Annotated in this window: 58 protein-coding genes and 1 tRNA gene (1 of these 59 only partly in view); 17 read left to right on the plus strand and 42 right to left on the minus strand. The window is 63.8% G+C overall.

Annotated features, from left to right (window positions below):
* Positions 1 to 220: 220 nt before the first annotated feature.
* Positions 221 to 685, plus strand: coding sequence for a DUF2599 domain-containing protein (locus Q8P38_04145; GenBank protein MDP4013793.1), 465 nt, complete (start codon positions 221 to 223; stop codon positions 683 to 685).
* A 46-nt stretch (positions 686 to 731) separates the two neighbouring features.
* Here Q8P38_04145 and Q8P38_04150 read toward each other — a convergent pair whose 3' ends face one another.
* Both Q8P38_04150 and Q8P38_04155 read right to left on the minus strand, forming a co-directional pair.
* On the minus strand, positions 732 to 1721 hold the full coding sequence (locus tag Q8P38_04150) for a pyridoxal-phosphate dependent enzyme (GenBank protein MDP4013794.1): 990 nt from the start codon (positions 1719 to 1721) through the stop codon (positions 732 to 734).
* A 50-nt stretch (positions 1722 to 1771) separates the two neighbouring features.
* A complete protein-coding gene (locus Q8P38_04155; GenBank protein MDP4013795.1) occupies positions 1772 to 2965 on the minus strand; it encodes a glycerate kinase in 1194 nt (397 codons plus the stop codon).
* Between the two features lie 45 nt (positions 2966 to 3010).
* Here Q8P38_04155 and Q8P38_04160 point away from each other — a divergent pair, with 45 nt between their 5' ends.
* Entirely contained in the window at positions 3011 to 3472 is a 462-nt protein-coding gene (locus Q8P38_04160; GenBank protein ID MDP4013796.1) for a hypothetical protein, read from the plus strand.
* A gap of 107 nt (positions 3473 to 3579) precedes the next feature.
* Here the strand turns inward: Q8P38_04160 and Q8P38_04165 are convergent, their stop codons facing one another.
* The gene (locus Q8P38_04165; GenBank protein ID MDP4013797.1) at positions 3580 to 3900 is read right to left on the minus strand and encodes a type II toxin-antitoxin system PemK/MazF family toxin; all 321 of its coding nucleotides are present in this window, start codon (positions 3898 to 3900) and stop codon (positions 3580 to 3582) included.
* The gene (locus Q8P38_04170; GenBank protein MDP4013798.1) at positions 3897 to 4112 is read right to left on the minus strand and encodes a hypothetical protein; all 216 of its coding nucleotides are present in this window, start codon (positions 4110 to 4112) and stop codon (positions 3897 to 3899) included. Before Q8P38_04170 ends, Q8P38_04165 begins: the two co-directional genes overlap by 4 nt.
* Positions 4113 to 4242: 130 nt before the next feature.
* Between Q8P38_04170 and Q8P38_04175 the strand changes: the two genes are divergently transcribed.
* Positions 4243 to 5193: a tyrosine-type recombinase/integrase gene (locus Q8P38_04175; protein ID MDP4013799.1), complete on the plus strand. Its 951-nt coding sequence runs from the start codon at positions 4243 to 4245 to the stop codon at positions 5191 to 5193.
* 186 nt (positions 5194 to 5379) lie between these two features.
* Here the strand turns inward: Q8P38_04175 and Q8P38_04180 are convergent, their stop codons facing one another.
* Entirely contained in the window at positions 5380 to 5607 is a 228-nt protein-coding gene (locus Q8P38_04180) for a DUF433 domain-containing protein (GenBank protein MDP4013800.1), read from the minus strand.
* A 366-nt stretch (positions 5608 to 5973) separates the two neighbouring features.
* Between Q8P38_04180 and Q8P38_04185 the strand changes: the two genes are divergently transcribed.
* The 4 genes from Q8P38_04185 to Q8P38_04200 all read left to right on the plus strand — a co-directional run bounded on the left by Q8P38_04185 (position 5974) and on the right by Q8P38_04200 (position 8441).
* Positions 5974 to 6255 (plus strand): type II toxin-antitoxin system RelE/ParE family toxin, encoded by a 282-nt coding sequence (locus Q8P38_04185; protein MDP4013801.1) that lies wholly within the window; start codon positions 5974 to 5976, stop codon positions 6253 to 6255.
* 19 nt (positions 6256 to 6274) lie between these two features.
* A complete protein-coding gene (locus Q8P38_04190; protein ID MDP4013802.1) occupies positions 6275 to 6580 on the plus strand; it encodes a HigA family addiction module antitoxin in 306 nt (101 codons plus the stop codon).
* 428 nt (positions 6581 to 7008) lie between these two features.
* A complete protein-coding gene (locus Q8P38_04195) occupies positions 7009 to 7353 on the plus strand; it encodes a hypothetical protein (protein ID MDP4013803.1) in 345 nt (114 codons plus the stop codon).
* Between the two features lie 2 nt (positions 7354 to 7355).
* Positions 7356 to 8441 (plus strand): XRE family transcriptional regulator, encoded by a 1086-nt coding sequence (locus Q8P38_04200; GenBank protein MDP4013804.1) that lies wholly within the window; start codon positions 7356 to 7358, stop codon positions 8439 to 8441.
* A 619-nt stretch (positions 8442 to 9060) separates the two neighbouring features.
* On the opposite strand, the gene Q8P38_04205 is transcribed toward Q8P38_04200, so the two are convergent.
* The 9 genes from Q8P38_04205 to Q8P38_04245 form a co-directional block, all read right to left on the minus strand.
* Positions 9061 to 10017, minus strand: a complete 957-nt coding sequence (locus tag Q8P38_04205; protein MDP4013805.1) for an Abi family protein — start codon at positions 10015 to 10017, stop codon at positions 9061 to 9063.
* 285 nt (positions 10018 to 10302) lie between these two features.
* A tRNA-Gly gene (locus Q8P38_04210) sits at positions 10303 to 10376 on the minus strand.
* Positions 10377 to 10407: 31 nt separating this feature from the next.
* On the minus strand, positions 10408 to 12570 hold the full coding sequence (locus Q8P38_04215; protein ID MDP4013806.1) for a 3-hydroxyacyl-CoA dehydrogenase NAD-binding domain-containing protein: 2163 nt from the start codon (positions 12568 to 12570) through the stop codon (positions 10408 to 10410).
* 26 nt (positions 12571 to 12596) lie between these two features.
* Positions 12597 to 13811: an acetyl-CoA C-acetyltransferase gene (locus Q8P38_04220; protein ID MDP4013807.1), complete on the minus strand. Its 1215-nt coding sequence runs from the start codon at positions 13809 to 13811 to the stop codon at positions 12597 to 12599.
* Between the two features lie 351 nt (positions 13812 to 14162).
* The gene (locus Q8P38_04225; protein MDP4013808.1) at positions 14163 to 14561 is read right to left on the minus strand and encodes a type II toxin-antitoxin system VapC family toxin; all 399 of its coding nucleotides are present in this window, start codon (positions 14559 to 14561) and stop codon (positions 14163 to 14165) included.
* Positions 14558 to 14818: a type II toxin-antitoxin system prevent-host-death family antitoxin gene (locus Q8P38_04230; protein ID MDP4013809.1), complete on the minus strand. Its 261-nt coding sequence runs from the start codon at positions 14816 to 14818 to the stop codon at positions 14558 to 14560. Before Q8P38_04230 ends, Q8P38_04225 begins: the two co-directional genes overlap by 4 nt.
* A gap of 163 nt (positions 14819 to 14981) precedes the next feature.
* Positions 14982 to 15278: a hypothetical protein gene (locus Q8P38_04235; GenBank protein ID MDP4013810.1), complete on the minus strand. Its 297-nt coding sequence runs from the start codon at positions 15276 to 15278 to the stop codon at positions 14982 to 14984.
* Between the two features lie 91 nt (positions 15279 to 15369).
* Positions 15370 to 15774, minus strand: coding sequence for a PIN domain-containing protein (locus tag Q8P38_04240; GenBank protein MDP4013811.1), 405 nt, complete (start codon positions 15772 to 15774; stop codon positions 15370 to 15372).
* On the minus strand, positions 15762 to 16034 hold the full coding sequence (locus tag Q8P38_04245) for a hypothetical protein (protein ID MDP4013812.1): 273 nt from the start codon (positions 16032 to 16034) through the stop codon (positions 15762 to 15764). The genes Q8P38_04240 and Q8P38_04245 overlap by 13 nt, the downstream gene beginning before the upstream one ends.
* Before the next feature lie 327 nt (positions 16035 to 16361).
* Here Q8P38_04245 and Q8P38_04250 point away from each other — a divergent pair, with 327 nt between their 5' ends.
* Positions 16362 to 17975, plus strand: coding sequence for an exopolysaccharide biosynthesis polyprenyl glycosylphosphotransferase (locus Q8P38_04250; protein ID MDP4013813.1), 1614 nt, complete (start codon positions 16362 to 16364; stop codon positions 17973 to 17975).
* Positions 17976 to 18260: 285 nt separating this feature from the next.
* On the opposite strand, the gene Q8P38_04255 is transcribed toward Q8P38_04250, so the two are convergent.
* The 7 genes from Q8P38_04255 to Q8P38_04285 all read right to left on the minus strand — a co-directional run bounded on the left by Q8P38_04255 (position 18261) and on the right by Q8P38_04285 (position 26226).
* Entirely contained in the window at positions 18261 to 19430 is a 1170-nt protein-coding gene (locus tag Q8P38_04255; GenBank protein MDP4013814.1) for a glycosyltransferase family 4 protein, read from the minus strand.
* A 100-nt stretch (positions 19431 to 19530) separates the two neighbouring features.
* Entirely contained in the window at positions 19531 to 20652 is a 1122-nt protein-coding gene (locus Q8P38_04260) for a glycosyltransferase family 4 protein (GenBank protein MDP4013815.1), read from the minus strand.
* Positions 20636 to 21634 (minus strand): NAD-dependent epimerase/dehydratase family protein, encoded by a 999-nt coding sequence (locus tag Q8P38_04265; protein ID MDP4013816.1) that lies wholly within the window; start codon positions 21632 to 21634, stop codon positions 20636 to 20638. Before Q8P38_04265 ends, Q8P38_04260 begins: the two co-directional genes overlap by 17 nt.
* Positions 21635 to 21668: 34 nt before the next feature.
* A complete protein-coding gene (locus Q8P38_04270; protein ID MDP4013817.1) occupies positions 21669 to 22832 on the minus strand; it encodes an NAD-dependent epimerase/dehydratase family protein in 1164 nt (387 codons plus the stop codon).
* 143 nt (positions 22833 to 22975) lie between these two features.
* A complete protein-coding gene (locus Q8P38_04275) occupies positions 22976 to 23833 on the minus strand; it encodes a glycosyltransferase family 2 protein (GenBank protein ID MDP4013818.1) in 858 nt (285 codons plus the stop codon).
* Between the two features lie 93 nt (positions 23834 to 23926).
* Complete coding sequence (locus Q8P38_04280; GenBank protein ID MDP4013819.1) at positions 23927 to 24775, minus strand: class I SAM-dependent methyltransferase; 849 nt, start codon at positions 24773 to 24775, stop codon at positions 23927 to 23929.
* A complete protein-coding gene (locus tag Q8P38_04285; GenBank protein MDP4013820.1) occupies positions 24772 to 26226 on the minus strand; it encodes a hypothetical protein in 1455 nt (484 codons plus the stop codon). Before Q8P38_04285 ends, Q8P38_04280 begins: the two co-directional genes overlap by 4 nt.
* Before the next feature lie 121 nt (positions 26227 to 26347).
* Here Q8P38_04285 and Q8P38_04290 point away from each other — a divergent pair, with 121 nt between their 5' ends.
* Positions 26348 to 27040, plus strand: a complete 693-nt coding sequence (locus Q8P38_04290; protein MDP4013821.1) for an FkbM family methyltransferase — start codon at positions 26348 to 26350, stop codon at positions 27038 to 27040.
* 72 nt (positions 27041 to 27112) lie between these two features.
* On the opposite strand, the gene Q8P38_04295 is transcribed toward Q8P38_04290, so the two are convergent.
* From Q8P38_04295 to Q8P38_04305, 3 genes are all read right to left on the minus strand, one after another.
* Complete coding sequence (locus Q8P38_04295) at positions 27113 to 28051, minus strand: SDR family oxidoreductase (protein MDP4013822.1); 939 nt, start codon at positions 28049 to 28051, stop codon at positions 27113 to 27115.
* Between the two features lie 74 nt (positions 28052 to 28125).
* Positions 28126 to 28962 carry a WecB/TagA/CpsF family glycosyltransferase gene (locus Q8P38_04300; GenBank protein ID MDP4013823.1) on the minus strand — a complete coding sequence of 279 codons (837 nt, stop codon included), beginning with the start codon at positions 28960 to 28962 and terminating at the stop codon, positions 28126 to 28128.
* On the minus strand, positions 28959 to 29906 hold the full coding sequence (locus Q8P38_04305; protein MDP4013824.1) for a GDP-L-fucose synthase: 948 nt from the start codon (positions 29904 to 29906) through the stop codon (positions 28959 to 28961). Before Q8P38_04305 ends, Q8P38_04300 begins: the two co-directional genes overlap by 4 nt.
* A 111-nt stretch (positions 29907 to 30017) precedes the next feature.
* Between Q8P38_04305 and gmd the strand changes: the two genes are divergently transcribed.
* The 3 genes from gmd (at position 30018) to Q8P38_04320 (ending at position 34160) form a co-directional block, all read left to right on the plus strand.
* Positions 30018 to 31001 (plus strand): GDP-mannose 4,6-dehydratase, encoded by a 984-nt coding sequence (gene gmd / locus Q8P38_04310; GenBank protein ID MDP4013825.1) that lies wholly within the window; start codon positions 30018 to 30020, stop codon positions 30999 to 31001.
* A gap of 111 nt (positions 31002 to 31112) precedes the next feature.
* A complete protein-coding gene (locus tag Q8P38_04315) occupies positions 31113 to 32354 on the plus strand; it encodes a hypothetical protein (protein MDP4013826.1) in 1242 nt (413 codons plus the stop codon).
* Between the two features lie 6 nt (positions 32355 to 32360).
* The gene (locus Q8P38_04320) at positions 32361 to 34160 is read left to right on the plus strand and encodes an asparagine synthetase B (GenBank protein ID MDP4013827.1); all 1800 of its coding nucleotides are present in this window, start codon (positions 32361 to 32363) and stop codon (positions 34158 to 34160) included.
* Between the two features lie 17 nt (positions 34161 to 34177).
* Here Q8P38_04320 and Q8P38_04325 read toward each other — a convergent pair whose 3' ends face one another.
* Positions 34178 to 34945 carry a hypothetical protein gene (locus Q8P38_04325; GenBank protein MDP4013828.1) on the minus strand — a complete coding sequence of 256 codons (768 nt, stop codon included), beginning with the start codon at positions 34943 to 34945 and terminating at the stop codon, positions 34178 to 34180.
* 474 nt (positions 34946 to 35419) lie between these two features.
* On the opposite strand from Q8P38_04325, the gene Q8P38_04330 reads away from it, so the two are divergent.
* From Q8P38_04330 to Q8P38_04340, 3 genes are all read left to right on the plus strand, one after another.
* Positions 35420 to 36082, plus strand: coding sequence for a hypothetical protein (locus Q8P38_04330; GenBank protein MDP4013829.1), 663 nt, complete (start codon positions 35420 to 35422; stop codon positions 36080 to 36082).
* 28 nt (positions 36083 to 36110) lie between these two features.
* Complete coding sequence (locus Q8P38_04335; GenBank protein ID MDP4013830.1) at positions 36111 to 36983, plus strand: class I SAM-dependent methyltransferase; 873 nt, start codon at positions 36111 to 36113, stop codon at positions 36981 to 36983.
* Between the two features lie 62 nt (positions 36984 to 37045).
* Entirely contained in the window at positions 37046 to 38335 is a 1290-nt protein-coding gene (locus Q8P38_04340; protein MDP4013831.1) for an O-antigen ligase family protein, read from the plus strand.
* Here the strand turns inward: Q8P38_04340 and pseB are convergent.
* The gene (gene pseB / locus Q8P38_04345) at positions 38332 to 39315 is read right to left on the minus strand and encodes a UDP-N-acetylglucosamine 4,6-dehydratase (inverting) (protein ID MDP4013832.1); all 984 of its coding nucleotides are present in this window, start codon (positions 39313 to 39315) and stop codon (positions 38332 to 38334) included. The two genes, Q8P38_04340 and pseB, sit on opposite strands and share 4 nt — an antisense overlap.
* Before the next feature lie 84 nt (positions 39316 to 39399).
* A complete protein-coding gene (locus tag Q8P38_04350) occupies positions 39400 to 41238 on the minus strand; it encodes an ABC transporter ATP-binding protein (protein ID MDP4013833.1) in 1839 nt (612 codons plus the stop codon).
* Positions 41239 to 41688: 450 nt separating this feature from the next.
* On the opposite strand from Q8P38_04350, the gene Q8P38_04355 reads away from it, so the two are divergent.
* A complete protein-coding gene (locus Q8P38_04355) occupies positions 41689 to 42834 on the plus strand; it encodes a glycosyltransferase family 4 protein (GenBank protein MDP4013834.1) in 1146 nt (381 codons plus the stop codon).
* Positions 42835 to 42927: 93 nt separating this feature from the next.
* Here the strand turns inward: Q8P38_04355 and Q8P38_04360 are convergent, their stop codons facing one another.
* The 9 genes from Q8P38_04360 to Q8P38_04400 all read right to left on the minus strand — a co-directional run bounded on the left by Q8P38_04360 (position 42928) and on the right by Q8P38_04400 (position 50215).
* A complete protein-coding gene (locus Q8P38_04360; GenBank protein ID MDP4013835.1) occupies positions 42928 to 43485 on the minus strand; it encodes a hypothetical protein in 558 nt (185 codons plus the stop codon).
* 215 nt (positions 43486 to 43700) lie between these two features.
* Complete coding sequence (locus Q8P38_04365) at positions 43701 to 44252, minus strand: GNAT family N-acetyltransferase (protein ID MDP4013836.1); 552 nt, start codon at positions 44250 to 44252, stop codon at positions 43701 to 43703.
* Positions 44252 to 45517 (minus strand): DegT/DnrJ/EryC1/StrS family aminotransferase, encoded by a 1266-nt coding sequence (locus tag Q8P38_04370; GenBank protein ID MDP4013837.1) that lies wholly within the window; start codon positions 45515 to 45517, stop codon positions 44252 to 44254. The genes Q8P38_04365 and Q8P38_04370 overlap by 1 nt, the downstream gene beginning before the upstream one ends.
* A 1-nt stretch (position 45518) precedes the next feature.
* Positions 45519 to 46487, minus strand: a complete 969-nt coding sequence (locus Q8P38_04375) for a Gfo/Idh/MocA family oxidoreductase (protein ID MDP4013838.1) — start codon at positions 46485 to 46487, stop codon at positions 45519 to 45521.
* The gene (locus tag Q8P38_04380; protein ID MDP4013839.1) at positions 46487 to 46711 is read right to left on the minus strand and encodes a hypothetical protein; all 225 of its coding nucleotides are present in this window, start codon (positions 46709 to 46711) and stop codon (positions 46487 to 46489) included. Before Q8P38_04380 ends, Q8P38_04375 begins: the two co-directional genes overlap by 1 nt.
* A gap of 392 nt (positions 46712 to 47103) precedes the next feature.
* Positions 47104 to 47256 (minus strand): hypothetical protein, encoded by a 153-nt coding sequence (locus tag Q8P38_04385; GenBank protein ID MDP4013840.1) that lies wholly within the window; start codon positions 47254 to 47256, stop codon positions 47104 to 47106.
* Between the two features lie 139 nt (positions 47257 to 47395).
* Complete coding sequence (locus tag Q8P38_04390) at positions 47396 to 48706, minus strand: aminotransferase class III-fold pyridoxal phosphate-dependent enzyme (protein MDP4013841.1); 1311 nt, start codon at positions 48704 to 48706, stop codon at positions 47396 to 47398.
* A 13-nt stretch (positions 48707 to 48719) separates the two neighbouring features.
* The gene (locus tag Q8P38_04395) at positions 48720 to 49625 is read right to left on the minus strand and encodes an aldo/keto reductase (GenBank protein ID MDP4013842.1); all 906 of its coding nucleotides are present in this window, start codon (positions 49623 to 49625) and stop codon (positions 48720 to 48722) included.
* Positions 49622 to 50215, minus strand: coding sequence for a GNAT family N-acetyltransferase (locus Q8P38_04400; protein MDP4013843.1), 594 nt, complete (start codon positions 50213 to 50215; stop codon positions 49622 to 49624). Before Q8P38_04400 ends, Q8P38_04395 begins: the two co-directional genes overlap by 4 nt.
* Positions 50216 to 50345: 130 nt before the next feature.
* Between Q8P38_04400 and pseF the strand changes: the two genes are divergently transcribed.
* Positions 50346 to 51038 (plus strand): pseudaminic acid cytidylyltransferase, encoded by a 693-nt coding sequence (gene pseF / locus Q8P38_04405; protein ID MDP4013844.1) that lies wholly within the window; start codon positions 50346 to 50348, stop codon positions 51036 to 51038.
* 3 nt (positions 51039 to 51041) lie between these two features.
* Here the strand turns inward: pseF and Q8P38_04410 are convergent, their stop codons facing one another.
* The 6 genes from Q8P38_04410 to Q8P38_04435 form a co-directional block, all read right to left on the minus strand.
* Positions 51042 to 51947, minus strand: coding sequence for a hypothetical protein (locus Q8P38_04410; protein ID MDP4013845.1), 906 nt, complete (start codon positions 51945 to 51947; stop codon positions 51042 to 51044).
* On the minus strand, positions 51947 to 53185 hold the full coding sequence (locus Q8P38_04415; GenBank protein MDP4013846.1) for an N-acetyl sugar amidotransferase: 1239 nt from the start codon (positions 53183 to 53185) through the stop codon (positions 51947 to 51949). The genes Q8P38_04410 and Q8P38_04415 overlap by 1 nt, the downstream gene beginning before the upstream one ends.
* Complete coding sequence (locus tag Q8P38_04420; protein ID MDP4013847.1) at positions 53182 to 53949, minus strand: HisA/HisF-related TIM barrel protein; 768 nt, start codon at positions 53947 to 53949, stop codon at positions 53182 to 53184. Before Q8P38_04420 ends, Q8P38_04415 begins: the two co-directional genes overlap by 4 nt.
* Positions 53949 to 54581: an imidazole glycerol phosphate synthase subunit HisH gene (gene hisH, locus Q8P38_04425; GenBank protein ID MDP4013848.1), complete on the minus strand. Its 633-nt coding sequence runs from the start codon at positions 54579 to 54581 to the stop codon at positions 53949 to 53951. The genes Q8P38_04420 and hisH overlap by 1 nt, the downstream gene beginning before the upstream one ends.
* 1 nt (position 54582) lies before the next feature.
* Positions 54583 to 55707 carry an N-acetyl sugar amidotransferase gene (locus tag Q8P38_04430; protein ID MDP4013849.1) on the minus strand — a complete coding sequence of 375 codons (1125 nt, stop codon included), beginning with the start codon at positions 55705 to 55707 and terminating at the stop codon, positions 54583 to 54585.
* 379 nt (positions 55708 to 56086) lie between these two features.
* A protein-coding gene (locus Q8P38_04435; GenBank protein ID MDP4013850.1) for a hypothetical protein crosses the window boundary here: on the minus strand, positions 56087 to 56760 show its 3' portion. It continues 304 nt past the right edge of the window; 674 of the gene's 978 nt are visible here — the last part of the coding sequence; its start codon lies off the right edge, out of view; its stop codon occupies positions 56087 to 56089.

Raw genomic sequence — 56760 nt, forward strand, 5'->3', positions numbered from 1 at the left:
CCTTGCGCTGACTCATGTTCAATCCCATGTCTGAGGGTGGCCCGACCCCAGGTAAGCCGACCTCGAAGACACGCTCTACGCGGGCACTTCCAAATGAGGCAACGACCCCACCTACGCGGGCATCTGGGATGAGTCAACGCGGGAGTAATGCGAGGCGCTATCAAGGCGCCTAGGATCAGGTCGACCGGCCGAGTGCCACCATCGCCTCTAGGACTGAGCAATGCGCCTTGCGAAGTGGATCATCGTGGCGTCGGCTGTGCTGACCGTCGTCGCGCTCGCTGCCATCGTCGTGATGCGGTTCGCGGTCCCACACGTCGCGGCCCCGCGGGAACGGGCGACTACACAGACGGACCCCGGCTTGGCCGATCTTCTGGGGGAGCCCAAGGCTGACACGGGCAGTCCCCCAGTGATGATCCGGTCAGTGACCGTGACCTCTACCAGTGAAGGGGTTCGGTACATCGTTACGCCCACGCGGGCCGGTCGGCTCGCGACGAGTGACTCTCTGGGTTCCGCGTGGCAGCAAGCCGTAGCCAAGGGCGTTCCGGAGCGGCCGGGTCTGAGACAGCAGTTCATGTGCCACCCGCTGTCCATCGTGGCGCGAGCGAAGCCGACCTGGGATCTGGAGGACTGGCGACCAACGGTTGGCCTGACCAAGACGATGTTGGCAGGGTGCAATCCGTTCTGACCGGTCGTGGCTGACGGTCGCGGGCGGCGGTCGCGGGCGGCGGTCGTTACTTCGCTGACGGCGCATCTCCGAAACGGCGGGGCGTTTCGAACCAGCGACTGTACCGCTGCGTGAACAGGGCGGGAATCCCTCCCGAATGCAGGAACACGACAGGCCCATCGGGAAGTTCGCCGGTCCGGCACCACGAGATCAAGGCGGCCATCGCCCTGCCTGTGTAGACGGGGTCCAAGACCAGACCAGTCGTGCGGGCGACGAGCCGGATCGCGTCACGCACCTCCAGCAGGGGAGCTCCGTATGGCGCGCCGGCCTGACTGGCGTCGATCCGAATCTGCCCGCTCGGCGCTGGGCGACCCACAAGGTCCGCCGTCGCACCGAGTAGGCCCAAGACCCGCTCGCTGAGGTCCGGGAGCGCCGCCGCGTCGACACCGATGACGCGATCGCATGAGCCAAGTCCTACCGCCAGGCCGGCCATCGTGCCGCCCGTCCCCGCCGCGCACACAACCGTCGCGCCGGGCACGGCGACCTCAATCTCATCGGCCGCCGTGACGTAGCCCGAGGCGCCGAGCGCGTTCGAGCCACCGAGCGGGATCACGTAAGGCCGATGCCCCGCCGCTTTCAGTTCGCGCTCGACCTCGGCGGCGGTGCCGTCGCGGTCGTCGGGCCCGCACCACACGACTTGGACCCCGAACAAGTCGTCCAGGATCAGGTTTCCCTCAGGTTGGTGCGGCTGGTGCTGTTCATGCAGCGTTGACATGACGGCGACGCATTCGAGGGATTGAGCTCGCGCAGCCGCTGCCGTCGCCCGAATGTGGTTGCTTTGGGCCGCGCCGCTGGTGACCAAAGTGTCAGCGCCAGCGAAGATGGCGTCGGCGACTAGGTACTCAAGTTTGCGGGCCTTGTTGCCGCCGCCAGTCAGCCCGGTCAAGTCATCGCGCTTGACGAACAGCCGACCCGCGGGGAGCCCGACCGCTTCGGCGAGATGATCGATCGGCTGCAGCGGCGTGTTCCTGGCCGCGAAATCGACTCGCTTCGTCACGGCCCTATTGTCCCCGCCCAGGGCGCCCTGTCCACCGGGGGACACCAACGTCAACGAAGGTCTTCGATCGATGACTGCCGCGCGACGGTATCCGCGAGGTCCGCCAAAGTGCCCGCTGGATCCGCGAGCGCGGCCGTGATCGAGCCGCTGTGTTCGACTACCGAGTACGCGGCGGTGATCCCGCTCTTCGAGCACTCGTCCGGACTGACGGTCACTTGGCCTGCGAGCACAACGGTCGGCCGGCCAGCGCCTGCGGCCGTGGAGGCGACTCCGCTGACGAGCTTGCCGTGCAGCGACTGCCAGTCGAAACGTCCCTCGCCCGTGATGACGAGGTCCGCTTCTTGGCACCGATCCGCTAGTCCGATGGCGTCGATCACGGCGGCGGAACCTGGCACGATCTGGGCGCCTATCTGGAGCAAGCCGAAGCCGAGTCCACCCGCCGCCCCGGCGCCGGGGACGTCGGTGAGATCCGCGCCGTCCGCGGCTCCGGCTCCGGCTCCGGCTCCGACTCCGGCGGCCCCGGCCCCGGCAGCGTCCGCCCAAGCGGCCATCGCGGCCTCCAGCTCGCGCGCCTCGTCCTCCGAAGCCCCCTTCTGTGCGGCGAACCCGAAGCTCGCGCCTTGGGGGCCGAGCAGCGGACTGTCGACGTCGGTTGCGGCGACAAGTTCGACTCCGCGCAAGACCTCGCGGGGGCGTGCTAGATCCACCGTCCCCACGTTGCGCAGCGTCAGACCTCCGGCACTGAGCAAGGCGGTCGCATCCGATCCGTCGGGCCCAGTCGCTCGCGCGCCAAGCGCGGCCAGCATCCCCGCACCACCGTCCGTGGTGGCCGAGCCGCCGAGGCCGATCACGATCCAGCGTGCCCCCAGAGACACTGCCTCGCGAATCAACTCACCCACACCGCACGTCGTCGTCAAGCCGGGGTCGCGGAGGTCGCGCGCCACTAGAGCCAGGCCGCAGGCTTGCGCCGATTCGATATAGGCTTCGGGGCCGGTAGCGCTATGGACTATCAGCACCTGCCCGGCGACAGGGCCTCGCATTGGGCCGGATACGACAACTTCTCGGATGTCGCCTCCCAGCGCGACGTGCATCACTTCGACAAACCCCGGCCCGCCGTCTGACATGGGCGCGGTGTCGATCGCGTCCCCCGGACGGGCGTGCGACCAACCGGCCTCGACGGCCGCAGCCGCCTCGCCGGCCGACAAAGTGCCAGCGAACTTGTCCACAGCGATGAGCACTCGCACCCGTGCGACGATAGCCCCAGGAACGCCCAGCGGGAGGCCCTGGCAGTGACTCAACTCGTACCATCGATCTTCGCCGGGCCCGGGCGCGACGGCGATTTCGCGTGGATGATCAAGCAGCCGCGGTTCTCGGACGCGTTCTTCCTGTTCAACGACGACGAAGGCCGGTTCGCCCATCACCGGCGGAATGTCGGCACGGACCACACTTGCCCGCGCGGCGCGGGCAACGCCGTGATCCGGCCGTATCAATGCCGCAGACCGCCTCGCGCCGCCGGGATACCGACCGGCGCGAGGGGTCGGGGATACTCCGCCCTCACGCCAGAGGTTGAGCGCGTCATCGACGAAGCGGTCGCGACCGCCGTCGCCGACGCTCGCGCTTCGGGGGCGCAGCGGGTGTTCTACAGCGCCGCCGATTCGACCGGGGGTCTGGGCACAGGCATCTTCCAGGTCGCGCCCGAGGTGAAGGAACACATCGTTCAGCGCCTGCGGTCGGCGTTCGCCGGCGACTAGCCGGTCCAGCGGGATGGTGACCAGAAGACCCGCCCCGGCCCAGGCTCCGGCCCGGCCCGATAGCTCCCTGGGCGCCCCAGATCGGCTGCGCAGTCGCGGCGAGCTGTTCAGAGCGGGGAGTCCAGGTCGAGCGCCCGGATCACGGCCGAGCCGACCTCCCGGCTGAGTTCGTGAGCGATCTCGCCGCGACGGGATCTGAAATGCCCCGCCCGCACAGTCTGCAGGTCGGTGACGTTGATGAAGCTGTCGTCGCAGCCTTCCTCGGGCCCAACCGGGATGTGAGTCGACGCCGGACCCTCAGTGTGGGTGATCACAGCCACCGTGTACGCCCCGAGCCTGGCCAGCAGAATCTGATTGGTCAGCACCAAGCCCGGATGGCGGCCGATCCGGGGGAAGTCAATGTCCCATATCTCCCCGCGGTTGATCACGGCGAGATTGAGTTGTCCACGACGGCCCTGGGTCCGTAGAAGTCATCGTATTCATGCGCTAGGTGGCGCTGGCGGGCTTCATGCTCTAGGAAAGGCAACACGTGCCGGATCGCCTCCGACCGGGTCAAGCCAAGCTCACGGCGTGCCTGATCGTATCTGTCGGAGTCCGTGCCGAGCCTCGCCTGCCACACGTCATTGGTCTTAGTGCTCACCTGTGAAGTATACAACGCGAATACAGCAGAGTCCGTGTCACCGTGGACCCGCCGGAGTGGTGCCCGCAGAATGCGAGGCAGCCCGCTCGAAAGCACCGTGCGTGGCCCGCCGGGAGGGGGGGAGATCACCATGCCCAATCCGCACGCCTGTGAGACGCGGTTCGGCCCCTATGCGGTCCGCTGGATCGAAGAACGGCCCGGGCTGCGCCCGCGCACGGTCCAGCTGTACGAATGGACCTACCGTCGACATCTCGCCCCATCGTTCGAACATGCGCGTGTTCAGGCGATCAGTCTCGCGATGGTGCGCACTTGGCGGGCTGACTTGATCCGGTCCGGTGTGTCCGGTTCACTCGCCGCCAAGGCCTACCGACTGCTGCGGGCGATCCTTGGCACCGCCGTCGACGACGATCTGATCGAGCGGAATCCATGCCGGATACGCGGCGCGGGCGTGGAGTCTCCCAACGAGCGACCGGTGCTGACCACCCAGCAGGTCTTCGCGCTCGCGGACCTCATGCCAGCGCGGCTGCGATGCATGGTGCTCATCGCCACGTTCGCCAGTCTCCGCTACGGCGAGGTGGCCGCGCTGCGGCGCCGGGACCTGGACTTCGGCGCCGGGACCGTCCGGGTCAGCCGCACTCTGACCGAGATCCGCGGCCAGGGGCTGGCATTCGGGCCACCCAAGTCTCGCGCCGGGGTACGCACCGTCTCAGTTCCGAATGTGGTCATGGGTGACCTGGCCGACCACCTGCACGCCTACATGGAGGAAGATCCTCAGGCCCTGGTGTTCACCGGCCCCAAGGGCGCGCCCATCCGCCGGGGCAACTTCAACTCCCTTGCCAGGTGGAAGGAGATCGTGCGGACGATCGGCGCCGAGGGGCTCCACTTCCACGATCTGCGCCACACCGGCAACATGTTGGCAGCGGCCGCCGGCGGGTCGACCCGGGACCTCATGGCGCGCATGGGGCACAGCTCGATGACCGCCGCCCTGCTCTACCAGCACGCCACAGCCCGGGCGGACCGGCACATCGCCGACCAGCTTGACAGCCAGGTGCGGGCCGCGCGGCAACGCGGAGACTCCTAGGCCCGGCCAGGCCGACACCAAGCCGGGCGTCCTGACAGCGAACCCAGCTGTCACCGCGCACCTTCGCCAGGACTTCCGCACCAGATCCGCCCGCCAAGCCGATCGCGGCGACATGCCGAGCCGGGTGTCCCGCCGCGGTTAGCTCATCCGCCAGCCGCCTTGAAAGACACTCATCGACGAGGAGCTTCATGCACTGGTTGGGAACGGCAGTTCCCGCGTCTCTACCTCAGCCGCCGCGAACCGCAAGGCCTGCTTGATCGCTTCCGCGTCAAGCTGGGGAAACTCGGCGAGAATCCCGGCGACGTCCCAGCCGGCGGCGACCATGGAAACGACCGTTGCTACGGGGATCCGGGTACCGGCGATGCGAGGCCGACCAGCCATGATCGCCTGGTCCACGCGGATTCTGTCGAACATGCCCACACGGTACTTGGGCAGAACAGGCTTGGGGTAGTCCTATGGAGCCTCAGCGCTCTGGCCCCAGGTGCCTGGACACCCGCTCAGACTCCCCGAGGATGTCAGGTCGCCTTCACCCCAGCCAGGTGATGCGAAGGTGAGTAGCCGGGGGGAGTTGCACCCCCCGGCTACTCACCTCTGCACCATCCGGCCGCGAGCACACGCTCAGAATCCGCGCGCGCGAGCCTCGCGCAGAGGTCCGTAGCCGCCGCAGTGCTAGACAAGCGGCCGGATTGGCAGCGTTCGCCCGCGAATTGCCACTGGCCGCTGGCGCGCTGACGGACATAGCGCTTGCCGCTAATAACGCGTGTCGTTACTATGGTCACGGTGATCAGATCGTTTCGCGACACCGCCACGACGCGAGTCTGGACGCGCCAACACGTGCCCCGGTGGAGTCCGCAGCTCCAACGCGCTGCTCGCCGGAAGCTCGTACAACTCAACAGCGCCGTGACGATTGAGGACCTGCGGGTTCCTCCAGGCAATCGTCTCGAAGCACTCTCGGGAGCTAGGGCCGGCCAGCACAGCATCCGGATCAACGACCAATGGCGATTGTGCTTCACATGGACTGAAGGCGGACCTGAGAACGCCGAGATCGTTGACTACCACTGAACGGAAAGGAGCGCAGCTGATGAACATGGACCATCTGACGCCGATACATCCCGGCGAGGTCTTGCTCGAGGACTTCCTGGGCCCATTGAGCATGAGCCAGTACCGGCTTGCCAAGGCGATCGGTGTTCACCCCAGGCGGATCAACGAGATCGTGCATGGCACGCGCGGCATCACGGCCGACACTGCTTTGCGGCTGGCGCGGTTCTTCGGTACGACCCCACAGTTCTGGATGAACATGCAGGACCAGTACGAACTCGATTCCGAAGAAGATCGGCTTGGTGAGTCGCTGAGCCGCATCGAGCCAATGCCGCGGCGCGTCGGCTGACCGAAGTTCGGCCCTGCGCGGGCGGGTCACAAGAGCCGGGCGTTGACCGCGAATGGTGCGATTCGCGAGGAAATCAGCCTGGAGCGGGTGACTAAGGGACCCCCAGCTCGCGGGGGAGAATCGAACCCGCACTGTCGACTTAGCAAGCGCATGGACGTGCTCGTGGGCCGAGGGATGGGCGAGGACGGGGCGGACCGCAGCCACCGCTGAATCACCGTGATTGACCGCCGCTTGTGGCACGAGGATCGCGCGCCCACGAGTCCTTAGTGTTGGGGAAGGACGCGACCACGCAAGAGAGCGTCGGACCGCCCGACCGCTGCGATCTAGGGGGTACTCTGTCTTTACCTACTAGGTAAAGCCAGAGTACCCTGGACAGACCGGGGAGCAGGAGGGTCACGTGAGCCGCGAGGAACGGGGAAGCTTCTGCGATGGACGTCTACTTCCAGACCAAAAGGCTAGCGGACCTGTGCAACGACGGAAGGAAGCTGACCAGGAAGTACGGGAAGCGGGTGGCTGAGACGACAGAGGCCCGACTCCAGCAGTTGGAGGCAGTGAGATCACTGGAGGAGCTCCGCGCCCTGCCTGGTAGATGGCATGAGCTGAGCGCCAACCTCGCTGGCATGTGGGCGGCCGACGTCGCTGGCAAACGAGACAGGCTTCGACTAATTGTGCGGGAGGAGTCAAGAACAGATACCGACAATGCTGGCCAAGACAATGACCCCGCTGCCTTGGTGGTGGCACTTTCGGATCATTACGACGACCTAGGGAGGTGACGATGTACAAGTATCGACCGGAGAATGCAGTTCCCGCAGGTAGAGACATCCGCGATTGGGCCGAAGAACACGGCCTACGCCAGGGTGACCTAGCCGCACGTCTTGGCCTGTCCGAGAAGGGTCTGTCACAGATTGTTACCGGCAAGGCACCGTTGTCGCGCGCGACGGCTCAGCGCCTTGGACTAGTGACGGGGATTTCCGCCAGTTACTGGAACAGGCGGGAGCTGGTATATCGAGAACACCTTGATCGCCTCGGCACTCCGAGCTTGGACGCGGAACAGGCAGACTGGGTCGCTTGCTTCGACACAAATGAACTGAAGAAGCATGGGGCTATCACAGCGACCGGACGTGACAAGCCGTTGCAGTGTCGAGAACTGCTGAGTTTCTTCGCGGTTGCCTCCCCTGCGGCGTGGGAACGGGTGTGGCAGAAGCCTCAAGCGGCCTTCAGGCGCTCGAGAAGGCTGCAAGCGACCCCCCATATGGCCAGCGCCTGGCTGCGCTTCGGCGAACGCGAGATCACGACGTGGCCTAGCTTCTACTCCCAGCATGACCTAGAGAGGAGTCTTGAGAGACTGCGCCAGCTGACACGGGAACCAGACCCGAAGGCAGCCGCCCGCGCTCTCCACTCTCACTTGTGGGAAGCCGGGGTCTCGCTGGTCTTTGTCCCAGCATTTCGCCGTGTGCCGATCGCCGCAGCCACACGCTGGTTCAATGGTCGCCCAGTGATCCAGATGTCGGATAGACATAAGACCGATGACCACTTCTGGTTCTCCTTCTTCCATGAGGTGGGGCACGTTCTTGAGAGTCCGACGATTGACACATTGGAGGGGACGGAATCCATAGAGATTGAGCGGCAAGCCGACGCTTTCGCCGCACAAGTGCTGATACCGGGTGCACTTCCAAGGCTCCGAAGACTGTCCGACATCGAAGAGTACGCAGAAGGAGTTGGAGTCAGTGCAGGCATCGCCGTGGGACGGCTTCAACATGAGGGAAAGATCCGCCGCGACGTGGGTAATCGGCTGAAGAGCAAGGTGTCGGACCTCGTTCGAGAGCTGACCGTGCTGCAGAGGGTTGCCGCCCAGCCTTGAGCCGTCGGCGACGTGCGGAGCGTCAGCGAAGCATCTCGCCTTAGGCCGAAGTTACGTGGGGTTGGGCGGGTGTTTCCCCTAGTGGGGCGGGGTTTTCCGGTTTTTCGTGGGGGTGGGTTCTGGCTACTTTCCCAGTACGAGGGGGATGGGTTGGCCGAGCAGGGCGAAGGCCCGCCGTTGGGTGGGGGTGGGGATGGCCAGGAGATCGAATCCGGTGGTGTTGTTCCCGGCGATGCGTATGTGGTTTTGGGTCAGGGTCGCCAGGTGGGCCAGCAGGCCGTTGAAGCTTTGGGCGGGCAGGCCGTCGCCGGTGGTTTTGGTCGCGGCTTTGCGGTCGGCCGCCTCGGAGCGGCGCGCCGGGGCGACGGGGTTGTCGGGCTGGGGCCGGTGTTCGTCGGTGGGGCCACTTCAAGCTGGCATTCCCACCCCACTAGGGGAAACACCCGCCCAACCCCAGGTAACTTCGGTTTAGAGCTAACGCGACTGGCTCGGACAGGCCAGGCTTACGGCGACGTGCGGAGCGAAAGCCAAGCACCGCGCCGGAGGTCCGGCAGCGGCGGCGAAGCCGCCGCCTTGATCTTGTATAGGTCAATCCGGAAGTGTCAGTCCAAGAAGGGGGTCACGAGTCGCTATCCGGCCAGAGTTCCCGCCATCCAGATGGGAAGCCCATGGCTTCGTACGACACGGGACCTCCGACGGGAAACTGCGCCAAGAGGTCGATCATGCTGAGCTCCCAGTCAGGATTCCGTTCGATCGGTCGCAGCAGATGACGAAGGGCCAGGAGTGGCGCGTAGATCCGTGACTGGCCGTGCACAACGGCGCCGGAAGCAACGAGATGGTCAAAGTCTCGATCATCGCCCCTTGGAGGCACCGCTGGGCGACGATCCATATTGCGGTTCCAAAGCCGGGCGTGGTGGGCACACACGTTGCGTACATACGTCAGACAATGGAGCCATGAGGCTACAGTGCCTGGTTTGCTGATTCCGAAGCGACGAGCGATCTGCTCTCGATCCGAGTACGTCAATCCGCCGTAGAGCCGCGACAGCCGGGCCAGGCTCATGAGCTCCACGGCCATCCATATCGGCAACCCGCCGTCATACTTGCGTCTGAAGTGCTGAACGAACTCCTCTTTCGACTGTTTGACGTCGCCAAGATACTTGATGTGCCAGTCGTCGTAGGCACCTCCAGCCACCTGCCGACGGGTGAAAGACCGGTCCAGGCTGCTCCGGTGTAGATGCCCGTACCTATCCCGCTTCCCCAAGGTGTAGGCCACGCTGAACCGAAACCCGATCTCCATTCGTTCGATCGCGTCCATCACGGTGAGCTTCAACCGTCGGTCGAAGTCGTAGAGCGCCAGAACCTGGCTTTGGTGCGTTCCTTCCCGGAAGGTGTCCTCCACGACTCCACCAGAGCTGGTCCGAAACGGGTAGGTGTACCCAGTCAACCGGTAGTAGCCGATGGCCTGGATAGCGTGCGCGAGTTGCTCACGATCCTCGACTACCAAGCCGCGAGATTCGAGTCGTTCGATCTGCTGCTCTACGGACGTCCACTCCTTCTCGTAGACGACTCTGGTCATCGGGCCCCCTCACAAGAAAGCCGACCCTTACATCCGAGGATGCAGCGGGGCCGGGCTTGTTGCTATCAGCGTACCGCGGACACCCGACACGTCTCCAGGCAACACGGGAGGTGAGCCGGTCACTGTGAGCGGGGTCGCCCGCATCGCTCCGCGACTCGATCAATGCCGCGCTGATCAACCAGCACGCGCCCGCCCCGGCCGACCGTCGCATCGCCGACCAGTTGGACGCCCACGTGCGGGATCAGCGTCAGTAACGGCGGGCCTGATTCACCAGGGAAGTCAGCCTGGAGCGGGTGACGGGAATCGAACCCGCACTGTCAGCTTGGGAAGCTGATGTTCTGCCATTGAACTACACCCGCGCGACGGCGCCCCCCGCGCCGCGGCTCAGCGTCAGCTGTACGTGCCCCCGGACTCGGCGAGCTCGACCAGCGACCGGGGCGGGGCGAACCTGGCGCCGTAGCGGGTAGCGAGCTCACGCGACCGCTCCACGAATCCGGCCGCACCGCCGACGTAGCCGTTGACGTACTGAAGCACGCCGCCGCTCCACGGAGGGAACCCGATGCCGAAGATGGACCCGATGTTGGCCTCGGCGACGCTGCGCAGAACGCCCTCGTCGCGGCACTTGATCGTCTCCAGCGCCTCGATGAACAGCATCCGCTCCTGCATGTCGATGAACGGGATCGTCTGCGCGCCCGCGTACACATCAACGAGCCCTGACCAAAGCCCCTGCCGGGCTCCCTCGACGTAGTCGTAGAAGCCAGCACCGGCGGCCCGGCCACCGCGTCCGAATTCGATGACCATCTGGTCGATCACGGGGAACGAGGGGTGATCGGGGAAGTCCACCCCCGCGTCCGCCGCGGCCTTGCTGGCTTCCATGCGGATGCTGCGCGCCAGGGTCAAGCTGACCTCATCGAGCAGAGCCAGGGGCCCCGTCGGGTAGCCAGCCTGCAGCGCGGCCTGTTCGATCGACGGCGCCGCCAGGCCCTCACCGAGCATCGCGGCGGCCTCGCCCAGGAACGTACCGATGACGCGACTGGTGAAGAACCCTCGGCTGTCGTTGACAACGATCGGTGTCTTCTTGATCTGCAAGGCGATGTCGATGGCCTTGGCGATCGTGGCGTCGGAGGTCTTCTCACCGGCGATGATCTCCAGAAGCGGCATCTTGTCGACAGGGGAGAAGAAGTGCATCCCGATGAAGTCGGCCGGACGGCTGACCGCGCCCGCGAGCCCGGAGATCGGCAAAGTGGACGTGTTGGACCCCAGGACCGCGTCCTCGGCCAGCACGGGCTCGATCTCGGCGTAGACCTTCCTCTTCAGGTCCGCGTCCTCGAATACCGCCTCGATGAGCAGGTCGGCGCCCTTGGCGTCCTGCGGGTTGTCGGTCGCCACGATCCTGTCCAGGATCTGCGAACGTTGGTCCTGGGTCATCCGCCCGCGCGAGACGGCTTTGTCCAGGAGCTTGCGGCTGTAGTCCTTGCCCTTCTCGGCGGCTTCGAGGCTGACGTCTTTGAGGACGGCCTCGATGCCGTTGCGGGCGCACACGTACGCGATGCCGGCGCCCATCATGCCGGCGCCGATGATGGCGACCTTCGATGCGCGATGCTTGGGGATGCCAGCTGGGCGCAGGCCGCCCTTGGTGATGTGCTGCAGGTCGAAGAAGAACGCCTGGATCATGTTCTTGGACACCTGGCCGGTCGCCAGGTCCGCGAAGTACTGGGTCTCGATCTTCTGCGCGGTGCCGAAGTCAACCTGTGCGCCCTCAACCGCCGCGGCCATGATGTGGTGCGGAGCGGGCATCGGCGCGCCCTTGATCTGCTTGCGCAGGTTCGCCGGGAAAGCCGGCAGGACCGCCGCGAGCTTCGGGTTGGACGGAGTGCCGCCGGGGATCTTGTAACCCTTGACGTCCCAAGGCTGAGCCGCCTCGGGGTTGGCCTTGATCCACGCCTTGGCCGCGTTGAGCATCTCCTCGGGCGTCTCGACGAGTTCGTCGACGACTCCGACTTCGAGCGCCTGGGCGGGCTTGCGCCGCTGCCCTTGCAGGAGCACCTCCATCAGCGCCTTCTGCAGGCCGAACATCCGCACTGTGCGCGCGACTCCGCCGCCGCCTGGGAGCAGGCCCAGCGTGACTTCCGGCAGCCCGATCTCGCTGCCCTTGGTGTTCAACGCGACGCGGTGATGACAGGCCAGCGCGATCTCCAGTCCGCCGCCGAGGGCGGCGCCGTTGACCGCGGCGACGACCGGGCGGCCCAGCGTCTCCAGGCGGCGCAGGTAGGACTTCAGGACATCGACGCCTTCTTCGAGGGCGGCGGCGTCCGCGGGTGTGGCCTGGATGAGCAGATGCAGGTCCCCGCCAGCGAAGAACGTCTTCTTCGCGCTGGTCAGGATCACGCCCGTGATCGACTCGCGTTCAGCCTCGAGCCTGGCCACCGTGGCGGCGAGGCTCGAAGTGAACGTGGCGTTCATCGTGTTGGCGCCCTGATCCGGGTCGTCCATGGTCAAGGTGACGATGCCGTCGGAATCTTGTTCCCACCGGATCATGTTCTTCTCGGTCATGTCTGTTCTCCTATCCGGTCCGGCCCTCAGAGTCTTTCGATGATGGTCGCTAGGCCCATGCCGCCGCCGATGCACAACGTCACCAGCGCGTAGCGGCCTTGGGTCCGTTCAAGTTCGTCCAGTGCGGTGCCGAAGATCATCGCCCCCGTCGCGCCCAGCGGGTGGCCCATCGCGATCGCTCCACCGTTGACGTTGACGTTCTCAAGCGGAACGCCCATCTCGCGCGACCACTTCAAGATGACCGCCGCGAAGGCTTCGTTCAGCTCCCACACGTCGATGTCGTCCACGCTCAGCCCAGCGGTCGCAAGAGCCTTGCGAGTCGCGGGCACCGGCCCGGTGAGCATGATCGTCGGCTCGGCTCCGGTGATCGCCGTGGCCACGACCCGTGCGCGAGGCGTCAGCCCCAGGTCCTTACCCGCCCGCTCGCTGCCGACCAGAACCAGAGAGGATCCGTCGACGATCCCGGAGGAGTTTCCGGGAGTGTGAACGTGATTGATTGACTCAACCCAGTGGTACTTCTGCAGCGCCACGGCGTCGAACCCGCCCATAGCGCCCATGGCGGTGAAGGACGGCTTGAGCTTGGCGAGCATGTCCGCGGTCGTCTCGGGCCGCATGTGCTCGTCCTGCTCGGCAAGGATGACGCCGTTGCGGTCGCGGACCGGGATGACCGACTTGGCGAAGTGCCCGCCAGTCCAAGCTGCTGCTGCGCGCTGCTGCGACATCACGGCGTAAGCGTCGACGTCCTCGCGCGTGAAGCCTTCCATCGTGGCGATGAGGTCAGCGCTGATGCCCTGCGGAACGAAGTAGGTGTCGTAGGCGGTTTCGGGGTCCATCGCCCAAGCGCCGCCGTCCGACCCCATCGGCACGCGGCTCATGCACTCAACCCCGCCAGCCAGGACCAGATCGTCCCACCCGGCCCGGACCTTCTGCGCCGCGATGTTGACCGCCTCCAGCGCGGAGCCGCAGAAGCGGTTGATCTGCGTGCCGCCGACCGTGTCGGGGTACCCGGCCGCGATGAGCGCGGTCTTGGCGATGTCCGCGCCCTGATCGCCCACCGGTGTGACGCAACCGAGCAACATGTCGTTGACTCGTTCGGGATCCAACTCGGGGTGGCGGGCCCGCAGTTCGTGGAGCAGTCCGACAACCAGCGAGACGGGCTTGACTCCGTGAAGCGAGCCCCCGGCCTTGCCCTTGCCCCTCGGAGTGCGGATCGCATCGTAGATGTACGCCTCGGTCATCAGGACCACTCCCTTCTCAAGCAGCGCCTCCGAGCGACGGTCCCCCCGGACTGCTGCGTTGAATCAGCGTGTTACGTGATGGTACAAAGCCGGTCCGACAGCGGTTCGCACGGCATGCCCAACGGGTCGCGGGCACGCCTTCCGCACCTTCCGCGCCTTCCGCGCCTTCCGCGCCGCGGAAACGGCCGTTCCGAACAAACGCGACCGTTCGGGTACAGAAACGGGCGTTGCAACGGGCGCGTCCTTGCGTAACGGGTGCGTCTGTGCGGAACGGCCGTTTCTGCGCGCGGGGCGTGCGCGCCGGGCGTCAGCGCCGTGGACGCCTAAACCCCGACCTCCTGAGGCACGTGGCCCTCATTGATGAAGATGCAGTTCCACTGGGGCGTCCGGGTACGCCTCAGCCAACCTCTGGTCCGAGGTGAGGAACGTCATTCTCCGCGTTCTGGACTGGGCGATCAGCATCCTGTCGAACGGGTCCTTGTGCGCACCCAGCTCGAGGCTGGAAACCTCGATGGCGTCGTCGGGGGTGATGTCCATGGGTCGATAGTCCTTGGCCACCAGCTCTCCCCGCAGCACACGGGCGTCCACGTCCAGCTTGCCTAGGCGGTTCTTGACGACAATCTCCCAGATACTGGCGGCGCTGAACCACAGTTCGTTCTCCGGGTTGAGCACCATCTGCCTTACGGCGATGGGCAACCTGGGGGAGTCGTCGGACACCCATAGAAGCAGGTGAGTGTCCAGCAGGTACCTCACGTGGACTCCCCGAACATCTCCGCGACCTCGGGGTCCCCCAGATGCATGAGCTCCTCGGCGTCTTCCGGGTACTTCAACTTGCCCTTCATGAACCCAATTCGGTAGGAGGCGGTTCGTTGCTCCTCGGCGTCAAGGGGGACGATCTTGACAAGTGGACGCCCCGACTTCGCGATGATGAACGGCTCTCCGAACTCGATGGCACGAGCGATCAACTGGGAGAGATGGGTCTTCGCGTCGTGCATGTTGACGATCTGCACTGATCCTCCATGACTAAACTAAGTGCTACCGGGCTTAGTTTACGCCTCCAAATGGCGTGGAGTACAGGTCGCGATGGACGCCACCTAGGACGCCATCGGGTTACCAGGCGATCGTCTCCAGCTTGAGGAGCGTCCCATTGGAATGCTCGTTGCGCGCTTGGCACTATGCGGCGACGAACTCCGCGGACACGCTCTCGGTGCGCCAGCCATCCTCCAGGCCCGCCACCACAGCCGTGCGCACCAGTTCATCCGCTCGCGAAACGGCAGCCTGTGGGGATGCGGACTCCAGGGTCAGGTCAACCTCTAGCAGTCCCTCGCTCAAGGTCGACCCGATCGGCCAATCAAGCAGGTCGTCGCGAACTGCCTCCAGCGCGGCCATGTGGTCCATCACTGCCGTGACGGCATCGTCGGTGAGCCCCTGCGCGCCTTGGACTCTGACGTGAGTGTGGGTGGCGATCATCGGCCAACCTCCTTCTCCCCCGCTCGTTGGGAGTCCCCCAGCATGGCTGCCGCTGGAACCAGCGCGTCACATTCAACAGTGTGCCTGACCGTCACCCCCGCAAGACCTCAACGCGATCGTCGATGCGGCGCCAGCGCTTGTCCGCCGTGTGGATCGAGTGGGCGCCGATCGCTCGGGCAGTGGCGATGACGAGTGCGTCTGGCAGGCGGATTGAGCTGTGTCGTGCTCGGATCGCCGCGGCCTCTCGCGCGATGACCCGGTCGAGAGGAACGATCGAATCGACCAGCAGGTCCACGAACCGCTCCACCCGGTCCATCTCGGCCTGGCCGATTCGGGCAGCGCCGACCAGGGTCTCGGCGACCGCGCTGGCGGGACTGTGGACCTGGGCCGCATCTCGTCTCAACTCATCCAGGAGTTGAAGCGCAGCGGCGTGGTGGCTGTCCTGGGGGTCGAGCAGTCCGAGGATCACACTCGTGTCGAGAACTACCGGTCCCATTCGTCACGCAACTCGTCCAGGCCCGTCGCGGCGGACAACCCGGGGAACTTGCCCAGGAACGGCTCCAAAGGGTCCGCGGCCCTGACGAGCAGGATGCGGCCCTCTGCTTGCGCCTCGACAACCAGTTCGTCGCCTGTAGCGACGTGCGCGGCCGCCAGTGCGGCGACGGGCAAGGTGATCTGGTTCTTGCTCGACACCCGGGTAGTCCGAATGCGCTTGGCTCCAGGCGCAGTCCGCGTGCGCTTTACTTTGTCTCCCATACTGTAAAGGCTACGTCGGGGCCCGAGTACTGGCAAGCCGGAGGCGGGGCACCCTGGCGGTCGCGGAAGCGGCCGTTCCGCACAAACGCGACAGTTGGGGTACAGACGCGCCCGTTGCAACGCCCGTTTCCTTCCGCAACGGGTGCGTCTGTCGAGAGCGGCCGCTTCTGCGCGCGGCCGACCGGGGCTGGGGGCGGCGGCGCACCGAGAGGGCCGGGGCCGAAGGGCGGAACCGGGCGCCCGCTGGCCCGTGTAGCGTAGGCCACGGCATAATGCGATACCAGATCGAAACTGCGGTTAGGGTGCAGACGTGACGGTGGACAAAACGTGACTGTGGACAGAACAGGGGAAATTGGCTCAATGTCGAGCAAGGTCCGGGTATTTCCGGAATCTGAGTCCCCTCACGTACCGGTGCCACGTGACTCCCCGCTCGCTCAGCCGCTAGCTCAGCCGCTAGCTCAGCCGCTCTCGCGGCCGACGGAGAGCCCGGTCCCAGCCCAGGCCGACTCCCCCACGGCGAGCGCCCCGACTGCGGAGCCGGACCGGCAGAGCAACCCCGAACTCACACACCCCAGTGCCGTCCAGCGCAAGCGGACCCGGAAGTTGCTTATAGCGGATCTCGCTGTCATATGGACGACTGTCGTTGTGCTGCTGCTCCTGTGGGAGCCGTTCCTGCAGATACCGACCGTCGGGTATCACCCTCAGACGTTCATCGCAATCGCTCTGATCGTTCTGTGGCCGCTGACGTTGGCCAAGATGCGGGCCTACGCGTCCTGCATCCTCGGCCACGGGCCCGAGGAGTACCGCAGAGTTCTGATCGCCAGCGCGATCACTACCGCCATCGTTGGCGCCAGTGCCTATCTCGCCGAGACGGCTGGGGGGCGCAAGTACTTCGGCGCGACGATGCTGCTCGGAACCTTGGCCCTGCTGGTCACGCGGCATCTCCTGCGCCGCTCGCTCCTGAGGTGGCTGTCTACCGGAGCCCCTCTGCAGCACGTGTTCATAGTCGCCGACGCACAGGACAGCGATCGCATCTTCGACGAGATCGGCGACTCCGACGGGCGATTCGCCACAGTGGGCGGATGGAGTCCCGAGGGCTCGGACCTGGACCCCAAGCGCGTCGTGGAGGCGGCGATCGAGGCTGGCGCTGACAGCATCATCTACTCACCGTCAAGCCACCTGCCCGCGGGCTGGGTCAGGCGTCTCGGGTGGGCGATGGAAGACACGGAAATGGATCTGATGGTCAACCCATCGCTGATCGAGATCGCCGGTCCACGCTTGTCGATCGCACCCGTCGAGGGACTGCCGCTGCTACGGGTGGACATGCCGAAGTTCTCCAGACCGACGCGAACCATCAAGCGGGCCACGGACCTCGTGTGGGCCAGCCTTCTGCTCGCGATTCTCGGGATCCCGATGCTGATCATCGGCCTCGCCATCCGAATCGACAGCCGTGGGCCCGCGATCTTCAGGCAACAGCGCGCCGGACAGGGCGGTAAGACCTTCATCTGCTGGAAGTTCCGGACCATGGTCGATGGTGCGGACGCCAAGAGGGACGCGCTGCGCGCCGAATTCGGCGACGGCGGCGCGACGTTCAAGATGCGGGACGACCCGCGGGTCACGCGGATCGGGAAGTGGCTACGCCATTTCTCGCTCGACGAGCTTCCTCAGCTGATCAACGTTCTGAGAGGTGACATGAGCCTGGTGGGCCCGCGCCCCCACCACCTAGATGACCTGGCCCGCTACAGCGGCGATGCCCACCGGCGTCTGCTGATCAAGCCTGGACTTACAGGGCTATGGCAGGTCTCGGGACGCTCGGACCTCGGCTGGGAAGAATCGCTGACGCTGGATCTGCACTACATCGAAACCTGGACCCTGTCGCTGGACCTGGTGATCATGATGCGGACCGCGAAGGTTGTCCTGCTTGGATCCGGGGCCTACTGAGGGCAATCGCCAAACTTCACACTCGAGCAGCACTGAGTGCCTCAAATTGGGCTGTCCGAGGTATCGACGTGAAGGTCGGCTCTGGACCTGCCTAGGGCTGCGGGGGCGCGCCGGGAGCTGGCGAACACAGACCGCCCCCTCACGCACACGCCAATCTCCTGCGTAGACGTCGCGGTCACATAGCCCGGGCAAGTCGCTCGACCGGGTGCCCAAGAACGTCTGGCCTGTCCGCAAGAGGAACTAGTCGGCTTCATATCCCCGATCAGTCCGACAGTCGCTGGTCACTCACCTGATTAGGCGGTTGCGGATCCTAGTCGCATTCCACCGAGCTACCCCCTCCGCGAAAGCTCCGCTGGCCCTCGCCAGGGAGTGCTGCGGCGCCGCCGACTCGCATCCAAGGCGCAGCGCGTCAAGGCGTTGTTGATCTCCCAGCAGTTGGGCGCAGGCGTCCGCGAACTGGCGCGGGGTCACCGATCCTGGGAGCCAGACGGAGTTGCCCTCGTCCAGGTACTCAGCCTCAGGGGAGTGAGATGCGCCCGTCCGCGTGACAATCGGCACACCGGCCGTGATCGAATCGACAGCGACGAGGCCGATCCAACTGGGGATCAGCATCACGTCCGCTGCGGCGAGGGCGAGCGCCTTTCGATCACCCTCTAGCCTGCCAAGGACGCGTAGTGGCCACCCTGAGGCTTCCAGCTTCTCGGCGTCGGGTCGGCGAACGCCGTCGCCACCAACCAGGAGGCGGAAGCCAGGGCGAATCCCCGATAGCTCCCTGGCGGTCTCCATCAGGAAGTCGAACCCCTTGGCGTCATCCACACCGCCCAGGAATAGCCCAGTCAAGCCCGGCAACAGGCCATGTGCCTCCCTGAAATCGGCGAGCGCTTCGGGAGTCACAGCCGCAAGGTCGCGCTGAAGCGACTCAACGTCGATGGTGTTGTTGACCACGGTCACACGAGAGGCGGGGAAGCCGTGCTGGACGACATGCCTGGCCCCACCTTCCGTGTAGGCGAAGAACCAGTCGGTCCGACGAGTGAGCCACTGCTTGAACCACGCCGCAGCGCGCCCCTGGGTCGTGGAGTAGCTCCGGCCGTGTCCGAACATCGCGACCCTGGGACCGTCGAACGGCATAGCGCACAGCAGTCCGCAGGTTTCAACTTCTGACACGCATTGGTTGACGATGATCATGTCAGGGCGTAGGCGTCGCATTGACGGCCGGATTAGCTTCCGGGTGACTGCTCTGCCCCCGAGCGTCAGTCGCTGCGTCCGAACTTCTGTCGCCCAATCGGATGTTCGGTTCTGGTCGCGCGCTATGGCGGATGGACCCAGCTCACCATGGCACACCCTGAAATCGATGTTCTGCTCGGCCAGACGCTTGTGAATGTCCTCGAACAGCGCCAGGCGGTACTGCGGGAGCGCGGGTTCTATCAGCAGCAGCCTCGCCGTGTTCTGGCCCATCAGGGCTATATCCTGCCGGACTCCCCAGGGCGAGGATCACACGGTGGGCTTGAGTCTCACTTTGCGAGGAAAGAACACCGGCTGCACGCGATGTGTAGGTTCAGAACAAGACTTGCTCATAGAGTGGAATCACACGGTCTTCAGCGTGCTCGCCGAGCGGGTAGCTCGTGGTTCGGGGCCAGCCCTCGCGCCCGAGCTTCGTGAGGTGCGCGGAGAGCTCAGCCTCGGTCGGCGGATCGCACACTGCGGCTGGCGCGTGCGCTTCAAACTCAGGGATTCCGGGTGGCAGCACGACGCAGCCGTTGGCGCCCATCGCCTCCAGCGAGGCCCTTGGCATCCCTTCCGACGGTGACACGTTCACGCAACAAGCAGCCTCTTCCATGAGCCCGAGCGCAACCCGGTGCGGAACCGCGCCGACACGCTTGACCCGGGTGTTCTTCATCAGGGCTCTGGACTCACGCCGGACCCTCTTCATGGGTCCCGCCAGGACAAGATCGTAGCCAGCCAGATCCGTGTCCTGAAGCCGGTGAAAACTCTTGAGGATTGTGCTGACGCCCTTGTCGTCCTTCAGGGCACCCACATACAACAGGAACGGCCCATGACAACCAACGCGGGCCAAGGCCCGGGCCGCTCTCTCACGGTCTGGCTTGGGTAGATCAAACATGACCGGGATGTGGTGAGCCGCACTGCGCTGCGCGAGGCCCGCCTCAATCCGATTCACCACATTGAGCGAGCAGCACACGACCTCATCGAAGCAATCGAGGAGTGGTATCTGCTCTTCAGGCAGCAGATTGTCCCGAGCATCCGCGACAAGCTTGATCCCGTCGTCGCGGCACGTCTGCGCATACTTCGGCAGGTACATCCGGAACGGGCCGGCCCTGTTCAGCAAGCCGGTGTGAATGAGCACCGAGCGCGGCATGACCCTTCGCGTGACGTGACCCAGTCGAAGTAGCTCCAAGTTGTTCAGGGCGTAGAGCGGCGCGTTCCTAGCTACACCCAATTCCACGCTGGACCTGGGAGTGAGCAGCCCAATGTACTCACTTCCGGGCAAGCCGCTAGCGCCTCTCGGCAGCCGCTCGGACACCACCGTTACTCGGTACCCGCAGTTCACGAGGGCCTTGGTGAGCAGCGTGTAGTACACGGCGCAACCCCCGCTCCCGAACAGCATCGGGGTCACGACCAGCAGATCGGGACGGCCCGGCCGCTCAGAGAACGCTGTCACGATTCCGCGAGAACCACCCCACGGTTGCGTCAATCCCCTCGGACAGACCAACCTCCGGCTTCCACCCCGTGAGTTGCCGAATCCGAGCGCTGTCCGCAGAATTGCGCAAAACCTCTCCTGGGTTCGCGGCAATGCTCGTTAGCTGAGCTCCCCAACCGACGGCAGCACACGCCCCAACCAGCGTCTCCATGATCTGGCGGACTTGCGTCTCGACTCCGGTAGACACGTGAAACAACGCCGGGACTTGCCCGCTCGGCAGAGCCATCATCGCGACCAGGGCTGCCACAACATCGTCAACGAAAATGAAGTCCCGCGTCTGGCTTCCTGAACCGGTGACCCGGATTGGCTCTCCGCTAGCCGCGGCGAGGATTGACCGGGCAACGACGCTGCGCTTGCGATGGGACCCTGGGCCGTAGATGTTGCTGAACCGAAGCGCCACCGCTCGCATGCCAAATGAGTGGTGGTAGGCGCTGCAGTAGCCCTCGATGGCGAGCTTCGCGGCACCGTAGGGCGACTCCGGCCTCGGTGTGCTGTCCTCGTCGTAGGGTGGTTCCTGTGTTCCCACCGGGGCTCCGCTGGACGCGCAGAGCACGAGGCCAGCTCCCACGCTTCGGCCGACTTCGAGCACCTTGACGGCACCCACGACGTTCTCGACGGCGTTGCCAACCGGGTCCGAAATCGAGTCGGCAACTCCTGGAACACCGGCCAAATGCACGATGACATCCGCCGAGTCAGCGCAGCCCCGGAGCCACCCTGCATCGGCAATGTCGCCAACAGCCAGTGAGAGACCACCACTTGCGGGCCAGTCCGCAGATGCGCCCGAGGGCAACAGGTCGTACTCCAGCCCGCGCAAGTCGAGGTCCCCCGGCTGCCCGACTCGCAGATCATCGATCAGCTTCACTGAGAAACCGCCACGTTGGCTCAGCGCGTCAGCAAGCGCGGCTCCAACGAAACCGCATCCCCCGGTAACGAGCACTCTCACGGACTAGCCGACACCTTCCCTGGTGAGCGAATGATCAGGCTCCGCCATCCCACCGGATGCGCGGCAAGATCGCCGCCCGACTCACCTGAATCCGTTCCCTATTCTCTACGAGTCTACGAAGAGCAATCTGGACGGTTGGACCGATGTCTGGCGTGGGCTTGTAGCCGAGTTCTCTTAGGCGGTCTGTGTCCGGCTTGTAGTAGTGCTCTTGAGCTTCGATTCGTGGGTCCTCGATGCTATTGATCTTCACGTCGAGGCCGATCGCCGCCGCCTGTTCCTGCACGATCCCGGCGAGCTCGTTGACCCCAAACACTTGATCGAATTGATTGATCACTCGGTACTCGCCCCGCGATGGCGGGTTGTTGATCACCAGGGTCAGGCACTGCATGACATCCTGGAGGGGAAGGAACCCGCGCTTCTGGTGTCCGGAGCCGTACGGAGTCAGTGGCTGTGAGATCGCGGCTTGAGCGCAGAAGCGGTTGATCACCGTTCCAAAAGCCTCATCGAAATCGAGGCGCGTGTACAGTCTCTCGTCACCGCCGACCCATTCCGTGTTGGTCCCAAACACAACTCCTTGCATGATGTCTGTGGACCTCAGCCCCCAGATCCGGCACGCGAAGTTCACGTTGTTGGAGTCGTGGACCTTTGTCTGGTGGTACCAGCTGCCCGCCTCGCGCGGGAACGACAGTGTTGCCTTCCGACCCCGGAACTCGACTTCGAAGAACCCCTCCGGGATGTCGACGTTAGGCGTCCCGTACTCACCCATCGTTCCCAGCTTCACCAAGTGCGCGTTGGGCACCACGTCCCGCATCGCCCACAAGAGGTTGAGGTTGCCGATAACGTTGTTCTGGTGAGTCAGCAAACAATGCTCGCGATCGATCATGCTGAATGGCGCTGAAGGCATCTGGCCCAGCTGAACAACGGCTTCTGGCTTGAAATCAGCGAGACATGACTCAACGAACCCATAGTCCTGAAGATCGCCCTCACGGAACGTGATCGAATCCCCTGTCAGTTCCTTGGCGCCCTGGATTCGCTCTTCCATAGTTGCGATCGGAATAGCTGATTGTGACCCCATCTCAGCCACCAGCCTGCGGCGCAAGAACGAGTCGCAGCCGAACACCTCGTGGCCCGCCGATGTCAGGTGGAGCGCAAGCGGCCACCCAAGATAGCCGTCCAATCCCGATATGAAGATTCTCATCCTGGCATCGCCTCCCGCCGTCCTCGTACCTGCCAACTCACGTAGCCAAAGTGCGCTAGGCGGCCAGCCTAGAACATCGACCTGGCCCGGCCACGTCGGGGACGAAGTTGGATTGGAGACGCAGGACGTGGCGAACGACTACGTCAGCGGTGGCTAGCCCCGTAGTCTGTCCCAGCAAGCACACCGCGCACGGCTCCGTAGATGAAGTAGGCAGGCCACTCTGGTCCGCCGTGCCGCTTCATGAATCTCGCTTGACTGCCGAGCGGCAGCCCCTTGGGTGACGTGAGCCATTTCCAGCGCTGTGTGATCTTCATCGCGCGCGTGTCGGGGGCAACGTTCGCGCGGCATTCTCCGACACTGCCAGCCACTTGGATGATCTCAACGCCGAGCTTTCTAGCTCGAAGACCATAGTCCGTGTCAGCGTAGGCGTGGGCGAACTCGCCATCGATCGGGCCAACTACATGTCGCGCCGACCAGGGCACCAGCACGACATTACCGTTGAACGTGTCTACCCGGACCGGGGAGGAACGAACCGGAACGGGTGTGAAACGCATCGGGTGGCGCCCTGTCCGGCGCTTCCCACCGTAGCTGCACCTGCCACTTTCCGGATCGACCGTCGCGCCGACGAGGATCGCCTCCGGGCGCTCCAAGTGAGCTTTCCAGAGTCTCGCGACTGCGTCTGGGGCAAGAGTCACATCATCGTTCAGCCACAAGAGCACCTCAGAACCCATTCGGTGTGCGTGGTGCTCAGCCAGAGCCATGGACTTGGCCCAGTAGTAGTCGCCCGGCGTGCGCACGATATCGACATTCGGGAATCTCCGGGCGACGGCCTCCCCCGTCCCGTCGGTGGACCCATCATCGATCAGGACCACAGCCACGTCAGCCTCGCCGAATCGCTGATCCTCCAGGCTAGCCAGACACTTAAGAGTCACTTCCCGGCGGTTGTGGCAGGCCAGAATCGCGACCAGTCGACGACAGTGTTCGATCTGAAGGATTTCCAAGTCAGCACTCCAAACACATCGCTACTGTATGGGCGGCACGCCTCGAGTCTCGCAGGGGCGCTGATGCCGGTCCGCAGCAGCCAACCCGCATGGCTATCGCGCATCCTCCCCCCGGAGATCACCTCCCAGGAGGCCAATGTCAATCCTAAGTTGCCGCTGGAACGTTGCGCTCATTCCGACAGAGAGAGACTTCCAGGGCGCACTGTGGGCGTCGCAGAGGTCGCGCAAGGCGCTGTTCCACGCCCCATTCGACATCACGACCAGCTGATCAGCCATGTGCTGAATGGCTGTACTCAGTTCGAAATGCGTCGTCCCATAGTCCGGGACAGAGTCGCTCACGAAGAAGCCGACTCGCTCGCCCGCGATGACGCCTGGCAGAGCATCGTCGCTGCGCTTGACCGAGCGCGTCCACCGGGCCGCCCCCTTGGCGTCGACCAACCAACACGAGTCCGGGTCGGGATCGATCGTGATCAAGTGACCGTCGTGCCCTTCCTCAGCGTTCCGTTCGAGTGCGCGAAGCATGACCATTGTGCCCAGTCCGTGCTTCGCGCCAGACTCAATCGCGAGCTGGGGCCGCGTGGCGCGCAGGGCCAGATACCTCGCCGCGTGCCGACCAAGCGGTGGCCTTGAAAGGGCGTGCGGCTGCCAGCGTGAACGCCGATAGATCCGAGCAGCGAGCTCGGAATCACCGTCAAGCTCCGACAGCCACCCCATCATCCGCTCCTCGGGGACTCCGAACAGCTGCGAGATCGGAACGACAATGTCCCGAGGATCGGCAAGTTCGAAACTGAACGTGTCCAGCTCTGGGTGTGTTGCAACGTATCGGATGACCAAGGTCGGGTGGTCCGAGATACGGACGCCAGAGCGTCGAACGATCCGAGTCTTCTTCATCCACCGAAGCCTGTTCACGCGGCGGCCAACGTACTTGACGGCCGAGTTCACGACTGTGGATCCTTCTCCCATACGCCCGAACCGCAGTCGGCCCCCGCTGGCGCACAGATCCGATGATGAGCCCGCTCCCTCATTCGCCAATAGGCGGACAGTGGGTGCGGGAACCTCCACCAACCGTCCACGACAATGAAGGAGGCATCCGGTGTCCAGGCCAAAGTGTGGACACCCAACGGCGACGCGAGCTGTTGCCGCTCGTCGACAAGTGAAGTCGGCTCAAGCCTCCGCAACCTTGACTGCGTGGAGTCCGCGAGCCCTGGAGGGGATTCGATCAACGAGACCGCCATCCCGTAGTTGCCGGCACAGTCCTGAACCGCGCGCACATTCCGCCGAAGGTCGAGGCTGCCGCCGCTGCGAGCGTACCGGATGTCGACGTACGATCCGCTGGGCTCAAGCATCCAGTCCTGCGGGGAACCACCGCCCCGCCGCCAAACCCGCGCAACGGATTGCCCGTCGTAGCGACGGTCCGTGCCGGCGACTACCCAGCCACTTGGGCCGTCCGCCAGTTGCGGGTCGACGACGCCTGTGGGCAGATAGCGCCCCGGCATCTTGCGCCACTGGGCACCGGGATGCGTGAAAGTGAAGAGGGGCGTCGGGGACTCGCAGGTGTCTGCGGTGGCGACCCATCCGCCACCCGATCGCATAGCCTGCGGGAAGGCCAGATGGTGCTCGGTCTGGAGGACGACGATCCGCTCAGCGACTCGTCGACTTTCGATTCGAAGCGCCGCAATCTGACCCAAGCCCCTGGTCCGCTCATACTCCTCGACGAAGACCCAGGTGCGTCCATCGTCATCTATCACGGGAAAGGGATCCGCCCAGAACAGACCGATGCTGCCCGCTTCGATCCACGAGACGGGCAACGGGCCGCTTCCCCCAACGTCCTCTAGGGACGCACCATCCAAGACGCCGACGCGCCACATCCGACTGAAGCCGAACCCACGCAGGATCCTTCCGCCGCGCCGAGCCACTCCGGCCGCGCTCATGCCAGCTGAGCTAATCTTCCGTCCCTGCACACCGCCCGCAGAGATCGCGTCGGCTCGGACCCCAGCATTCCCCGCGCCGACTTCGATAGTGGCCGCGAACGCCGCCATCGCGTTGCGCATCGTCGACCTCACCGTCATGCCGACGGCGATGAACACTGGCGTCGCTGCGGCTCCGTCCGGACCAGTGACAACCAGGTCAAGTTCCGCTGGAGCCTGTCGGGCGGCACTGCGCAGACGAGTCGAACGGCCCAGCGACGAACCGTCGCTGTCAGCGATGGACCAGCATGGAATACCGAGTTGCTCGCATCTGGCTCTAAGCCCTCGCTCGGGACCGAGCAGAACGACCGCCCCCGGCCGGGCATCGATAGGCCGATCGAACACTTCGGCCATCACCACGGGTGTGTAGAACTCAGCCCGTGCTTGAAGGGTGCGCCTCAGGTAGTTGGCTGCGCAGAGGCTCAAGCGGCAAGCTGATTGTGGCAAAACAATGGCGACGGGCGTCACAGGCTGCTCCTGCCGCGCAAGAGCGAACTCCACGTCCGGTAGCTTGCTGGCATCACCCGAATCTACTCTGGAGCCTCAGGTGGATCTCTCCCGCGTGGCACAGCGGAAGTTGGCTGGCGTCCGTTGGCGGCTTTTGCGCGCGCTCTCCAACCGAGCCATCTCACGCCCGCACGACACCAGGCTAGTCCGATTCGGCAGCGACTACGGCGGCTGGTGGATACCGGACACACTGCTGCACGAAGACTCCGTCGTGTACAGCGCAGGCGTCGGCGAGGACACGACTTTCGATGAAGCCATTGTCAAGCGATTCGGATGCGTCGTTCACGCCTTCGACCCAACCCCCCGGGCCGTGCAACACGCATCAACCATCACCGACCCTCGTTTCGTCATGCATCCAGTCGGTATCTGGAAATCCGATACGACCCTCAAGCTGTTCGCCCCTGCCAACCGTTCATTCGTGTCGCATTCATACGACGACCGGGACGGGACCGGGGTTGCGATCGAAGCGCGTTGTCAGACTCTCAGCTCGATCATGGCCGAGTTAGGACACGACCACATTGACCTGCTCAAGATGGACATCGAGGGAGCGGAAGCACCTGTTATCGATGATCTGCTTGAGGATCGGCGCGTGCGCCCTCGCTGCATCGCGGTCGAGATGGAAGCGCGCGAGCCAGTCCTTGAGTCTCGTCGACGCATCTCCAGGCTGATCGGCGCGGGATACTCCCTGCTTCACGTCGAAGATCGTTGCTACGTGTTCTTGAAGACCGCCTGAGTCCGGTCACCGTGCATCCACCGATGGCGCCTCTCCGCCGACGCGGGCAGACAAGCCGCTGGTCCCCCAGGCCTACGCGTACCTGCCCCTGAACCACTCGATCGTTGACGGCAGGCCCTGCTCCAAGTCGACTTCGGGCTTCCACGCCAGAACTGCCGCCGCCTGGGTAATGTCAGGCTGCCGCTGCCGAGGATCGTCCTCTGGCAGGGGCAAATACCGAACCGACTGATCAGGGTCGATGAGAGCGGTGACGCGTTCGGCCAGTTCGCGGACGGCGATCTCGTTCGGATTCCCAAGGTTGATCGGACCGATGACGTCGTGTTCTGTGCTCATCATCCGGACCAGGCCGTCCACCAGATCGTCCACGTAGCAGAACGACCTCGTCTGAGAGCCGTCACCGTAGACGGTGAGCTGCTCCCCGCGCAGCGCCTGCATGATGAAGTTGCTCACGACCCGCCCGTCATTGGGCTGCATGCGCGGGCCGTAGGTGTTGAAGATCCGCACAACCTTGATCGGCAGGTCGTGCTGGCGCCGGTAGTCGAAGAACAGAGTCTCGGCGCAGCGTTTGCCCTCGTCGTAGCAGGACCGCACTCCTATGGGATTGACATGACCCCAATAGTCCTCGCTCTGCGGATGCACGCTCGGGTCCCCGTAGACCTCCGAAGTGGAGCTGAGCAGGATCTTGGCCCCCGTGCGTTTGGCCAGCCCCAGCATGTTGATCGATCCGTGGACTGATGTCTTCGTCGTCTGGACCGGATCGCGCTGGTAGTGGATCGGGGAAGCCGGGCACGCGAGGTGGTAGATCTCGTCCACTTCGACGTAGAGGGGGAACGTCACGTCGTGGCGCAGGACCTCGAAGCGCGGATGAGTCAGCAGATGCTCGATGTTCTGTTTGGAAGTCGAGTAGTAGTTATCCACGCAGAGCACTTCGTGACCGTCACCAAGGAGCCGCTCGCAAAGGTGGCTGCCGATGAATCCGGCACCCCCGGTGACCAGAACACGTCGTCTCATGTGACTCCTGTTTCGCTCGGTCGCCGCACGGCCAGGCAGAGCGATGGACCCCAACATACGCGCGGGAAGTGCCACTACCGACGGCGAGTTCGGGATTGGCGAGGCGTCCTGGCAGCGGCGATGAGGAATCGAGGGTTGCCCCAGAGGTAGCGACGCCACAGCCGTCGGGGCTCCGTGCCAAGCCGGTACGCCCACTCCAGCCCCGAGGCGCGCATCCATTTGGGCGCCTGCGGTTTCGCCCCAGCTATGAAGTCGAACGCCGCCCCAGTAGCTATGGCTACGACCGGGAGGGACCTTGACAACCGGGCCACTTCCCAATCCTGCTTCGGAGTGCCAAGCCCCACCCACACGATCTGTGCACCCGAATCGGCGATTCGCTTGTCCTGAGCGAACTGCTCCTCGTGGGACTGCGCTCGGAATGGTGGGCTTTCAACGCCGACAATGTCAGCGTTCGGGAACCTGAGTCTAATCACAGACGATAACCTGTCCACTGTCTCGCGAGTGCCGCCGAGCAGGTAGTGCCGCGGGCCGATAGTGGACGAGGCCGCGAGGACTGCCTCCATTACGTCAGACCCACGCACCTGCTGCCACTCGTCGGACGACCGCCTATGCAATCTCCTGCCCGCCCAAACAACAGGAACTCCATCGGAGAAGACGGCTGAGTCCCTGCCACGCAGGACCCGAGCGTATTCATCATCAGCGTCCGCGAGAGCGACCGTGTAGGCGTTCGCGAAATGAACAGCGATCCCCCGGACCTGGGGGCGCCGCCCGCCCGCCGTCAGGCGGGTGGGGGAAGGCCCGGGTTCCTGACTCGCGTCCAGAACAGCTGACACGACCTGCGACATGGGTGCCACACGGAAGGGAACGCGACCTACTTCGGCGCACGGCAGCTCCAGAAGAGGATTGGTCATCGCCGCGCCTGGTTTTCGACGTACCACTGGTAGGTCGCCGCGATGCCCTCCCGGAGTCCGACCTTCGGCTCCCATCCAAGAGACCGCAGCCGCGAGACGTCCAGAAGCTTGCGACGCACGCCGTCGGGCTTGGATGAGTCCCACTTGATGGCTCCACTGAACCCGACGACCTCAGCCACGATCGCAGCCAACTCCGCGACCGTCATGTCCGTCCCGGTCCCGACGTTGATTGTCTCGTCGGAGTCGTAGTGCCGGAGTAGATGCTCAACCGCCGAGGCGACATCGTCGGTGTGCAGGAATTCCCTCCTCGGGGAGCCGGTCCCCCAGAGCTCCACTTCAGAATCGCCCGCCGCCGCCGCGTCGTGCAACTTGCGAATCAAAGCGGGCAGCACATGCGAGGTCTGCGGATCGAAGTTGTCCCCGGGACCGTAGAGGTTCGTCGGCATAGCGGAAATCCAATGCACGCCGAACTGATGCCGATACGACTTCACGGCGATGATCCCGGAGATCTTCGCGATGGCGTAGGCATCGTTGGTGGGCTCGAGTGGACCGGTCAGCAGGGCCGACTCCGGAATCGGCTGCGGGGCCAGCTTGGGGTAGATGCAGGACGACCCGAGGAAGAGCAACCGGTCCACTCCGGCTGAGAACGCCGCTTCGAACAGGTTGGTCTGAATGCGCAGGTTGTCGTTCAGGAAGTCGACTGGTGACGACGAATTTGCAAGGATGCCGCCGACTTTCGCCGCCGCCACCACAACGACCTCCGGCCGCGCGGTCGTGACGGCGTCGAACGTGGCGTCGCGGTCTCGTAGATCGACCTCGGGCGACCGGAAGCCGATGAGGTTCGTGAATCCCTGGCCCTCAAGACGCCGCCAGACTGCCGAACCGACCAGGCCGCTGTGTCCTGCGATGTAGACGGGCAGGTCAGGCGGCAGGCGATAGGACATGGGCTCCCTCGGTACATTCGCGCGGGCGGGACACCGTATCTTCGATGCAGGCGATCACAACTATGCCCACCGCGTGGCAACATAGACTATCCCGGAGCGAGGTACCACACGATGGGGACTTCAGGTCGGCGAGCCCTGATCACCGGCATCACTGGCCAGGACGGGTCGTACCTGGCGGAACTACTCTTGGAGAAGGGCTACGAGGTACACGGGCTCATCCGTCGCGCTTCAACGTTCAACACCGCGCGGATAGATCACCTGTACACCGACCCACACGACCCGGAATCCAGACTGTTCCTCCACTACGGCGATCTGACCGACGCATCGCGCCTTGTGACGCTGTTGCGGAAACTGGAGCCGAGCGAGGTGTACCACCTGGCTGCTCAGTCTCACGTCCGGGTGTCGTTCGACGAGCCAGAATTCACCGGTGACGTCACTGGGCTCGCCACTACGCGTCTGCTGGAGGCAATTCGCGCGGCCGACGTGCCTGTGCGGTTCTACCAGGCTTCCAGCTCGGAGATGTTCGGGGCTTCGCCGCCCCCTCAGTCGGAGGACACACCGTTCTATCCACGTTCTCCGTACGGGGCCGCGAAGGTGTACTCGTACTGGATGGCCCGCAACTACCGGGAAGCGTACGGCCTGTTCGCGGTGAACGGGATCCTGTTCAACCACGAGTCTCCCCGCCGGGGGGAGACGTTCGTGACGAGGAAGATCTCGATGGCGGCGGCTCGGATCGCCGCCGGGCTGCAGGACGAACTTTGGCTGGGGAATCTGCACGCGGCGCGTGACTGGGGCTACGCCAAGGAGTACGTCGAAGCCATGTGGCGAATGCTTCAGGTTGATGATCCAGACGACTACGTGGTGGCGACGGGCACGAGCCACACCGTCAGGGACTTCGTGGAGTTTGCGTTCGAGCACGCCGGTCTCGACTGGGAGAAGCACGTCAGGTTCGACGACCGGTACCTGCGTCCCACGGAGGTCGACTACTTGGTGGGTGACGCTTCAAAGGCCGAGACAGTGCTGGGGTGGAAGCCGAAGACCATGGCGCCGGACTTAGCGAAGCTAATGGTGGACGCAGACCTGGCTGCCCTCTAGCCGGCTTCCGCAGGCGGTCGTCGACACTCAGACGAGACATACTGCGGCTCCCCGCGACAACTGCTCGCATTCACGTCTACGCAGACCTTGTAGCCTACGCAGAGCACGGCCGTGCGATCATTGTCTGCACTTTCGGAGCACGCGACGCTGCGGCACCAGGTTCAGCCGCCAGCCGACTCGCTCGGTCCGTGGAAGGGCCTGCCCGCGCTGAGGCCGTCCGGCAAGGGCCTGCCCGCGCACGAGGATTGGACCGAGCACTTGGGAACCGGGGCGCGACTACTGCTGCTGACTAACGACAGGGAGGAAGGGCTGGCGCTCGGGCCAGTCGAAGGCTTCGAGGCGCTAGCCGACAGCGGCCAGCTCGGATCAGTTAGCGCCATCAGCCATGCGGCCGGAAACTCAAGAGCCGCCACCCATGCTCGCGTCATCGCCGCTTTGAAGGACCAGTGCCCAGATGTGATCCTTGTGTGGACGGGCACGATGTACCCCGCAACGGCTCAACAGGAAGAGGAGCTTGCGCCACTGCTCTCGTCAAGAAGAGTGCTCTTCTGGGAGGGCGATGCGTGGGGCGGGAGGAAGGTGCACACACAGGCGTCGAAGTGGTGGCTTCGGAGAACGGATTTGGCCTTCTCTGTCGCTGGCGAACCACAACTGAGCATGCTCGCCTCAATGGGCGCACGGCAAGTGCAGCTCATTCCACACACCTACAGTCACATCCAGTTTGCGGCTGCCGAAGACGCACCGCCCCCGCCGCCTGACTTGTGTCGTCTCGACGCTGTGCTGATGGGTGGCAACTACGCCCGGATCCCAGGTATCACCGGACTGCCCGGTTCAGCTGCCCGCTACAGGCTGGCGGCGTGGATGCGCCTGGCTCTTGGAGACCGCTTCAGAGCCTACGGAGTAGGTTGGCCCCGGTGGCTGTCAAACGGAAGCATCCCCTACTCGAGACAGATTGACTGCCTGCGAAGCGCGAGACTCTCCGTCAACTGGGACCATTACCCATCACATGAGGGGTATGCCAGCGACAGGCTTGCGATTTCTCTGCTGTCCGGCCGACCCCAAGTCACTACACTCCATCCCAAGATGGATTGGGCCCCGGATGAGTCTCTTGGGCTCTTCCAGGAACCGAGCGTACGAGCAGTTCGGAGACGAGCGCTCGGCCTCCTCGCCGACGACCCCGAAGCGCTGCACATGAAGGCACTCGATGGGTGGAAGTGGGTGAGGAACCGCATGAGCAACAAACAAGGTGCCCAGTTCATGATGTCCATGGCGGTCGACACGGTGCCAGCGCTGCCGTTCGAACCCTGGACCAGACTACCCAAGCCTCTAGTCGCAACCTCGTCAAAGGGCTAGGCATAGATGTGCGGAGTCTGCGGAGCGACAGGTCGTGACGACGCGGCACGGGCATACGTCGCCGACGCCGCCAGCCTGCTCCGCCACCGGGGCCCGGACGGGGAGTCGTATTCAGCCGAGCCCTACGCGTTTCTCGGGCACACGCGACTTGCGATCATCGACATTGCTGGAGGAGCGCAGCCATTCGTTTCTCGAGATGGCAGGTTTTCCGTCGTCTACAACGGCGAGATCTACAACCACAAGTCACTTCGCCGCACTCTCGATCTGGAATGCACGGCGTGTGACGGCGCGGTGCTGCCCGCCCTATGGGCAAGGTTCGGCACGAGCTCCCTCGATCTGCTGCGCGGTATGTTCGCGATCTGCGTCAGCGATCGTCAGGACGGGACCCTGACACTGGCAGTCGACCCACTGGGCTTGAAGCCGCTGTACTGGTGCCGTGCAGGCGATGGGTCGCTCCGGTTCGCATCCGAGATGCTCGCTGTGGCCCGCTCCCTGCCTTCCGTGACAATCGACCGGCCCGCGCTCAGCGCCTACCTCGACACGGGCAGGTTCCCCCTCGGGTCTTCGGGAGTGAGCGAGATCCGGCGCATGCTTCCAGGCGAATGGTTGCGGTTCTCGGCCGATGGCGCACTTGTTGGGCGCGGCCAGGCGCGAATCCCAATCACTCAGGGCCCTTCGACGTGGAAGGCAGTTGTCGACGAGTTCATTCGCTCGGTCGAACTGCACCTTGAGGCAGACGTTCCCACCGGGCTCATGCTGTCCTCAGGTGTGGATTCGGCAGCGATCGCTTGGGCAGCCAGCCAGCTCGACATGCGCGTAGAAAGCTTCACCGTCGCGATGTCCGGCACGAACCCCGAGAGCGAGCTAGCTTGCCGGATAGCCCGGCGCTTCGGCCACGCGCACACCGTCCTTGCCGCCGATCCCGATCAAGCTCTTGTTGATGACTTCCTGCAATCGATCGACAGACCGACAACGGACGGACTCAACACGTTCCTGGTGTGCCGAGCCGCCGCGCGGGCCGGCCTGAAAGTGATCCTCGCGGGCACAGGGGGCGATGAACTGCTCCTCGGCTATCCTCACCACCTCCGAGCAACCAGGGTCGACTGGCCCCGCCGGCCGAGCAGTCACGTCTCTCGGGCCGCGGCGCGGACACTGGCCACACTGCCCCTTCCCCGCGGCCGGGCACGCGCCCGGCGCTACGGGGAGTATGGTGCACCCCGCAGTTGCGAAGATGTGGTCCGGCTGGCTCGGGCCGCCATCCCCCCCTCGCTTCGCACCCGCCTGCTCCAGGCGCAGCCACTGCCGGACCCAACGGGAACGCCAGTCCAAGCCCTGGTCGATGGGACTGCCGCATCTCGGGTGACTGCGGCCGAGTTTGACCAGTATCTGATGCCGATGCTGCTGGCTGATGCCGACACGTTCTCGATGGCGAACAGCGTCGAGGAGCGAACTCCCCTCGTCGACGCAGGCTTCGTTTCGGCAATCGCTGCGCTCCCGCAGCGCCAGGTCGGCAAGGGCGACTTCGTAGCTGAAACCGCTGATCCCGAGCTGATGGCGGCCCTGACCCGCCCGAAAGTCGGATTCGTCCTCCCAATGAACCAATGGATGAGATCTGGACCGCTCGCCCCATCGGTGCAGGGGGCGTTTGGGGAGCGAAGCCAAGTGCGCGGACTCCTAGATCGGCGAGCACTGGAGGCCGTGCACCGACAGTGGCTCTCGGGGCGATCTGCATGGCAATCGCCCTGGGCGATTGTGGTGCTGGATCGGTGGCTCGAGAAGATTGCCGACGTGACGGCATGGCAGTGATTTGTTCTGATCGCTAGCTAGGCGCCAGGATTACCGGACTTGTCCACCTTCGTCCAATGCTCATTGGCGGGCAGTGGATGCCAGAAGTGATCGGGCATCAGAACCTTGCCCCTATTTACCATTCCGGCTAGGTAGGAGAAACCGCTTGGGCTTCCGAGCATGACCTGCGCGCCAGCGAGCGAATCGAACGCTTCGATCGGGTCGTCGCTGACGAGCCAACTGACCGGAAGGCCGAGCAGTTCCAGGCCCCGATCGATCTCGCCATCGAACTCCTGCCCGCTGACGACGACCTCGGTTATGGGGTGCTGAGTCGATCGCCGCTCCTCTACACACCTTCCGGCCACCCTAGTGAACCACTCGCCATCCATCCACGCTTGGTCGCCGGAAGCGGTTCCCAGAAGTCCCCTGATGTCACCGCGCCTCACATGTATCGCCAAACGCCCGTTGTCCACCGCCTGTCCTGACCGCGAGGGGCTCTGCCAGAAGGCATTACGGAGGGCCTCCTCGGCCGGGCGCATGTCCCACCAATGCTGGTCATAGGCCAGGATGAAGACGGGGCGCTCGTCCCGATATCTAGTCACTATGGCGTCGAGCAGTCCGAGGCCTGCTGGGTCCTGGTCGCCGCCGATTGGTGGCAGTCGGACACGTCTGGCTCGATCTGGCGGATGCGGGCCATAGAGCGCTCTCAGGTTCAGGTAGTCGGCCCAGCGCGGGTCGATCGAGGCCGGGAGCAGGCTCAGCCCGTAGCGCTCCGCCAGGATGTAGCCAGCGATCCATGTCGACATCTGGTGGCCAGTCCCTGCATACCTGTGAGGTCTCGCGAGGAGCCATCCGCTGGGCGCTGACGAGAGGCAAGCTCGTGGCTCGGGAAGAAGAGGAGCACCTGACCGCGACGCGCTCACTCGCCACGCGCTGGGCCACAGACGCCGGAATCGCGGATCGCTGTTGGCCACTATGTTCAGACGGTGCTCCGCGTGTGAACGAGCCCTCCCCCAGATCCCCGATGGAGTGTGCTTGTCCTGCAAGTCTCCACCGCTCCTTTCTCAACCCAGCGCTCGGAACTGATCCTGTTCAGTAGATCGAAAGACAGTTCCGCTCCGGGCGGATCCTACCCGCAGGCGCTGCCTCCAATCCACGTGCCGACTGGATGCGGCCCAGCCCAACGCGAAGGGACCCCGCGAGATGACTCTGACCCGAGCCGGAGGCGGGCGAGGGAGTTCGACTACCATGGGCGATCATCGGCCAACGGAAGAGACGCCATGCAGCTTTCTGGCGGGACCTGGCTCAAGCGCACAGCGAGGATGCCCACGCTCCAGCGAGCTAGGGAGGCGGCCCTGCTGCCGCGAGAACTCGCGAGAGATCGCCGCCGAGTCGCTGCTGGGAGTCCTGTGCCTCCGGATCGGGTCAAGCACAAGATGATCGAGGCTGCAGCGCGCAGCGCCGGTTCGCGCGTCATCGTCGAAACCGGTACGTACTACGGTGACACGGCTGCCTACTTCGCTGTTCGCAGATATGACGTGCACTCGATTGAGCTCTCACCGGAGTTGACGGAACTGGCGAGACAGCGGTTCAAGTATCGGAACAACGTACAGATCCACATGGGCGACTCCGGAGAGATACTCGGGCAGGTGATCGCAGGTATCGACGTGCCGATCTGTTTCTGGCTCGACGGGCACTACAGCGGTGGCGTTACCGCCGGAGATTCGATGAGGCCGCCGATCCTGAGGGAGATCGAAGCGATTGGTCGGCATCCCGTGCGTAGCCACGTGATCGTGATCGATGACATGAACGCATTCGACGGCATCGACTACCCCGCAGTCGATGCTGTTGTCGACGCCGCACACCGCAACGGATTCAACGAGTCCAGTCTTGAATCGAATTTGCTCGTGCTTCGCAGTCTGCCGGTCGCGCAGCACCGGTAGCGGAACTGGCGAACGGTTGGGAATCATCATGAAGAAGTCTGTTGATCCGTTGACGATCACAGGATCGACACAGGCCGACAACCAGGCATGGTGGGAACGCCACCCAATGACTTATGAGGATTGGGGGAGTTCCAACGAGTTTGATGAGAATGATCCTGCCTCGTACAAACGCGTCGATGAGATCTTCTTCGAGCGCTCTCGGCACTTCGCGCATCCGGGACCTGGGCAATCCCCGTTTGGCGCTTTGATTGACCAGGAGGATGTCGAGGGGAAGAGAGTCCTGGAAATCGGTTGTGGAATGGGCAGCCACGCCGAGCTGCTTGCCCGGGGTGGGGCTCAGCTCACGGCGGTTGATCTGACTGAAACGGCTGTGCGGAGGACCAGCAAGCGACTCCGTCTCAGCGGGCTGGACGGGACGGTTCTTCAGGTCGACGCTTCCACCCTTCCCTTCCCCGATTGCAGCTTCGACGTCGTTTGGTCATGGGGTGTGATCCACCACTCGGTCGACCCGGCGGCGATTGTCACAGAGATCTACAGGGTTCTGGAACCTGGCGGAAGGGCGAAGCTCATGGTGTACCACCGGCGCAGTCTTCGCTACTTCGTTCGAGGCGGACTTCAGGAGGGGATTCTCCGGCGGCGCCTCAGGCGCGAATCCCTGCATGACATCAACATGTCGTTTACTGATGGCGCAATCGCTCACCACTACACGAGGCGTGAGGCGCGCGACATGTTCGGGAAGTTCCGCGATGTCAGGACTGCGGTGTACGACGGCGAGGAAGCTGCCTACCTGCCTGGCGTCGGCAAGCGGCTGCGTCGGATCGCACCGCGGCAGATGATGCGCGTGGATGAATGGCTGCAAAAGCGCTGCGGATGGTTCCTCTTCATAGACGCGACGAAGTGACGTGGAGGACGAACACGCCGGGGCTGATTAGGTGGCCCCGAGCGCCTGTCTAGGGAGGTCTTATGCTATCCAGCGCCAGCGAGGCTGTCTACCTAGCACTCGACTTGGGTGTGCTGGCTTCGATCGTCGTTGCGTTGCTCCTCATTGTCTCAAAGGCTCCGCGTCTGGCGCTAACGATCTTCCTAGCAGCGATGCTGCTGGAGAACAACCAGCACTTCTACTTGCTAGTGCGTTTGGAGTTCGGTCCCATCAACGTGTACCCAAGCGACGTGTTTGCGGTCGCCTTTCTCGTTGTCGGCCTGTCACGCCTCCATCACGCCCAGGTTCGGGCTTGGGCCCGGCGAATCGGACTGGCGTTGACTGCCATGGTGGGTGTGGGTGTGTTGTCGTGGGTTACCACAGTGGGCCTTGAGGCCGGGGTGAACCAGTGGCGCCCTTGGATCCTCTCCGTAGCGGTCTTCTGGTGGTCCGCGACAATGCCAGGCGGCTGGTCGTGGGCGAAGTTGCGACCAATCGTCTGGATGGGCTTCATTGCTAGCGGCCTTCAAGCTTACGGGTTGGCCACGGAGGGCCTCGGCTCTGCCACCGTGATCTACTCTCGACCGTTGTTCTCAAGTGCAGCTCTGCTGATGCTGGTGGCACTGTTCGTGCTCGCCCATACGCCGGACGTGGCGATTTCAGTCCGAACCGTTGGAGTTGTCTGGCTGGGGGCTGCCGTCCTGCTGGCACAGCACCGCTCGGTCTGGCTTGGCGCACTCGTCATGACGGCAGTCGCCGCCCTCGAGATGATTCAACACAACCGCAAGAAGCTGGAACTGGTGACCCTCGGCGCCTTCATGGCAATGTGCGCCATCCTTATCCTTGCGTACTTGGTGTCGACCCAACCCGAGCTGGGAGCCTCAGCCACCAACACTGGAAATCTCGACTGGCGGAATGACCAATGGTCGACCCTTCTGGAAATCCCACGATCAATGTTGGAGTGGCTCCTGGGAAGCACGTTTGGGCCGACAAACGTCACAGACGTGTCGAGTTTGTACTACGTGCAACGTTCTGCGCACAGTATGTACGTAGAAGCCATCACAGCAGTGGGAATCATCGGCGCTTTGCTGCTTGTCGCAATGCTCATCGTCGGCTTGACATCGCGGGGGATGAGGCTCTCGACGTGGACGACGATCGTCGCTGCCGGGTTGGGGGCCTTTGGATTCGTCTATCAGTGGCCAGGCTGGTCATGGCTGATTTTCGGGATCGCCGCTTCCACTGCGCGACCGCAGGCGGCAACATCGGCGCCTGGGCCTGGCGATCAGATCCATCGGACTCCGAGCCGCGTGACTTCACGGACCAACGGTTCCTAGCTGTCCAGTTCGTCGACCATCGTCCGCAGTTTCGGGACATCGAGCCAGATGTCGTTGTTGTCCGACCGGTAGGAGAAGCCTTCAGCTACTGGCTCGCCGGCGGCGGACCGGAACCCCCACTCCGCCAGCGCAGGCGTCACGACATACCGGTCCTTGAGGAAGACCGTTCTCCGGGCATCGTCTGTTGAGATCATCTCCTCATGAAGTTTCTCGCCTGGGCGGATTCCGATCTCGTAGACGTCCGATTCGGGCGCGATGGCAGCGGCTAGATCAACGACACGCATGCTGGGAATGCGCGGCACGTAGAGCTCACCCCCCTCCATCGCATCGAAGGAGTCCACCACGAACTGAACCGCTTGGGGAAGGGTAATCCAGAACCGCGTCATCCGAGAATCAGTTACCGGGATCTTCTCTCCGCGCGCCGCGAGGTCGCGGAAGAAGGGGATCACCGATCCGCGGCTTCCGACGACGTTGCCGTAGCGGACGACCGAGAACCGCGTGCCATATGCGTATCCGTAGTTGTTCGCGGCGACGAGGAGCTTGTCGGACGTGAGCTTGGTAGCGCCGTACAGGTTCACCGGGGACGAGGCCTTGTCCGTCGAGAGGGCGACGACCTTAGCGACTCCGGCGTCGATCGCCGCCTCAACTACGTTCTGCGAGCCGAGAACGTTCGTGCGCACGTACTCGAACGGGTTGTACTCAGCAGTGTCAACTTGCTTCAAGGCCGCAGCGTGCACAACGTAGTCAACGCCGTGCAAGGCGCGTGTCAATCGATCGCGGTCCCGAATGTCGCCGATGAAGAAGCGCAGGCGTTCATCGCCGTCGAACTGAGCTCGCATCTCGTACTGCTTGAGTTCGTCACGCGAAAAGATTGCGAGTCGCTCAGGCTCCAGATTGTCCAGCGCGTATCGAGTGAAGGCTCTTCCGAACGATCCAGAACCGCCAGTAATCAGAATACGAGCACCGATCAGACCACTCATGCTCTCCCCTTGTGTTCGGTCCGGGATCACCGTCAAGACATCACGATGCTAGTTGCTGAGTCCAGGCGCAGCTCCGCAGGGACCTCAGAGCCCGAGCAGCTCTGCCTGGCGGTCGAAGCGCGGCACGGCGCGGCGCACCTCTTTGAAAGTGCCGCGAGCCAGAACCCGGCCGTGCTCCAGGTAGATGACTTCGTCGGCATGCCTGATGGTCGCCAGACGGTGAGCGACTGTAACTAGGGTCACCTCCCCCTCGAGGGATTCGAAGGTCTCCGCGATTGCCTGCTCGGTCTCGGCGTCGAGTGCGCTCGTCGCCTCGTCGAGGACCAGCAGTCGAGGCCCCGTATACAGAGCACGGGCGATTCCGAGTCGCTGCCGCTGACCGCCGCTCAGGCGTACACCATGCTCACCTATCCGAGTGTCCAGCCCCTCTCGGGATGATCGAAGGAACTCCGCGATGTGAGCGCTGTCCAAAGCTCGCCAAACGCGCTCATCATCGATTGCCGCACGTGGAAGACCGAGCGCCACGTTGTCCCGCACCGTGCCGTTGGAAAGCGCGACCTCCTGTGGTACGTAGCCAATGCCGCCGGGCCACTTCACCACCGCCTGCTCGGGCGCGAGCCCGCCGATCGTGACAGAGCCACTTTCAGGGCGCAGCACCCCGAGAATGACATCCGCCAATGTCGACTTGCCCGACCCCGTCGCGCCGACCAGCGCCAGCGATGAGCCTGCGTCGACCGTGATACTCACGCTGTGCAGCGCTGCCGCCCCTGCTCCGGGGTAGTTCAGCGTCACTTCCGAGACTTCCAAGTTCGGCACAAGGTCGCGGCTCTCCCGCTGGATCTGCTCTCGGATGGCCTGCGGCTCCGGCGAATGCACTTCCGGCTGGGTCGCCCACTCTAGTGAGGCCGCCAGCGCGTAGGTTGTCTCGGCTGACCCTGACGCAGCCCGAATGCCAGTCGTCGATGCCTGCAGACGCATGATCGACGGCATCACCCGAGTACCCGCCGCCAGGAACAACGCTAGGGTTCCGACAGCCGTCATGGCGTCCTGCATCAGGAACTGCGTCACTGCCAGAGCAGTGGCCCCAAACACGAGCGCGGCCTCAAGCACGTACTTCGGAAGCTGCACGATGAACTGCCCATCGGAATTGCCACGGGCCGACTCCTGCCGGAGTTCGCGGAATCTGTCGCTGTAGAAGCTCCGTCGATTAGAGACCGACACTTCGCGGTACGAATTGATGGCCTCCTGAACGGTCGCTGTGGAGGCGATGTCGGCTGCGGCGACCATTCGTCCGACGCGAGCCGCCCACGTTCCGAGTAGACGCTGCAGGAGAATCGCGACTAGCGCGAAATATCCAATCGCGGCCAAGGCGACCAACGGACTCACGATGAGAAGGGCACCACCAAGCAGTATCAGCAGAGTCGCTTCGGTTATCACGATTACGCTGTTACCCAGAATCCCGCTGATGGCAGCGATCACGCCAGCGCTCAGCGCATAGGCGATCTCCTGGCTCGGTCGCGCCTGGACCTCCAGTATCGGGCGAGCCAGCAACGTGGCGCCCAATCGAGCCGACACTGCGGCGCAGCGGCTAGCCAGGAATCGAAGAACTCGGCGGATGATGAGGATCGAGACTCCGCTCTTCAGGAGCAGCAGCGCGGCAGCTGTCAAGCCAGCTATCGCCGTCAGGGTGTCGGTGCTGGCATCGACCAGCCCAAGGGAGTTCGCGACATTCTCAACGTAAGAGGGCGGAGGCGATCCCTGAACGCTCGATGCCGCCAGAATCCCGACGAGACCGAAGAGCAGCACTCCCAGTAGATCGAGAATCGACGTTGCCATCTGAAGGCCCGCAGCCACTGCCAGTAGCCGTCGATCCCTGTGCGAGAGCAGTCGCAGGGAAGAGCGGATTGCCTCCCAGACGGTCACGATGAACCGCTCCGAGCAACCCGAGGCGACACTTTCTCTCCCACTCTCGAACTCAGTGAACCTGTTCGCCAGGTTATGCTCATTGCCGGTGGGCACTGCTGCCGGGCCTGATCAGCCTATCGTGCAAGGTACGCAACAAGACCTCAGCCAACACGGGCACCCCAGAGCCCCCGATTTGTCAGGGAGATGCGGCTTTGTGGCACAGTCGAGACCGCTTCGCACCCTCCGCACGTGCCATTCCGCTGGCGGAAGCGTCTTTGGAGCATGCGTGACTACGCGTAGAGGGCAGTCCGCGCGAAGAACCTCTGAGCGCGACCGAAGCCCCTTCCGACGAGGTGGGCGAGGCTCGACCAAACCAACACGCTCCTGTCTGAAGAGCTCCAGTCCTGCGAGATCCTGCGATCTCGGCGGCCGGTTTCCCGAAGCGACCACCGAGTGGTCGTTGGCAGCGTGAGGATCACGCTCGTCGGGCCGACTGAGCCACGACTCCTCCTCGATCGAACTGATGCACCGCCGGGGCAACGAGCACCCGCAGTTGCCCAACTGGCTCTCGGTCTCCTGGCCGCGGGCGCCGACGTCACGGTGGTCACCCTTTGCCCGTCTGTCAAAGCGCCATGGGTCAGATCGAGCGGGCACATGACTGTGCGGGTCGCCCCAAGCAGGTTCCGGGCGCGCGACCTGGTTTCCAATGCTTGGCGACCCGAACGGGCAGCGCTGGCACGCGAAATACGCTTGTCTGATCCAGACGTCGTACACGCACACTGGACATACGAATTCGCGCTCGCAGCGCAGGACACGGGGCTGCGGCGGGTCATCACCATCAGGGACGCCCCCGGAACGATCTTCCGCTACTTCCGGGACCCGTACCGAGCGGCACGGTGGGCGATTGCCGGCATTGTCGCCCGAAGAGGCGGCGTGTTCATCGCTAACTCACCCTATGTCGCCAAGGCGTTCAGCCGCCAGGTCTGGTATCGGAAGGAGATCCATGTAATCCCCAACGGGTTGACCGACGGCCTTCTGCTCGAGTGTCGGCCATACCAGGCGCGCGATTCGATGGACCTGCTCGTCATTGCCGATCAGAGCCGGCGCAAGAACGTCGTTTCGGCGCTACATGCCCAACACTTGCTCGAGCAGCGCGGATCGAACTCAACGCTGACCGTCATCGGCGATGGCTTGGACCAGGGATTCCTTGATCTCATGGCGGCAGAAGCCAGGCCTAGAAGCGTGCGCATGTTGGCTCGCCAGCCACGGCCTGCCGTGCGAGACGCGATCAAGAGCTGCGACGTAATCATCCACCCAGCCCTTGAGGAGTCGTTCGGGAACGTCCTCCTCGAAGGCATGGCCGCAGGACGGCCGATCGTGGCTGGGGAGCGCTCAGGTGGGGCGCCATGGGTGGTCGGACCCGCAGGGCTCCTGGTCGATGTACGTCGCCCGGAGGAGATCGCGAATGCCGTGGAGCACCTGCAAGCGAACCCATCGATGGCAGCACAGATGGGCCATCGTGGCCGGTCGCGAGTACTGGAACGGTTCACGTCCGAGCGGATCACGGCAGAACATCTCGCTCTCTACGGGCGACTACTGGAGCGCCAATCGTGAAGTGCCATCGCCTTCAAGTCCCAGACGCGATCCACTCCATCATCCGCCCACGCGTCTCACCGAGAAGACGACGAATTCTCGACAGCTGCCGAGTCAGTCAGCCACGGTCAGCTCAGGAACCACAACCGTGGGCAGAGACGGCGGTTCACCTGCCATCGCCGCCAGAGAGTAGCACCTGAGGCCGCAAACCGACGCGAGGTACAAAGCGTAGCTCGTGAACCCAAGCACGATGTCAGCCCAAGCGAGATCAAGAGCAAGCGGCCGGTCTTTAGCACCGACGACGGAACTGCGCAGATCCCACTGAGCAGCGACATCTTCGTACTTCCCAGCGATCTCTGATGGATGTCGTCGAACCCGGACTTCCGTTTGCCCCGCTGGAAGTTCGAGCGCCCGGAGCAGTTCGGGAAGGCGCAGCAGCACACGCCCCTCCGGCTGGTCCGTCTCCGAGTCAACTCGTTCACCAAGCGGCTCCCCGAGTACGAGAAGCCGCCTGGCGCGTCCGGTCAGTCCGTCGCCGGTGGGCTGCCCAGCCCGCAGCCGCCTCGTGGCCCCGACCACGGACTCCGCGACACGGTTAGGCCACTCTGCCAGCGCGCAGCGCATCGCGTTCGAGGTCAGATTGCCAGCCAGTTCCAACCAGGAGCCAATCACTCGCCTCGACGAGAGCGCCCGTGTCTCGAACGCGCGGACCAGTTTTCACCGCCCCAAGCGACCCCGCCGGCCCGTCAGCGAGGATGGCCGAGACGTGTGGGAGATCAGGGATCCACTCCGCGACATGCAACGAGCTACCAGCATCGTGGATGGCGATGCCACATCGGCCCAGTGCACCAGCGTCTGATGGTTCGAGAATCGACTCGTACACGGCGCTAGCTGGGTTCTTCTCGGCTGTCTGTCGCCTTGGTCGAGAAGTAGAGGGTCTCGCAACCGGAATCAGCGTCCGACCTGCCTACATCTAGCCCAAGACCACGCCGGGGGCTCATTCCGCATGCGTCTATCAGCCTGCGCATCGCCAGGTTCCCCGCGGCAGTTCCCGCGGTCACCTCCGAGATTCGCATAGACCTCATCAGTTCATGGATCACGAGACGCCAAGCGTCGGTCCCGACTCCAGTCCCCGATCGGCGCGGGAAGACCAGAATCCCGATGTCAGCAGTCCTCGTGTCAGGATCGACGTAGGCAGTGATGGTCCCGACCAGATCCCCTGACGAACGATCTTCCACGGCCAGGAACAAGTTCGGCGTCCCGTCGAAGGACGCCAGATACCGTCGACAACTGGCTGCGTCATGACGCAGAAGGCGCTGGTCACTAAACTTCATGTGCTCTCGGTCGTTCAGAGCCCCCAGATACTCCTCGCTGATGTCCAGCACAGTGAAGTTCCTAACCCAGACACGAGGGCTTCCAACCGGCTCCCAATGCGCCATCAGTCAGCCCTGAGTTCATCGAGGTGGTCCCAGACTTTCGCGAAGGCCTGAGCCACGAGATCTGTCTGGTGCTCACCAAACTCGTGCGTGCACAAGCCCAGACACAGGATCTGCTCATGGAGACGCTCCGCCACAGGGCAGGGGTCAGCGCGTGAGCCGGGATCGTAAGGAAACCCCCGGCTGCCGTATGCGAGGTGTTCGACGAAGAGCGGCAAGCGGTGGATGTTCTGATAGCCCTCGAACAGGCCAGTGACGCCCTCCGCCGTGAGCGCCTCGAAAACGCGAGAGCGCGAGACCCCGAGTTCGAGAGGGTCGAGGATCAGCGGATAGATGTAGTAAACGTGTGTGTTCCCGTCATCGACATATGGGGTTTGGAGTCCACGAAGCTGGTTGAGGGTCTTCGTGAGCCTCTCAGCGGCGGCTTGCCTGCTCGCGACTTGGCCCGGAATCTTCGTCAGCTGGATTCCAGCGATTGCCGCCTCGATCTCTCCCAGCCGGAAGTTGTAGCCCATGATTCCGTGTCGTGGGACTGGCCGCACACCACGGCCTAGCAGTACCTCGCCGTGGTTGCGTATGAGCGCCATGCGCTCGGCGGCGGCGTCGTCCCCGGTGACGATCAGCCCACCCTCGCCGCAGGTAACGTGCTTGAAGTGGTTGAGGCTGTATCCCCCGATGTCGGTCATTGTCCCGGCAAGGCGCCCCCGCCTGGTCGCGAGCGGAGCCTGGGCCGTGTCACTTAGCAGTCGCAAGCCGTGATCCTCGGCGAGACGCCTTAGCGCCTCGATGTCCGCCGATTGGCCGAAGATGTCAGGCACCAAAACCGCCCGGGTCCTGGCAGTGATCCGCTGAGCTACTGACGCAGGGTCGAGGTTGAACGTCCGGCAGTCGATATCAGCGAACACGGGAACCGCGCTTGAGTGCAAGACGGAGGTTGCGGTTGCAGCCATTGTCCAAGGACTGGTGATGACTTCATCGCCAGGCTCCAGCCCGAGCGCACCGACGGCGCATATGAGCCCAGACGTCCACGAGTTCACCGCTAGGCAGTGCTTCACCCCAAACAGTGCGGCGGCCTGGGCTTCGAGGGCCTTCACGCGGCGCCCACCCATAAACCCAGGCCCGGCGTCACCCACGTAGCCTGACAGCTCGCCCGATCGAACGACGCTTGCCGCCGCGAGCGCCTCCTCTTCACCTAGTGATGAGTAGGGCGGAAACCGCTCTCCGACCACTGGGCACCCACCGAACAGAGCCAGGTCCGAAGCACCCATCTCACGAAACCTGTTCCATGAGTCGCAGCGTCATGATTGCGTCATCGAGCCCAGACACGAGCGGGCCGCCGTCAATGAGGATCCGCGAAATGTGCCGGTAGACGTCACACTGATACGAACTCAACGGATCCCTCCACTCCTGGGCGTCCGGGCGGGGCGGTTGCGATTGCGGACCGCGCTGCCGAGCCCTCCAGCTGATGTTTGTCCCCCCGAGCTGGTACGTGAGCAAGCCCCCGCTGAACGCCAGGGACACCTCCGCCAGTCTCAGCCCGCCTTCAGCTCCCCCATGAAAAAAGACACTACCCGCGTTCTCGAACGACATCACAAAGCTGGGGGTGAGGCCAGACGCAGGAGCCACGTCCGCAACGCGCCGAATGGACGAAGGCTGCCCGATCCAGCCAGTCACTAGGTTCACGAAGTGGCAGCCGTTCACCCAGAGCCCGTGACTGTACTGCACAACTCCGGAAACGAGTTGGCCAGCAACCGGCGAACTAATCAGTGCCCCTATCTCGGCCGTTTGAGGCAGATAGCGCCTGAAGTAGTTCACGCTCACGCGCGTCCCCATACTCTCGGCTACGGAAGCGAGGCGCTCAGCCTCGCGCGCGCTCATAGCGCACGGCTTCTCGCACAGAAGCATGCGCGGCGCCCAACGCCGGATTGCATCTGTAGCGAGCCTGACATGATGCTCCGTCGGCGTCGCGATCACAACCAGATCGACCCGCGTGTCAGGGACCTCCCGCAGCGTTGCCCAAGTCGGCAGGTCATACAAGAGGCCGAATGTTTCTCTGGCTCTGGGGTCTGGATCCACACTTCCGATGAGCCTGAAAGCGTCGTTGGTCGTGAGCGCGCGTGCGTGAGTCGCGCAGGAGCCAACAACCTGCCGTGGGACATCCTGATCCAGATCAACATCGTAACCAAGCCCGATGCGGCCCAGCCCAACCAGAAGTGCGGTGAAAGGCGGGCTCCCCATCAGCTTCGCTCTTGCGCGAGCATCACGGTGTGCATCAGCTGAGCGCGCTCCCAGTCGTCCTGCGTGTCGATGTCTTGCACGCGCCACGACGGGAGGGCATAGCCGAGTGCCCGCCGAAAGATCGGAAGACCATCTGACCAAGCGAGGGACCTTCCCCGGTAGAGTTGCCCAGCATCGTGAAACCGGTCTGCGTAGAACTGCGTCGGAGTCACATCTTCCCTCATGGACACGGGCCTTCGGAATTGTACTGGGACGCTTGCCGCCTCCGCGATCACGGCGATCTCCTCATCCTAAGTCGACACACGACCTGCTCGAAGACTCCACTCGCGAGTGCAACATCCATCGTCCAGGTAGTCAATGGCCGCCCGGACATCAGCCGGATGTTCTTGCGTGGTGTCCGCTTCGATCCGCCCGTGCCGGGGTTATTGCGACAGCGCCGCCCTGGGCGCGCCCGCTGGGCGCGGCATCGGGGTCGGTCACAGTATTCGCTGCCTTCACATCAAGGTCACGGACGCAAAACAGATGCTAGTTCCAGCGCTGGCGGTTATGTTCGATGGGTGGTGTGCAAACGGGAGTGTTCATGACGCTCAGGTGATTGGATGCTGGGCGCCAAGGACTAGTGTTGCCACCCCTCGATGCTGGAGGCGGCGGCTTCGCCATCGATGATTCCCAGGCGGGCCCGGGACAGGATGTCCCGACCGATGTAGCTGCGCATTTCGGTCCATTCGTCATGTTGTTCGACCGTCCCCGCTACGACACGCCACCCCACGCTTCTCCGAAGCGTCGGATTGTGGGATGACTCTGTCCAGCCGGATGCCAACCGAGGCGGTGTGCGCGGACAGTCATGCCGAGGCGACCGTTCTCCGCTTCTCAACGAATGCGGAGCGGATCGCGACGGGGCGCGGCAGCTAGCGCACACGGAATAGAGGTTCGAGACGGGGTCCTTGTAGGAACTCACCCACGTCGGCGCTGGAGGCCGCGCTGGCCAGCGTGGGAAGAGCTCGCGAGTACGCGTCCACGACTGCGCTGAGATCAGACGGCGAGTGAGCCAAGGTCATTCCGTGTGAGCCGATCATGAAGACTCCGGCCTGGCACATCTCCTGAATCAGCAGCGTCTTCAGACCCCAGACATCGATTCCAGGATCGTCGGTCCACCGGAAGATGTGCCACGATGGGTGGCCAGCTAGCTCGAGGAAGCGACTGCATCCGCTTGCGGTTAGCGCCTCCCGGACCCGGCCCTGCAACAACGCTCCTCGCTCGGCCAGGGTCTCGGTGACTGGCTCCGCAAGCAGAAGGTCGAGGACGGCGGCAGCGGCAGCCAGGGACAGCGTTTCTCCCCCGAACGTGCCGGAGAAGAAGATCTCTTCCATTCCCATCATCAGCCCGCGTCGTCCTGCTATCGCTGACAACGGCATTCCATTGGCAAGGCCCTTGCCGAAGGTCGCCAGGTCCGGCTCAACGCCGAACGCCTGTTGGGCCCCGCCGTTGCTGAACCTGAACCCCGTAATTGTCTCGTCGAAGATGAGAACCACTCCCCGGGCCGCACAGGCATCTCTGACTCCCTCAAGGAAGCCTGGCGCAGGGTAGTCGAGGTTCATCGGCTCCAGAATCACTGCGGCGAACTCGTCGGGATACTGGCCGAGCAGCGACTCGAGTTCGTCAAGCTTGTTGTAGGTGAAGGTGTGGGTAAGTTCGCTCACCGCGCCAGGCACCCCGCCGCGTCGAGCGGTCGAACCTATGTACCAGTCGTGCCAGCCGTGGTAGCCGCACACGGCTACTCGATCACGCCCTGTGTGGAAACGGGCTAGCCGAACCGCGCCTGATGTCGCGTCCGAACCGTTCTTGGCGAACCGCACCATCTCGGCTGAGGGCACCATCGCGACGATTCTCTCTGCCACCTCGCTCTCGAGCCGATGCGGTAGCGACAGCGTGATCCCGCTGCGGAGTTGCCTCAACACAGCCTCGTCGACTGACGGATGGCGGTAACCGAGCGTCACGCAAAGCAAGCCACTGGACATGTCGATGTACTCGTTTCCATCAACGTCCCAGAGCCGACACCCGTCGGCACGCTCCGCGAAAAGGGGTGCAGCACCCACCGGTAGCTGCGTGCGGCTCTTGCTGAAAGTCTGGGACGCGAGGGGAATCACAGCCTCGGCTCGTGCCAGCCAGGCCAGTGACTCCCGATACCTCCCACGAGCGCGGGAAGATGAACCCTCCATGGTCAGAACCTCTCTACAGTCGCGCGCGGTCAGGCCATCGCCTGGGATCGCGGATTCGCGTGTCGTTGATGCCGAAGCTCATCCAGTCAACGCTTCCCGCGCCACCCTCGGCGGCTCCGCACGCCTGCTCAACCTCGGATGCGGTCGTGGTTCCCACGACGATGCGGGCGATGCCGGGAACCTGGAGTGCAAAGGCCACGCACGCCTGCTGGGGAGTCATACCAGCTGCGCGGCAATTACTGTGAAACCGGTCCTGATGAGCAGCGAGGGGCCGGAACATACCTGACAGGCGATCAGGCTCCAGCAGGATGAGCCCCTGCAAGTAGACGCTGCGCGCATGGACCTCGACACCTTCAGCAGCGAGCTCCTGTATTGGCCCTTGCGTGAGGGTCTGGTCATACACGCTGGCCGGCACTTGAACAACCTCCGGGCGGAAGGCCTGCACGGCCCTATCGATCTCCTCGCGGTCATACGCGGAGAATCCGATCCTGCGAACGAGGCCGAGTTCCCTGGCGCCGTCGAGGGCTTCGGCGATTGCATCCGCATCGCTACTCCATAAGTCTGCGGCTCGGTGAACAAGTAGCACGTCGATGGGCTGGCGGCCCAGTCTCGCCACCGACTGCCGGATGCCAGCGTGGACAGCTGCGATCACGTCCCCGCCTAGCGGACGAAGCGAGGAGAGAGGGGCCAGCTTGGAAATAACCTGCAGCTCGCAGTGCCTGGAGAGCGGCGCGCGAAGCGCCGACTCGGCCCCCCCGTACTCGGCTGCGGTATCGACCCAGCGAACTCCAAGCTCCACACCACGGTTGAGCACGATCGCCGCGTCCGCCTCAGACACACGGCCCTGTGCATTGGAGATGCCGTAGTCCAGCCCGAATTGAGCAGTTCCGAGCACGAGCCGCTCACAGGCACCGTTCATTCGCGTTGGCTGGCTGGATAGGTGGGGTCTGCCAGCCAGGGTGCAATCCGCCCAAGGCGGACCACGTCACACCGCTGGCCTGCGATGTCGCAGGCGTCGGCTGGCAGGAGAGCTTCTATGCGAAAGCCAGCTGCCTGGAATGCGCGGATCGATGCGACGTTCACGGAAGCAGCTCCGGCGAAGAGCTTCTCGATCCTGATCTCGGAGAAGGCGAAAGCACTCAGCGCCGCGATAGCCTCAGTTGCGAAGCCGCGACCCCAATACCCGCGGTCGCCGATCATGATCCCGACCTCTGCGCGCCGGTGCAGACTGTTGGTCGGCCCGAGCTTGATGTTGCCGATGTGGCGACCGTCCGCCACGACGGTGATTGCGCACGCCAGCGTGTTCTCGTCCGCAGTCACCCCCCGGACGTACCCGGCGACGCTGGAAAGCGTGTGGTCTCCGGACCGCGTATCCAAGTACTTGAACACGTCTGGATCGTTGAGCCAGGCTACATAGTCACTCGTCACGTGGTGCTCATCTAGTCTCAGAAGACGCAAGCGTTTGGTGCCGATGACGAGCAGCGGATCCTGAAGACTGCTCGTGTTCACGGATGTAACCTTACGTGAGACGCATCGAGGCGGGTTCGCTGCTCAGGGGGGCACCACGCGCACACCGGGAGAGACCCAAGAGATGGCATCACAGGTTCCAGCTCCCTACGGCCGTTCCGTAGGCTCCGCTGTGGCGATCATTCCGGCGCGCGGGGGCTCGAAGCGGATACCTCGGAAGAACATCCGCATGATGTCGGGGCGTCCGCTTATCACGTGGGCTGTTGAAGCCGCGCTCGCGAGCGGGGTCTTCGATGACGTGGTGGTTACAACAGACGATGACGAGATCGCGTCGATAGCGGGTGACGCTGGCGCATCGATTCCCTTCATTCGGCCCCCCGAGCTCAGCGACGACTACACGCCGACGGTGCCGGTCATCGCGCACGCCGTGGCCGCCCTAGACCAGCTAGGCGCGAGCTACGAGTTCGCATGCTGCCTGTACCCAGCCGCGATCTTCCTCGTTCCAGAGGACTTTGCCGCGTCGCTCGAGCTACTCAAGCGCAACCCCCGGCACAAATACGCAGCGACTGTGACACGGTACGCGGCTCCAGTTCAGGAAGCCATGGAACTTGGCCCCGACGGGACGATCCGCTTCCTTTGGCCAGAGCACTATGGCACCCGTACGCAGGAGTTCGCGGAGCGGTGGCACGACGCGGGCCAGCTGTACTGGGGGCGACGGGAGGCCTGGACCGAACATCACTCGATCTTCGACCTTGCAGTTGGCTATTCCCTTCCCCCGTGGCGCGTCCAAGACATCGACGACGAAGATGATTGGAGGCGCGCAGAGGTAATGCACACCCTGTTCCTGATGGAGCAGCAGCGATAGGGATCACAACGGGACAGCAATCCCGACCGGCAGCGTAGTTTCAACCCCGGCGCGACGCGCCAGCGTGTACGTTGGCAGCCCGCAGTGGGACGCAAGGTACAACGCATATGAGTTGAAGCCGACGACGGCGTCCGCCCACGCAAACTGCTCCGCCAGCGGGGAATCGCGGGCGGACGCAACAGAAACGGTGCTCGGCCATTCCGCCCGGATTGAGTCATACTTGTCGTCCGCCTCGATCGGGTGCAGTCGCAAAGCGATGTGGACGTTAGAGGCGCCAGGGTTGAGGGGACCAAGCACGTCAGGCAACCGCGCTAGCACCGAGCGCTCTGGCCCGTGCCCGCCCCCAGCGGCAAGCGGCTCGGCGATGACCAGGACGCGCCAGGCCCCGGCTGGATCGCGCGCCTGGCGGAGTGACGCCGTCGCGGACCCGATGTCGTCCGCCAGAGTGTTCGGCCACTCAAGGACCGCCACTCCAGGAAGAGAACTCCCGGCGATCTCGCGCGCGTAGGGGTCCGTCACGATCACAGCGTCGGGCAAGTCCAGCGGATCCGGGCCGAATCGGACTCTGTAGTTCACCCAGTGGTCGAGCACTGAGAGCACCAGCCGATCGGCTCGACGCGCGGCGCGCACCGAGTCCGCCAGTTGCGGCGTCCACCCCGACCCAACGAGCAGCCATTCGCACGCATCGATCACGGAGGCTGCGTCTTGGAACTGCCTCAGCTCACCTGCGGCAGGAATACCCCGTGCCCATCCCGTCGAGAAGACGCCAACCACATCAGTCAGGTGCGGCAACCACGCCACGACGTGAGCAGCACTGCCGGCATCAGCGATCACGATCCCGCAGTCACCCAGCCGACCCGCTTCTGCTGGGGACGGAACATGGTTCAGGTCCTCAACGAGGGAGCTCATCAGTAGGGGTAACCGCGGCCGACTGTGATGAAGCGGTCGGCCCTGTCGAGATTGAGGCTCGAAGTCGGCTCGTCGCCGATCCATGCCGACTCGTCGACCGAAGCATCGCCCAGCTCTGCGCTCCACCCTTGGAAGCTCCAATCACGCAAGTCTCTGGCGCGCCACGACTTCGGGCTGCGGAAGCGATCGGCAACGAGCCATAGGGCGGAAGTCTGAGCACCGAGCCAATCCGCGAGTAGATCCATGTGCGGAGGCGCTACGAATTCGTACTTGCGAACGAGGGCGATGGCGGACTGGCGGCTAAGGCGCTTGTGGCGGATTTCGCGACATGCATGGTCCAGGACGCGCGAGTATCCGCGCTTGCACATCTTCAACCAATCGTGGAATCCGCCGTAGACATACGACTCAACGTGATCGTAGGCATCGAATGTTCGTGCCAGCCGGGCCGACTTGAAGCCCCTTTCTCGCACCATGAACCTGTGCTGGGCGGTCGGATCCCACCTGACGAAGTTGCTCAGGTAGATACCTCGCACCCCGATGCGGTGGAGCTCCCGATCCTCCGGATACCGGAACTGCCAGACATCCTGGTCTCTCAGGTCACTGAATGACTGGAGCAGGTCGCCGGCCTCGTGGCCCATGAGGTCGTGCTCTTTCCGATACCGCCGACTCATCTCGACATTGTCGAGGTGGGAGTACATCCCCACTTGTTCAACACCCTGGTGCGGGCCCCAGATGATGAGGGGAATGTTCATCCGAACGGCGGTCTGGACCGGGAACACCGTGTGGCCGGCGAGCGCTTGCCAGTAGACACTCCCCAGTTGTTTGAGCGTCTGCCGCGTCAGGCGCTTGACGCTGACCGGGTTGACGTGCTGAGTGAGCATATCTACATCGAAACGGTCGCGGAGGTGAGCGAGATTCCGAATGCCAAGCGGGGTGTTGTAGTAGGTGTTGTAGCTGACGACCAATGGGTTCATCTGAAGCCGCTCCCGAACCAGATGGATCAGGAAGTACGAATCGTACGCGCCTGTGACAGGGACGATGCAGTCGTAGGTTGCGCCGGAAGGGCTCCTGTAGGGCTTGACCAGGAGTTCCAACTCCCGCCAGCGCTCACCCCAGTCCAAGAAATCCTTCTCTTCGTGCACGCGGCAGCCCGAACAGACTCCCTCGGAATCGAACGTAATCCCGAGCGGGTGGTCGCTCCCGTACAGGCATCGGGTGCAAAACGTTCGGCCAGTCATTCCGGTACCGTCGCTTCCCATGGGCGGACAGGTGTCGTGAGCCGCAGCTTCACTGAGGGAACCGCCAGCTCGGTGTGGTGAAGGAAGTTGCCGATGGCAACGCCCATGACGCGATCATGACGGATCACACGGTCAGCCAACTCAGGATCGCCTATCCCCCCAGTCGCGATCAGGTTGACTGCGGGGATCTTGGGCAGCGCCTTCTCAAGCCGCTCCAGGCTGAAGCCTCCGTGCATTCCGTCCCCCGCGACATCTTGATAGAGGATCTCGCCGCCCCATCCGGATGGCAGTGCCGCAGATAGGTCGGCGACCGGGCGGGTTGCTCCGGAGGTCGGTTCAAGCCAGGCGAGAGTGTCGCCATCTTCGACGACGGGCGCACTCAAGACGACAGCCTGGTCACCGAGAGCGTCGGACACGTCAGCCACCAGGCGTGGGTTGGCCAGCACGCCGCGGCCCAACACGACTCTCTCCGCCCCAGCACGGGCCACCGCGACCGCATCGGCACGCGACATTAGTCCCCCGCCGAAGGTCAGTGGCGTGGAGAGCGTGTGCTCCACAAGATCCGAGATCATGTCCAGTGCCGACCATTCGCCTCGGGGTCGTCGCGAAATGTCGAGCAGGCAGATCTCGTCAACTTGCCAACGCTGGAGCTCCTCCACGATGAACCGCGGACGACCGACGGGCAGCCAACGCGAGAACTGGTAGCTGTTGACCACCCAGCCATTCCGAACCGTGACCAGCCCAATGATCCGCTTGAGCGCCATCACTCATCAAGACCGCTCTGCCCGGAAAAGAGGCGTTGAAGGAATCGGGCTCCCGCTATCTGGCTCTTCTCTGGATGAAACTGTACGCCGATGAGATTCTGGCTTCGGACAAGAGCTGGCGTTCTTTGCTCGTCCACTGTCTCAAGTTCGATGACTTCGGCATCATCGGGAACCACCTGGAAGTTGTGGTTGAAGAACACGCACGAGCCAGCCAGTTCCGTCGCGCGCTGAACACGAGCGTGTCTAACCCGGACCGGCACGTCGACGGTCTGCCATCCAATCCTCGGGGTCCGGCTTTCCAGGGGCTGCACGCTTCCCCGTATGAGTCCAAGGCCCCGCGTGGACTCGTGTTCGCTGGATTCGTCGAACATCAGCTGGAGTCCAAGGCACACTCCGAGGAGCGGCTTGCCCGTAGCGCTGAATCTCGTGATTGCTTCGTCCAAACCCCTAGAACGCAGTACCTGCATGGCCGGCGGGAACGCCCCTACACCTGGCAGGATAAGCCAATCGGCTGTCTCGATTCTTTCAGGTGAGGCAGCTGCCATAACGCTCACGCCCGCCCTCTCCAGGGCCCGAGCTAGACCGTCGAGGTTCCCGAGCCCGAAATCGACCAGAACCGCTGCCTTCCTCATGTCAATGGCCCACAACAAAGCGGGGACAAGGTCGGCCCGACGGCGGCACCTCGAACAAGTCAGCGTTCGTGTTGGCGCGTACCTGTTCCCAGAAGTCGGCAATGTCGATGTCGATAAAGTCACAGAACTGCTCGATGTAGTCATCGCTGCAGGCACCGTCGTACGTCGCGACGATTTCGCAGGCGTCATCCCGCGTGATGCGACCTTGTCTGATTTCCTCATTCATGTAATCGGTCGCCCGTCCGAAGCCGAACTTGTAGTACTTGATCATCTGGTTGAGGGTTACCCAATCCTCATCGAGCGCCGTAACTCCGAACAGGTCACCGGTGTTCTCCGGACCATCGTCGCGGAATTCGAGCCCGTTCAGACCCGACACGATCGCGTTGTTCACCAATGACCAATCACCCAGGGCCCAGCCCATGTAGAAGAGCTCGATATTCGCGTCTTCGAATTCCTGGAGTGATGGATATCGATACGAGATGAGCTGGTCGTCCGTGAAGCCCGCATCTCGCAGCCAGGCGTCCGCCCCTCCAGAGAGGGTGTTGGCGTTGCGCAGATTGCTTCCGTCGTACCCAGTCTGGCCAAGGGTTCCCATGTCTCCAAGTTGCAGCGCTGGGTTCTCCCCCCAGAGGATCAACGAAATGCCGTAGTCGATCGCCAGTCGAGGTACGCCGCTGAACAGGGCCAGCTCTGTCGACCTGGCCCAATTCGTGAACTTCGCGAATGACACCTTCATCATCTGCCGCCAGGTTTCTGGCGCAGGGTTGATGCTGACCACATCGAAGCCCAGATCGATGAGATTCCCGAGATTCTCGGCTCCCCGGTCGGAGAGCTGTCGCGGCGGATACCCGACGCAAACCAGCAGTGGCTGGAGCTCCAGCTTATCGCGGACCCAGAGGGACTGCCGCGTACTGTCCTTGCCGCCGCTGACGCCCACGATGCAGTCGAATCCGCTCTTGCCTCGTCGCCTGTGCGGCGCGATGGCGGCCTGAAGCTCCTCACGCCGAGCGTTCCAATCCACCTTGCCGAGGCTCACCGAATAAGTGCATGCTGGACAGACGCCGTCCGGGCCAAACTCGATGGCCGGGCGGGTATCGGGCTGGAGGCAGCGCAGGCAATACCTCATCGCTCGGTTCGGCCGACCGTTCTCGTCGTAGCCAGCGAAGAAGACATGATTGTCAATCGCCCGCAGTGTTCCGCTGTTTCGAGGTGACCACTACTGTCGATCACTCAACGAGTCCCTTCCGTGACAGCTCGTTCCGAATCGGGTGATCCGTCGTACCCTCGCACGATTCCCTTGATGGAATGCCTCGGGACATCATACTGCGCGGACTGGCGACAGTTTGAGCCTCCAGCAGTTGACATGCTCTCCCCTAGCGCCGAGCGCCCCTCTCGACCGCCTCAGCCTTCAGCGCCAACACCAGGACTGCAACTCCTTGAGCCCCGCTGCTTCGGTGATCACCGCACGCCTGCAGGGCTCTGGCGCCCTACGCCCCAGTCCACACCTACCCGATCGCGATCATGCCCGGCCGCACCCGCACCAGACGCTGCAAATCCTGACGCGTTCGCAGGCTGGGCCACCCGAGCGCGTCGGCGAGCTCCGCTCGGTGGTCGTGCGGGTCAGCGCCAGGCTTCTGCATCCACGGGTGTTCCTGATAGAGGCAGCCGCCAGCGCACTCCTGTCCGTGTTCCCTGTCGCAATCGGTCTCCCGGTGCCCTTCATCGAAGGAGAGTCCGGGAATCACCTGTACGAGCTTCCCAAGCGAAGCCGCATAGATGAGGGCTGTCGACACCGCATCCGCAATGACCAAGTCGTGAGCCTCAATCAGCGCCAACACGTTTGGGAGCACCCTCGTACGGTCTCCTGCTGTGGAGCCTGGCGCGTGACTCGTCCCCCGGTATCCGGCGCACTCGACTGCGAAACCGTGAGACTCGAAGCCCAGGCGTGTTTCGCGGCATAGGAAGTCCTGCCAAGCCAAACAGACAGTCGTCCTGGATGGATCGAAGAGATCAGCCACCTTGCGCGGCATGGACGCGAACGTGATGACGTCATCTTCGCAGGAATGTACGGGGAAGAGCAGGGTCCTGCCACTGCCAGCCAACGAGTTGTTGGCCTGCACTGAGCCAGTCTCCCAAATCGTGGATCGGTTCCTCATCCGCAGGAGATAGAGCCAGGGAG

The organism is Candidatus Nanopelagicales bacterium (assembly GCA_030700225.1).
Classification (GTDB): Bacteria; Actinomycetota; Actinomycetes; order S36-B12.

Coding starts and splice junctions, on each gene's coding strand:
- Q8P38_04145 (MDP4013793.1), top strand. CDS start 221: ATGCGCCTTGCGAAGTGGATCATCGTGGCGTCGGCTGTGCTGACCGTC.
- Q8P38_04175 (MDP4013799.1), top strand. CDS start 4,243: ATGCCCAATCCGCACGCCTGTGAGACGCGGTTCGGCCCCTATGCGGTC.
- Q8P38_04180 (MDP4013800.1), bottom strand. CDS start 5,607: ATGTTCGACAGAATCCGCGTGGACCAGGCGATCATGGCTGGTCGGCCT.
- Q8P38_04190 (MDP4013802.1), top strand. CDS start 6,275: ATGAACATGGACCATCTGACGCCGATACATCCCGGCGAGGTCTTGCTC.
- Q8P38_04195 (MDP4013803.1), top strand. CDS start 7,009: ATGGACGTCTACTTCCAGACCAAAAGGCTAGCGGACCTGTGCAACGAC.
- Q8P38_04200 (MDP4013804.1), top strand. CDS start 7,356: ATGTACAAGTATCGACCGGAGAATGCAGTTCCCGCAGGTAGAGACATC.
- Q8P38_04205 (MDP4013805.1), bottom strand. CDS start 10,017: ATGACCAGAGTCGTCTACGAGAAGGAGTGGACGTCCGTAGAGCAGCAG.
- Q8P38_04215 (MDP4013806.1), bottom strand. CDS start 12,570: ATGACCGAGAAGAACATGATCCGGTGGGAACAAGATTCCGACGGCATC.
- Q8P38_04235 (MDP4013810.1), bottom strand. CDS start 15,278: ATGATCGCCACCCACACTCACGTCAGAGTCCAAGGCGCGCAGGGGCTC.
- Q8P38_04240 (MDP4013811.1), bottom strand. CDS start 15,774: ATGGGACCGGTAGTTCTCGACACGAGTGTGATCCTCGGACTGCTCGAC.
- Q8P38_04245 (MDP4013812.1), bottom strand. CDS start 16,034: ATGGGAGACAAAGTAAAGCGCACGCGGACTGCGCCTGGAGCCAAGCGC.
- Q8P38_04255 (MDP4013814.1), bottom strand. CDS start 19,430: ATGGGCCAGAACACGGCGAGGCTGCTGCTGATAGAACCCGCGCTCCCG.
- Q8P38_04270 (MDP4013817.1), bottom strand. CDS start 22,832: ATGAGAATCTTCATATCGGGATTGGACGGCTATCTTGGGTGGCCGCTT.
- Q8P38_04295 (MDP4013822.1), bottom strand. CDS start 28,051: ATGAGACGACGTGTTCTGGTCACCGGGGGTGCCGGATTCATCGGCAGC.
- Q8P38_04300 (MDP4013823.1), bottom strand. CDS start 28,962: ATGACCAATCCTCTTCTGGAGCTGCCGTGCGCCGAAGTAGGTCGCGTT.
- Q8P38_04305 (MDP4013824.1), bottom strand. CDS start 29,906: ATGTCCTATCGCCTGCCGCCTGACCTGCCCGTCTACATCGCAGGACAC.
- gmd (MDP4013825.1), top strand. CDS start 30,018: ATGGGGACTTCAGGTCGGCGAGCCCTGATCACCGGCATCACTGGCCAG.
- Q8P38_04320 (MDP4013827.1), top strand. CDS start 32,361: ATGTGCGGAGTCTGCGGAGCGACAGGTCGTGACGACGCGGCACGGGCA.
- Q8P38_04325 (MDP4013828.1), bottom strand. CDS start 34,945: ATGTCGACATGGATCGCTGGCTACATCCTGGCGGAGCGCTACGGGCTG.
- Q8P38_04330 (MDP4013829.1), top strand. CDS start 35,420: ATGCAGCTTTCTGGCGGGACCTGGCTCAAGCGCACAGCGAGGATGCCC.
- Q8P38_04335 (MDP4013830.1), top strand. CDS start 36,111: ATGAAGAAGTCTGTTGATCCGTTGACGATCACAGGATCGACACAGGCC.
- Q8P38_04340 (MDP4013831.1), top strand. CDS start 37,046: ATGCTATCCAGCGCCAGCGAGGCTGTCTACCTAGCACTCGACTTGGGT.
- pseB (MDP4013832.1), bottom strand. CDS start 39,315: ATGAGTGGTCTGATCGGTGCTCGTATTCTGATTACTGGCGGTTCTGGA.
- Q8P38_04365 (MDP4013836.1), bottom strand. CDS start 44,252: ATGGCGCATTGGGAGCCGGTTGGAAGCCCTCGTGTCTGGGTTAGGAAC.
- Q8P38_04370 (MDP4013837.1), bottom strand. CDS start 45,517: ATGGGTGCTTCGGACCTGGCTCTGTTCGGTGGGTGCCCAGTGGTCGGA.
- Q8P38_04375 (MDP4013838.1), bottom strand. CDS start 46,487: ATGGGGAGCCCGCCTTTCACCGCACTTCTGGTTGGGCTGGGCCGCATC.
- Q8P38_04380 (MDP4013839.1), bottom strand. CDS start 46,711: ATGAGGGAAGATGTGACTCCGACGCAGTTCTACGCAGACCGGTTTCAC.
- Q8P38_04390 (MDP4013841.1), bottom strand. CDS start 48,706: ATGGAGGGTTCATCTTCCCGCGCTCGTGGGAGGTATCGGGAGTCACTG.
- Q8P38_04395 (MDP4013842.1), bottom strand. CDS start 49,625: ATGAACGGTGCCTGTGAGCGGCTCGTGCTCGGAACTGCTCAATTCGGG.
- Q8P38_04410 (MDP4013845.1), bottom strand. CDS start 51,947: ATGAGCTCCCTCGTTGAGGACCTGAACCATGTTCCGTCCCCAGCAGAA.
- Q8P38_04415 (MDP4013846.1), bottom strand. CDS start 53,185: ATGACTGGCCGAACGTTTTGCACCCGATGCCTGTACGGGAGCGACCAC.
- Q8P38_04420 (MDP4013847.1), bottom strand. CDS start 53,949: ATGGCGCTCAAGCGGATCATTGGGCTGGTCACGGTTCGGAATGGCTGG.
- hisH (MDP4013848.1), bottom strand. CDS start 54,581: ATGAGGAAGGCAGCGGTTCTGGTCGATTTCGGGCTCGGGAACCTCGAC.
- Q8P38_04430 (MDP4013849.1), bottom strand. CDS start 55,707: ATGAGGTATTGCCTGCGCTGCCTCCAGCCCGATACCCGCCCGGCCATC.